The sequence below is a fragment of the Ruegeria sp. YTSA072 genome (assembly GCF_059610285.1).
The window spans coordinates 1-55,513 of record NZ_JBXWNI010000008.1 but is presented as its reverse complement, the minus strand read 5'-3'; the positions used below and the strand labels follow the sequence as shown (position 1 = coordinate 55,513).

Annotated in this window: 57 protein-coding genes, 1 tRNA gene and 1 pseudogene (1 of these 59 cut by a window edge); 30 read left to right on the top strand and 29 right to left on the bottom strand. The window is 58.3% G+C overall.

The genetic code is table 11. The features are described from left to right. The 3 genes from AC2FIB_RS14410 to AC2FIB_RS14400 form a co-directional block, all read left to right on the top strand. Window positions 1-238, top strand: partial view of a pyridoxal phosphate-dependent aminotransferase gene (locus AC2FIB_RS14410; RefSeq protein ID WP_496735808.1) — the end only. Its footprint begins 926 nt before the window's first position; only the last 238 of its 1,164 coding nucleotides appear in the window; the start codon falls outside the window, past its left edge; its stop codon occupies window positions 236-238. Window positions 239-304: 66 nt separating this feature from the next. Next, complete coding sequence (locus AC2FIB_RS14405; protein WP_496842288.1) at window positions 305-1,525, top strand: N-acetylmuramoyl-L-alanine amidase; 1,221 nt, start codon at window positions 305-307, stop codon at window positions 1,523-1,525. Between the two features lie 95 nt (window positions 1,526-1,620). Next, window positions 1,621-4,107, top strand: coding sequence for a penicillin-binding protein 1A (locus AC2FIB_RS14400; protein WP_496735805.1), 2,487 nt, complete (start codon window positions 1,621-1,623; stop codon window positions 4,105-4,107). On the opposite strand, the gene AC2FIB_RS14395 is transcribed toward AC2FIB_RS14400, so the two are convergent. Beyond that, on the bottom strand, window positions 4,101-4,934 hold the full coding sequence (locus AC2FIB_RS14395) for an aminoglycoside phosphotransferase family protein (RefSeq protein ID WP_496735803.1): 834 nt from the start codon (window positions 4,932-4,934) through the stop codon (window positions 4,101-4,103). The genes AC2FIB_RS14400 and AC2FIB_RS14395 overlap by 7 nt on opposite strands. Before the next feature lie 76 nt (window positions 4,935-5,010). Between AC2FIB_RS14395 and prfB the strand changes: the two genes are divergently transcribed. The 3 genes from prfB to AC2FIB_RS14380 all read left to right on the top strand — a co-directional run bounded on the left by prfB (window position 5,011) and on the right by AC2FIB_RS14380 (window position 8,539). Beyond that, window positions 5,011-6,138 (top strand): peptide chain release factor 2, encoded by a 1,128-nt coding sequence (gene prfB / locus AC2FIB_RS14390; protein ID WP_058277539.1) that lies wholly within the window; start codon window positions 5,011-5,013, stop codon window positions 6,136-6,138. A 190-nt stretch (window positions 6,139-6,328) separates the two neighbouring features. Next, complete coding sequence (locus tag AC2FIB_RS14385; protein ID WP_496735801.1) at window positions 6,329-7,723, top strand: amidase; 1,395 nt, start codon at window positions 6,329-6,331, stop codon at window positions 7,721-7,723. Window positions 7,724-7,756: 33 nt separating this feature from the next. Next, window positions 7,757-8,539, top strand: a complete 783-nt coding sequence (locus AC2FIB_RS14380; protein ID WP_496735799.1) for a DUF2189 domain-containing protein — start codon at window positions 7,757-7,759, stop codon at window positions 8,537-8,539. A 5-nt stretch (window positions 8,540-8,544) separates the two neighbouring features. On the opposite strand, the gene AC2FIB_RS14375 is transcribed toward AC2FIB_RS14380, so the two are convergent. The 3 genes from AC2FIB_RS14375 to AC2FIB_RS14365 all read right to left on the bottom strand — a co-directional run bounded on the left by AC2FIB_RS14375 (window position 8,545) and on the right by AC2FIB_RS14365 (window position 11,947). Next, window positions 8,545-9,279, bottom strand: a complete 735-nt coding sequence (locus AC2FIB_RS14375; protein ID WP_282169383.1) for a helix-turn-helix domain-containing protein — start codon at window positions 9,277-9,279, stop codon at window positions 8,545-8,547. A 289-nt stretch (window positions 9,280-9,568) separates the two neighbouring features. Further along, window positions 9,569-10,129 (bottom strand): acetolactate synthase small subunit, encoded by a 561-nt coding sequence (gene ilvN / locus AC2FIB_RS14370; protein WP_108860398.1) that lies wholly within the window; start codon window positions 10,127-10,129, stop codon window positions 9,569-9,571. A 66-nt stretch (window positions 10,130-10,195) separates the two neighbouring features. Next, on the bottom strand, window positions 10,196-11,947 hold the full coding sequence (locus AC2FIB_RS14365; RefSeq protein ID WP_282120496.1) for an acetolactate synthase 3 large subunit: 1,752 nt from the start codon (window positions 11,945-11,947) through the stop codon (window positions 10,196-10,198). A gap of 423 nt (window positions 11,948-12,370) precedes the next feature. Here AC2FIB_RS14365 and AC2FIB_RS14360 point away from each other — a divergent pair, with 423 nt between their 5' ends. Further along, on the top strand, window positions 12,371-13,216 hold the full coding sequence (locus AC2FIB_RS14360) for a HalD/BesD family halogenase (RefSeq protein ID WP_496735796.1): 846 nt from the start codon (window positions 12,371-12,373) through the stop codon (window positions 13,214-13,216). A 48-nt stretch (window positions 13,217-13,264) separates the two neighbouring features. Then, window positions 13,265-13,648 (top strand): bleomycin resistance protein, encoded by a 384-nt coding sequence (locus AC2FIB_RS14355; protein WP_496735794.1) that lies wholly within the window; start codon window positions 13,265-13,267, stop codon window positions 13,646-13,648. A gap of 83 nt (window positions 13,649-13,731) precedes the next feature. Here the strand turns inward: AC2FIB_RS14355 and AC2FIB_RS14350 are convergent, their stop codons facing one another. Beyond that, complete coding sequence (locus AC2FIB_RS14350; protein WP_058277545.1) at window positions 13,732-14,379, bottom strand: response regulator transcription factor; 648 nt, start codon at window positions 14,377-14,379, stop codon at window positions 13,732-13,734. Next, window positions 14,376-15,809, bottom strand: coding sequence for a cache domain-containing protein (locus AC2FIB_RS14345; RefSeq protein WP_282169385.1), 1,434 nt, complete (start codon window positions 15,807-15,809; stop codon window positions 14,376-14,378). The genes AC2FIB_RS14350 and AC2FIB_RS14345 overlap by 4 nt, the downstream gene beginning before the upstream one ends. A gap of 248 nt (window positions 15,810-16,057) precedes the next feature. Here AC2FIB_RS14345 and AC2FIB_RS14340 point away from each other — a divergent pair, with 248 nt between their 5' ends. The 3 genes from AC2FIB_RS14340 to AC2FIB_RS14330 all read left to right on the top strand — a co-directional run bounded on the left by AC2FIB_RS14340 (window position 16,058) and on the right by AC2FIB_RS14330 (window position 20,560). After that, entirely contained in the window at window positions 16,058-17,140 is a 1,083-nt protein-coding gene (locus tag AC2FIB_RS14340) for a TRAP transporter substrate-binding protein (RefSeq protein WP_058277547.1), read from the top strand. A 121-nt stretch (window positions 17,141-17,261) separates the two neighbouring features. Then, entirely contained in the window at window positions 17,262-18,188 is a 927-nt protein-coding gene (locus AC2FIB_RS14335; protein ID WP_496735790.1) for a TRAP transporter small permease subunit, read from the top strand. Between the two features lie 17 nt (window positions 18,189-18,205). Next, entirely contained in the window at window positions 18,206-20,560 is a 2,355-nt protein-coding gene (locus tag AC2FIB_RS14330) for a TRAP transporter large permease subunit (RefSeq protein WP_109311367.1), read from the top strand. Between the two features lie 135 nt (window positions 20,561-20,695). Here the strand turns inward: AC2FIB_RS14330 and AC2FIB_RS14325 are convergent, their stop codons facing one another. The 4 genes from AC2FIB_RS14325 to AC2FIB_RS14310 form a co-directional block, all read right to left on the bottom strand. Beyond that, entirely contained in the window at window positions 20,696-21,085 is a 390-nt protein-coding gene (locus AC2FIB_RS14325; RefSeq protein WP_496735788.1) for a VOC family protein, read from the bottom strand. 6 nt (window positions 21,086-21,091) lie between these two features. Continuing rightward, window positions 21,092-21,916 carry an arginyltransferase gene (locus AC2FIB_RS14320; protein ID WP_496842286.1) on the bottom strand — a complete coding sequence of 275 codons (825 nt, stop codon included), beginning with the start codon at window positions 21,914-21,916 and terminating at the stop codon, window positions 21,092-21,094. Window positions 21,917-21,993: 77 nt separating this feature from the next. Beyond that, window positions 21,994-22,425: an RDD family protein gene (locus AC2FIB_RS14315; protein WP_058274521.1), complete on the bottom strand. Its 432-nt coding sequence runs from the start codon at window positions 22,423-22,425 to the stop codon at window positions 21,994-21,996. Window positions 22,426-22,490: 65 nt separating this feature from the next. After that, on the bottom strand, window positions 22,491-22,913 hold the full coding sequence (locus AC2FIB_RS14310; RefSeq protein WP_496735786.1) for a DUF2852 domain-containing protein: 423 nt from the start codon (window positions 22,911-22,913) through the stop codon (window positions 22,491-22,493). Between the two features lie 84 nt (window positions 22,914-22,997). On the opposite strand from AC2FIB_RS14310, the gene AC2FIB_RS14305 reads away from it, so the two are divergent. Genes AC2FIB_RS14305 through AC2FIB_RS14285 form a run of 5 tightly spaced genes read left to right on the top strand, consistent with a single transcriptional unit; the run spans window position 22,998 to window position 28,275 of the window. After that, window positions 22,998-23,450 (top strand): DUF4440 domain-containing protein, encoded by a 453-nt coding sequence (locus AC2FIB_RS14305; RefSeq protein WP_496735784.1) that lies wholly within the window; start codon window positions 22,998-23,000, stop codon window positions 23,448-23,450. After that, window positions 23,447-26,236, top strand: coding sequence for a [protein-PII] uridylyltransferase family protein (locus tag AC2FIB_RS14300; RefSeq protein WP_496735782.1), 2,790 nt, complete (start codon window positions 23,447-23,449; stop codon window positions 26,234-26,236). Before AC2FIB_RS14305 ends, AC2FIB_RS14300 begins: the two co-directional genes overlap by 4 nt. Continuing rightward, window positions 26,223-26,495 carry a hypothetical protein gene (locus AC2FIB_RS14295; RefSeq protein ID WP_282169388.1) on the top strand — a complete coding sequence of 91 codons (273 nt, stop codon included), beginning with the start codon at window positions 26,223-26,225 and terminating at the stop codon, window positions 26,493-26,495. Before AC2FIB_RS14300 ends, AC2FIB_RS14295 begins: the two co-directional genes overlap by 14 nt. A 38-nt stretch (window positions 26,496-26,533) precedes the next feature. Continuing rightward, window positions 26,534-27,736, top strand: coding sequence for an RSP_2647 family RNA methyltransferase (locus AC2FIB_RS14290; protein ID WP_496735780.1), 1,203 nt, complete (start codon window positions 26,534-26,536; stop codon window positions 27,734-27,736). Continuing rightward, window positions 27,733-28,275: an RSP_2648 family PIN domain-containing protein gene (locus AC2FIB_RS14285; RefSeq protein ID WP_496735778.1), complete on the top strand. Its 543-nt coding sequence runs from the start codon at window positions 27,733-27,735 to the stop codon at window positions 28,273-28,275. Before AC2FIB_RS14290 ends, AC2FIB_RS14285 begins: the two co-directional genes overlap by 4 nt. A gap of 68 nt (window positions 28,276-28,343) precedes the next feature. On the opposite strand, the gene AC2FIB_RS14280 is transcribed toward AC2FIB_RS14285, so the two are convergent. After that, a complete protein-coding gene (locus tag AC2FIB_RS14280; RefSeq protein ID WP_058274516.1) occupies window positions 28,344-29,030 on the bottom strand; it encodes a M48 family metallopeptidase in 687 nt (228 codons plus the stop codon). Between the two features lie 219 nt (window positions 29,031-29,249). Here AC2FIB_RS14280 and trhA point away from each other — a divergent pair, with 219 nt between their 5' ends. Beyond that, complete coding sequence (trhA, locus tag AC2FIB_RS14275; protein WP_496735975.1) at window positions 29,250-29,918, top strand: PAQR family membrane homeostasis protein TrhA; 669 nt, start codon at window positions 29,250-29,252, stop codon at window positions 29,916-29,918. 3 nt (window positions 29,919-29,921) lie between these two features. On the opposite strand, the gene AC2FIB_RS14270 is transcribed toward trhA, so the two are convergent. From AC2FIB_RS14270 to AC2FIB_RS14250, 5 genes are all read right to left on the bottom strand, one after another. Then, window positions 29,922-31,106, bottom strand: a complete 1,185-nt coding sequence (locus AC2FIB_RS14270; protein ID WP_496735776.1) for a vWA domain-containing protein — start codon at window positions 31,104-31,106, stop codon at window positions 29,922-29,924. 3 nt (window positions 31,107-31,109) lie between these two features. Then, window positions 31,110-31,280, bottom strand: a complete 171-nt coding sequence (locus AC2FIB_RS14265; protein WP_186437468.1) for a hypothetical protein — start codon at window positions 31,278-31,280, stop codon at window positions 31,110-31,112. Window positions 31,281-31,283: 3 nt separating this feature from the next. Continuing rightward, complete coding sequence (locus AC2FIB_RS14260; RefSeq protein ID WP_496735774.1) at window positions 31,284-32,651, bottom strand: DUF2927 domain-containing protein; 1,368 nt, start codon at window positions 32,649-32,651, stop codon at window positions 31,284-31,286. Then, window positions 32,648-33,097 (bottom strand): GNAT family N-acetyltransferase, encoded by a 450-nt coding sequence (locus AC2FIB_RS14255; RefSeq protein ID WP_496735772.1) that lies wholly within the window; start codon window positions 33,095-33,097, stop codon window positions 32,648-32,650. The genes AC2FIB_RS14260 and AC2FIB_RS14255 overlap by 4 nt, the downstream gene beginning before the upstream one ends. A 116-nt stretch (window positions 33,098-33,213) precedes the next feature. After that, window positions 33,214-34,059 (bottom strand): AAA family ATPase, encoded by an 846-nt coding sequence (locus AC2FIB_RS14250; RefSeq protein WP_496735771.1) that lies wholly within the window; start codon window positions 34,057-34,059, stop codon window positions 33,214-33,216. Between the two features lie 372 nt (window positions 34,060-34,431). Between AC2FIB_RS14250 and dksA the strand changes: the two genes are divergently transcribed. Together dksA and AC2FIB_RS14240 are read left to right on the top strand one after the other, a co-directional pair. Beyond that, complete coding sequence (gene dksA / locus AC2FIB_RS14245) at window positions 34,432-34,854, top strand: RNA polymerase-binding protein DksA (protein ID WP_058274529.1); 423 nt, start codon at window positions 34,432-34,434, stop codon at window positions 34,852-34,854. Between the two features lie 71 nt (window positions 34,855-34,925). After that, window positions 34,926-36,077 carry an FAD-dependent monooxygenase gene (locus AC2FIB_RS14240; RefSeq protein WP_496735769.1) on the top strand — a complete coding sequence of 384 codons (1,152 nt, stop codon included), beginning with the start codon at window positions 34,926-34,928 and terminating at the stop codon, window positions 36,075-36,077. Between the two features lie 4 nt (window positions 36,078-36,081). On the opposite strand, the gene xth is transcribed toward AC2FIB_RS14240, so the two are convergent. Together xth and AC2FIB_RS14230 are read right to left on the bottom strand one after the other, a co-directional pair. Further along, complete coding sequence (gene xth / locus AC2FIB_RS14235) at window positions 36,082-36,861, bottom strand: exodeoxyribonuclease III (protein ID WP_496735767.1); 780 nt, start codon at window positions 36,859-36,861, stop codon at window positions 36,082-36,084. A gap of 60 nt (window positions 36,862-36,921) precedes the next feature. Further along, window positions 36,922-37,245: a HesB/IscA family protein gene (locus AC2FIB_RS14230; protein WP_170406378.1), complete on the bottom strand. Its 324-nt coding sequence runs from the start codon at window positions 37,243-37,245 to the stop codon at window positions 36,922-36,924. A 76-nt stretch (window positions 37,246-37,321) separates the two neighbouring features. On the opposite strand from AC2FIB_RS14230, the gene AC2FIB_RS14225 reads away from it, so the two are divergent. After that, on the top strand, window positions 37,322-38,464 hold the full coding sequence (locus AC2FIB_RS14225) for a deoxyguanosinetriphosphate triphosphohydrolase (RefSeq protein WP_496735766.1): 1,143 nt from the start codon (window positions 37,322-37,324) through the stop codon (window positions 38,462-38,464). On the opposite strand, the gene AC2FIB_RS14220 is transcribed toward AC2FIB_RS14225, so the two are convergent. Next, window positions 38,465-39,016 (bottom strand): putative pterin-binding protein, encoded by a 552-nt coding sequence (locus tag AC2FIB_RS14220; protein ID WP_496735764.1) that lies wholly within the window; start codon window positions 39,014-39,016, stop codon window positions 38,465-38,467. A 131-nt stretch (window positions 39,017-39,147) separates the two neighbouring features. Between AC2FIB_RS14220 and argS the strand changes: the two genes are divergently transcribed. From argS to AC2FIB_RS14190, 6 genes are all read left to right on the top strand, one after another. After that, window positions 39,148-40,893 (top strand): arginine--tRNA ligase, encoded by a 1,746-nt coding sequence (gene argS, locus AC2FIB_RS14215; protein WP_496735762.1) that lies wholly within the window; start codon window positions 39,148-39,150, stop codon window positions 40,891-40,893. 39 nt (window positions 40,894-40,932) lie between these two features. After that, window positions 40,933-42,045 carry an SPOR domain-containing protein gene (locus AC2FIB_RS14210; RefSeq protein WP_496735761.1) on the top strand — a complete coding sequence of 371 codons (1,113 nt, stop codon included), beginning with the start codon at window positions 40,933-40,935 and terminating at the stop codon, window positions 42,043-42,045. After that, the gene (nagZ, locus tag AC2FIB_RS14205) at window positions 42,042-43,049 is read left to right on the top strand and encodes a beta-N-acetylhexosaminidase (protein WP_496735760.1); all 1,008 of its coding nucleotides are present in this window, start codon (window positions 42,042-42,044) and stop codon (window positions 43,047-43,049) included. Before AC2FIB_RS14210 ends, nagZ begins: the two co-directional genes overlap by 4 nt. Then, entirely contained in the window at window positions 43,039-43,833 is a 795-nt protein-coding gene (locus tag AC2FIB_RS14200) for a segregation and condensation protein A (RefSeq protein ID WP_496735758.1), read from the top strand. Before nagZ ends, AC2FIB_RS14200 begins: the two co-directional genes overlap by 11 nt. Continuing rightward, window positions 43,826-44,482, top strand: a complete 657-nt coding sequence (gene scpB, locus AC2FIB_RS14195) for an SMC-Scp complex subunit ScpB (protein ID WP_282151414.1) — start codon at window positions 43,826-43,828, stop codon at window positions 44,480-44,482. The genes AC2FIB_RS14200 and scpB overlap by 8 nt, the downstream gene beginning before the upstream one ends. 63 nt (window positions 44,483-44,545) lie before the next feature. Further along, window positions 44,546-44,716: a hypothetical protein gene (locus AC2FIB_RS14190; protein WP_496735757.1), complete on the top strand. Its 171-nt coding sequence runs from the start codon at window positions 44,546-44,548 to the stop codon at window positions 44,714-44,716. Between the two features lie 52 nt (window positions 44,717-44,768). On the opposite strand, the gene AC2FIB_RS14185 is transcribed toward AC2FIB_RS14190, so the two are convergent. The 8 genes from AC2FIB_RS14185 to AC2FIB_RS14150 all read right to left on the bottom strand — a co-directional run bounded on the left by AC2FIB_RS14185 (window position 44,769) and on the right by AC2FIB_RS14150 (window position 50,162). Then, the gene (locus tag AC2FIB_RS14185) at window positions 44,769-45,848 is read right to left on the bottom strand and encodes a 2'-deoxycytidine 5'-triphosphate deaminase (RefSeq protein ID WP_496735756.1); all 1,080 of its coding nucleotides are present in this window, start codon (window positions 45,846-45,848) and stop codon (window positions 44,769-44,771) included. A 61-nt stretch (window positions 45,849-45,909) separates the two neighbouring features. Further along, a tRNA-Pro gene (locus AC2FIB_RS14180) sits at window positions 45,910-45,986 on the bottom strand. Window positions 45,987-46,047: 61 nt separating this feature from the next. Further along, window positions 46,048-46,689 carry a MerR family transcriptional regulator gene (locus AC2FIB_RS14175; protein ID WP_496735754.1) on the bottom strand — a complete coding sequence of 214 codons (642 nt, stop codon included), beginning with the start codon at window positions 46,687-46,689 and terminating at the stop codon, window positions 46,048-46,050. A gap of 18 nt (window positions 46,690-46,707) precedes the next feature. Then, window positions 46,708-47,010 carry an integration host factor subunit alpha gene (gene ihfA / locus AC2FIB_RS14170; protein WP_496723238.1) on the bottom strand — a complete coding sequence of 101 codons (303 nt, stop codon included), beginning with the start codon at window positions 47,008-47,010 and terminating at the stop codon, window positions 46,708-46,710. Window positions 47,011-47,106: 96 nt separating this feature from the next. Next, window positions 47,107-48,078, bottom strand: coding sequence for a beta-ketoacyl-ACP synthase III (locus AC2FIB_RS14165; protein ID WP_109311337.1), 972 nt, complete (start codon window positions 48,076-48,078; stop codon window positions 47,107-47,109). A 21-nt stretch (window positions 48,079-48,099) separates the two neighbouring features. Then, window positions 48,100-49,188: a phosphate acyltransferase PlsX gene (plsX, locus tag AC2FIB_RS14160; protein WP_496723236.1), complete on the bottom strand. Its 1,089-nt coding sequence runs from the start codon at window positions 49,186-49,188 to the stop codon at window positions 48,100-48,102. Window positions 49,189-49,212: 24 nt separating this feature from the next. Then, window positions 49,213-49,419 (bottom strand): 50S ribosomal protein L32, encoded by a 207-nt coding sequence (gene rpmF, locus AC2FIB_RS14155; RefSeq protein WP_037316137.1) that lies wholly within the window; start codon window positions 49,417-49,419, stop codon window positions 49,213-49,215. 206 nt (window positions 49,420-49,625) lie between these two features. After that, the gene (locus AC2FIB_RS14150) at window positions 49,626-50,162 is read right to left on the bottom strand and encodes a YceD family protein (protein WP_496735753.1); all 537 of its coding nucleotides are present in this window, start codon (window positions 50,160-50,162) and stop codon (window positions 49,626-49,628) included. Between the two features lie 84 nt (window positions 50,163-50,246). On the opposite strand from AC2FIB_RS14150, the gene AC2FIB_RS14145 reads away from it, so the two are divergent. From AC2FIB_RS14145 to AC2FIB_RS14135, 3 genes are all read left to right on the top strand, one after another. Further along, window positions 50,247-50,720 (top strand): outer membrane protein assembly factor BamE, encoded by a 474-nt coding sequence (locus AC2FIB_RS14145; protein WP_496735752.1) that lies wholly within the window; start codon window positions 50,247-50,249, stop codon window positions 50,718-50,720. 98 nt (window positions 50,721-50,818) lie between these two features. After that, complete coding sequence (locus tag AC2FIB_RS14140; protein WP_496735750.1) at window positions 50,819-51,553, top strand: GNAT family N-acetyltransferase; 735 nt, start codon at window positions 50,819-50,821, stop codon at window positions 51,551-51,553. 67 nt (window positions 51,554-51,620) lie between these two features. Further along, entirely contained in the window at window positions 51,621-53,429 is a 1,809-nt protein-coding gene (locus AC2FIB_RS14135; RefSeq protein WP_496735748.1) for an ABC-F family ATP-binding cassette domain-containing protein, read from the top strand. Here the strand turns inward: AC2FIB_RS14135 and AC2FIB_RS14130 are convergent. Beyond that, window positions 53,426-53,977, bottom strand: coding sequence for a sugar O-acetyltransferase (locus AC2FIB_RS14130; RefSeq protein WP_496735746.1), 552 nt, complete (start codon window positions 53,975-53,977; stop codon window positions 53,426-53,428). The genes AC2FIB_RS14135 and AC2FIB_RS14130 overlap by 4 nt on opposite strands. Before the next feature lie 9 nt (window positions 53,978-53,986). Further along, the gene (locus AC2FIB_RS14125; protein ID WP_496735744.1) at window positions 53,987-54,742 is read right to left on the bottom strand and encodes a 3-hydroxyacyl-CoA dehydrogenase; all 756 of its coding nucleotides are present in this window, start codon (window positions 54,740-54,742) and stop codon (window positions 53,987-53,989) included. A 232-nt stretch (window positions 54,743-54,974) separates the two neighbouring features. Here AC2FIB_RS14125 and AC2FIB_RS14120 point away from each other — a divergent pair. Next, window positions 54,975-55,513 (top strand): annotated as a pseudogene (locus tag AC2FIB_RS14120) (hypothetical protein); the annotation flags it as partial.

Below are 55,513 nucleotides of genomic sequence, written 5' to 3'. Positions count from 1 at the left end.
TGGGGCGTTTTATGTCTACGCCGACGTCTCGGACCTGACCGACGACAGCCGGGCCTTTGCGGCCGAGGTGTTAGAAAAGGCGTGGGTAGCCGTCACGCCGGGGCTGGATTTCGACCCGCTGCGCGGTCATACAACGCTGCGGTTCTCGTACGCGCGATCGACGGCGGACATCGAAGAGGGCCTGCAGCGCCTGCACCGCTTTATGGCGGATCGCGGTGCGATCACGGAACAGGCCTGAGCCGTTCACAACGGGCCCCGGATGCGATAGAGTGCCAGACAAACGATCTCGGGAAAACTTGAGGCCATGAGCAGGATCATTTACGCCATTGCGCTGTTTTGGGCGCTGTCGACTGCTGCAGTCGCGCATGACTTCAGCGCGCTTGCGCGCGTGTTGCCGGATGACAGTCGCATTGTGGACGAAGGTCGCGCAGGGGTGAGGGTCGATCTGGGCCTCAGCCAGGGCGTTCCTTACCGCGTATTCACATTGCAAGATCCCTATCGCATGGTACTTGATTTTCAAGAGGTTGACTGGACAGGACTTGACCGCGAAGCGCTTCTGCAAACCGATCGTATCAGCGGTGTTCAGTTCGGCGCGTATGTTCCCGGGTGGTCTCGGATGGTTCTGGAGCTTGGCGCGCCTTTGGCCGTCGACCGCGCCGAAATGAAAATTGATCAAACGGCTGGAGGCGCGCAACTGTCGCTACTTCTGCAAGGAACCGATTTCGATTCATTCGCCGCTGGCGCAGGCGCACCCCGTCAACAAGGTTGGGATTTGCCCGAACCCGCGGTGACAGCGACCCGGCCGCGCCAGGGCGGGGCAGGCGCGTTGCGGGTCATGCTTGACCCCGGCCATGGCGGTATTGACCCGGGGGCCGAGGCGGACGGATTGGACGAAAAGACCCTGATGCTGACCTTCGCGCGCGAGCTTCGCGAGCATTTATTGCGGACCGGAGGGTTCGAAGTGGTGATGACGCGGGTTGATGACCAATTCGTCTCACTCGAACGGCGCATCGCGCTGGCGCATAGGGCCGGTGCCGATGTGTTTATCTCATTGCATGCAGATATCCTGTCTGAAGGGCGGGCGCATGGTGCCGCAGTTTATACTTTGTCGGACGAAGCATCTGATGTGGCCAGTGACAAGCTGGCGGAACGTCATGACCGCGGTGACCTGATCTCGGGGATCGATCTGAGTGGTGCGGATGACCAGGTCGCCGATATTCTGCTGGATATCGCGCGGCAGGAAACCAAGCCCCGAACTGATGCGCTGGCCCGTGCGCTGGCTGATGGCATGACACAACAGGGCGGCCCGATGAACAGCAGGCCGATCCGCACGGCTTCATTCTCGGTTCTCAAGGCAGCGGACATTCCTTCGGTTTTGGTCGAGCTTGGATTTCTCTCCAGCCCCCGGGACCTGCAGAATATCAGAAACCCGGAATGGCGCGTTGGAATGGCGCAGGGGATTGTCGATGGTCTGCAGAAATGGCGACAGGACGACGTGATCAAAAGATCCCTGATTGGTCAGTGACCCTGCGACGTAAACCGGCTATTATTGGCCATCGTGTTTTGACCCTGCGCCGGGCCATCACTATATAGGCGTCACCGCGAGTAAAAGGCAGTAACGTGATCCGTTTCATTCTTTCGATTTTCGGGGCGATCTTCAGCCTCGTGACATTGGGTATCTTCATGGCCGCGCTGGTCGTCGGCGCGATCTTCTGGATGTATGGGCGCGACCTGCCCAGCCATGAATCGTTGGCGCAGTACAAACCGCCCACGATCAGCCGAATCTATTCGGGCGAAGGCCAGTTGATCGACGAGTTCGCGCAGGAACGTCGCCTGTTCACACCGTCCGAAGAGATTCCCGATCTGGTGAAGCAGGCGTTTATCTCGGCAGAGGACAAGAATTTCTACACCCATCAGGGTTACGATCCGCGCGGTATCATTGCCGCTGGCGTTGAGGCGGTGAAGTCCAAGGGTGAAACCGTTCGCGGTGCATCGACCATTACACAGCAGGTGATGAAGAATTTCCTGCTGTCCGGCGACCGCCGCGCCGAGCGGAAAATCAAGGAAATCATCCTCGCCACGCGGCTTGAGGATACGCTGGACAAGGAACAGATCCTCGAACTTTACATGAACGAGATCTTTCTGGGTCAAAACTCTTATGGTGTGACCGCCGCCGCACAGACCTATTTCAACAAGACCCTGCAAGAGCTGGAGCCGCACGAGGCCGCGACATTGGCCGCGATGCCGAAGGCGCCGTCGGACTATCATCCGGTTCGGCAAAAAGAGCGTCTGCTTGCACGTCGGGACTATGTTTTGCGCGAGATGAACCAGAATGGGTATATCGATCAGGCGACCTATGAGGTCGAAGTCGAAATGCCCCTCCGCTCGGTTCAGAATGGCGATTTCGAAAGCTTCCGCACCGCGCTGCCGCCGCGTGACTATTTCACCGACGAGATACGCCGCCAGCTGAGCGACGATTTCGGCGAGGGTGAGTTCTTTACCGGCGGCTTTGCTGTCCGCGCCTCGGTTGACGAAGAAATGCAGCTTGAGGCTGCCAAGGCCCTGCGTACCGCATTGCAAAAATACGACCGCTCGCGCGGGAAATGGCGCGGGACAGGTGAGGTTATTGCGGAAGAAAAACTGACCGACGAAACTCAGTGGCGCGAAGCGTTGGCCATCATAGAAATCCCCCGGGACGTTGTGCTTCCGACGCAGTGGTATCCGGCTGTTGTGATGAACGTGGGTGAACAGCAATTGACCGTGGGGATCGAGGACGGCCCGGCCGATGGCATCATCCCACGTTCCGATATCAAATGGATGCAAGGTGATTTCGCAGCGAACTTCAAACGTGGCGACGTCATTCTGGTTATGGCCGGGGAAGAAGGCCAGTGGTCTGCACGTCAGGTGCCTGAAGTGCAGGGTGGCTTTGTTGCGATGGACGTGAACTCGGGCCGTGTTCTGGCGATGCAGGGTGGGTTCTCGTATCAGGATTCGGTGTTCAACCGCGCCACGCAGGCGCAGCGCCAACCGGGTTCCAGCTTTAAGCCTTTCGTCTACGCGGCTGCGCTGGACAGTGGTTATAGCCCCGCAACTATCGTTGTGGATGCCCCGATTGAGGTGAACACCCCCCAAGGGCTGTGGCGACCCAAGAACTCTTCGAACAAGTTCTATGGTCCGACGCCGCTGCGCACCGGGATCGAACAATCGCGGAACCTGATGACCATTCGTCTGGCGCAAGAGGTGACCATGCCGGTTGTCGCCGGCTACGCGGAACGGTTTGGCGTCTATGACCGTATGGGCGCGTTCCTGGCGAACTCGCTGGGGTCGGAAGAAACCACGCTGTACAAGATGGTCGCCGCGTACGCGATGTTCGCAAATGGCGGTGAGCGGGTCGAGCCCACTCTGGTTGACCGTATTCAGGATCGGTTCGGCATGACGATCTATCGCCATGATGACCGTCAGTGCTTGGATTGTAACTCGGCCTGGCTTGAGCCGGACGAGTCGCCCACTATCGAGACCAATCGCTCTCAGGTCATGGATGCGATCACCGCCTATCAGTTGACGTCGATGATGAAAGGTGTGGTGGATCGCGGGACCGCGTCCAGTGTCGTCAATCTGCCGGTGCCGACTGCAGGTAAAACAGGTACGACGAATGAATCCAAGGATGCGTGGTTCATCGGCTTCACCTCGAACATCGTTGCTGGTTGCTATATCGGTTATGACCGCCCGCGTCCGATGGGGCGGGGGGCCTATGGGGGCACGCTGTGCGGACCAGTGTTCCAAAGCTTCATGGAGAAAGCGGTCGAAAAATACGGGGGCGGTCCGTTTGATGTGCCCGAAGGCGGCCACTTCATCAAGATCGACCGCTTCAGTGGCGCGCGCCTGCCTGCCGATGCTTCCGGTGACTATGTTGTGGCTGAATATTTCCGCGATGGCGTCGACGGCTTTATCGACCGGGTCTATGACGGTGGCTTTGCTATGGGCTCCGACCTGCCTCTGTTCGAAGAGGCCAGCTCGGGCCGTCAGGTTACCACGTCGACTGGCAACACAATCACTGTTGGCCCCAACGCCAGCCAGGGCGATCTGCAGGGCGGCGGTCTTTACTGATCCGCTGCCTGCAGGAGCAGGTTCAACAGGTCTTCTTCCGCGTCATTTGTGACGTTGCCATCTGCGCGCCAGAAGATTGACAGAGCACATTTTGCGGCTGCCCATTTGGCAAGCCGTCTTTCGTTAACCCGCATGGCGGTCGCGTATAGTGCCAGACCGGATTCAATCTGTTCAGGTCGGCGAACCCACGATGGCATGCCTTTGGGGTGGCGTAGGGCATTGGCCAGCTCGAATGCCGGGTCGCCGATGTACCCCTTGGCGTCAAAGACCCGAGGCCCGGCGAGTGTTGCGATCACGTTGTCATGATGCAGATCCCCGTGCCGCGGAACAACCATATCCTGCGTGTCCAGAAGGTGACGGCCAATGCTGATCGCCTGCATCATGTCGTGCCGTAGCCTGGTCGGGCAATCGTCCGAGAATTGACAGTCGAAAACTGGCGCGAAGACTTCCTGAAGCGGTTTCAGCCGGGTCGTGTCGATGGTCGGCCTTTGGTGCAGTCGATCCGCTGCCGTCGCCAGGCCGCGCACTGCTTCATCCGGGCGACCTGACCGCGCGATATCCCCAAGTGACGGTCCTTCAAGCCATTCCGTCAAAACGGCGTTGGGGGCCTCGGCCAGTATGTGCACAGCACCCCGGTCACGCCACAGGTGCATCAGGTGCGGGCCAACTGTTTCATTGCCACGGTTTGGGCGGCGATAGATCTTGAGGGCGGCAAGCGTGTTGTCCAAAGTTCGGACCTTCCACACTTGTGCATGCCCGGTATTTGCGACGGGCTGTGCGTCTTCCAAATCCCATCTGGTCAGAAACTCGTTCAACGCGTTTTGCATTCCGTCTCGCCTGTCTTGTGGTGGCCCGCGCCTCTTGCTATCACGCAGGCCTGATTGAGCAAGTTGGGACAAGACCATGCGCGCCGAAACCCAGAACACCGTGGCGGAAATCGAAAAGTCACTGGAGCTGCTGGCGCAGCGTATGGACTATGAGACCGCCCCTCATCGTCTTGAGGAATTCAATGCGCGCGTCGAGGATCCCAACCTATGGGACAACCCCGAGAACGCGCAGAAACTGATGCGCGAGCGTCAGATGTTGGTGGATGCCATTGAGACCTACGAATCCATCAAGACCGATCTGAGCGACAATATCGAGCTGATCGAACTTGGTGAGATGGAAGAGGACGAAGAGGTCGTCACCGACGCCGAAGACGCCATCCAGAAATTGGGGGCGAAGGCCGCCAAGAAAGAGCTTGAGGCGCTGCTGGATGGCGAGGCCGACGGCAACGACACTTTCCTTGAAATCAACTCGGGCGCCGGTGGCACCGAAAGCTGTGACTGGGCCTCGATGCTGGCGCGGATGTATGTCCGCTGGGCTGAGAAGAAGGGCTACACTGTCGAGCTGCAGTCCGAGACTGCGGGCGAAGAGGCGGGCATCAAATCCGCCGCCTACAAGATTTCGGGTCACAACGCCTATGGCTGGCTGAAATCCGAAAGCGGCGTGCATCGTCTGGTGCGTATTTCGCCATTTGACTCGGCAGCCAAGCGGCACACTTCGTTCAGTTCGGTCTGGGTCTATCCGGTGGTCGATGACAATATCGAGATTGAGGTGAACCCGTCCGAAATTCGCATCGACACATATCGGTCTTCGGGCGCGGGTGGTCAGCACGTGAACACCACGGACTCGGCGGTTCGAATTACGCACATTCCGACAGGGATCGTCGTGACCAGTTCTGAAAAGTCGCAACACCAGAACCGCGATATTGCCATGAAGGCCCTGAAATCGCGCCTGTATCAGCAGGAATTGGACCGTCGCAACGCGGACATTAACGCGGCACATGAGGCCAAAGGTGATGCGGGCTGGGGCAACCAGATCCGGTCTTATGTTTTGCAACCTTATCAGATGGTCAAGGATCTGCGCACCAACCATGAGACGTCTGACACCAAAGGTGTTCTGGATGGCGATCTGGATGGGTTCATGGCTGCCACCCTTGCGATGGATGTGGCGGGCAAGAGCCGCTCCGAGGCGCAAGGCGACGGCTGAGACGCCGCCAGGGGGCACTGCCCCCGTCTCCGCAGGCGGAGACTCCCCCGGGATGATTTTGGCCAGATGTAGCGGATCCGTGCACCGCGGTGTGCGTGGTAAAAGATATATGTAAAACACGGGTTTAAATGGGGTTGCGGCCTCGCTAGGCTGATCGCGACTTGGTAACACTGAATGCGATGGGTCCCGGATGGATTTAAGTCAGACAACCGCAACTGCCTTGTTGGCGGCGCTTTCGGCCCGGCGTCTCTTAGCCGCTGATCTGATGCGTGAAACCTTGGATCGCATTGCGGCGGTCAACCCGCCTCTGAATGCGATTGTTGCGCTGCGCGATGAAGAGGCGCTGATAGCCGAGGCGCGTGCGCTGGATGCGGGACCAGTGACAGGCCCGTTGCATGGGCTGCCGATCGCGGTCAAAGATCTGGTGAATGTCGCCGGAGTGGTGTCGTCGCAGGGATCACCGCTGTATCGCGATCATGTACCCGAACAGGACGATCTGATAGCCGCACGGATGCGGGCGGCCGGCGCAATCCTGATCGGTAAAACAAATACGCCAGAGTTCGGCTTGGGCTCGCACACGTTCAATCCCGTTTATGGCGCCACACGTAACCCGTATGATCACTCTAAGTCATGCGGTGGATCATCGGGTGGGGCAGCGGTTGCGCTGGCCACCGGGATGGTGGCGCTGGCGGACGGCTCTGACATGATGGGCAGTCTGCGCAATCCGGCGGCCTGGAACAATGTCTATGGGTTTCGCCCAAGTTGGGGACGTGTGCCGCCTGAACCGGTGGGCGACGTATTCCTTCACCAACTGTCCACGCTTGGCCCAATGGCACGAGCCCCGGAAGATCTGGGTGTGTTGTTGGACGTGATTTCAGGGCCGGACCCGCGGCATCCTGCAACCCCGCACAATGCTGCAGTGTCCCCAGTCCAGGCGGCCGATCTGGCCGGTATGCGGATCGGCTGGCTGGGCGACTGGGGCGGAGCGTTCCCGTTTGAGGATGGTATTTTGGACCTGTGCCGGGATGCGCTGTCCGTTTTCGTACAGCTGGGGGCGCAGGTTGAAGCTGTTGCGCCGCCCTTTGATGCGGAACGCATATTCGAAAGCTGGTCGACCTTACGATCCTGGAGCGTGGCGGCAAGTCTGGCCCCGCAGTCTGAACAGCGGGCGCAGTTGAAGGATACGGCGCAATGGGAGCTTGACCAGGGGCAAGCCTTGGCGGCGATGCAGGTGCATCAGGCAAGTGTTGTACGATCGGATTGGTTCCGGCGCGCGGCTGAACTGTTCGAAGGATTTGATGCGTTGATCCTGCCGTCTACTCAAGTCTGGCCGTTTGAACTTGAGCTCCCGTATCCCACCGAGATTGCCGGTAAAAGCATGGATACCTATCACCGCTGGATGCAGGTCATGATTCCAGTCAGCTTGATTGGCTTGCCGTGTCTGTCGGTGCCGGTAGGGTTTGGGGCAGGCGGGTTGCCGATGGGCATGCAGGTCTTTGGCCCGCGCGGCGCGGATGCGAGTGTATTGTCAATCGGGGCCGCGTATCACGACGCGACCGGGTGGCCACAAAACCGACCGGCTTGAGGAGAGCGCCGGAAACAGGAGGAGAGACAGAGCATGGAAAAACCCTTTGGGGTTCCGGAAATGGGACCTGTGGATACCGGTATGCTAGGCGAGGCATTGCGCCGTGCCTGGGCTGATTTTCGTCGTGCACCAGTTTTTGGCCTGTTGTTCGGTGGGTTCTATGTGCTGGCAGGCTGTGCCATGGCCTGGATCACGGTGCAGACGCAGACGTCATACTGGCTCGTGCTGGCCACCATAGGATTCCCATTGCTTGGCCCCTTTGCAGCGGTGGGGTTGTATGAGGTGTCTCACCGGCTGGAACAGGGCGACCCCTTGAAGTTCAGAGAGGTTTTTGGCGTGATCCTGCAGCAGAGCCGTCGGCAATTGCCGTCCATCTGCGCGATCATCGTGGTGATTTTCCTGTTCTGGTTTTTCTTGGGTCACATGATATTTGCTCTGTTCATGGGGTTGTCGACCATGACCAACGTCTCAAGTTCGCTTGAGATTTTCAGGACGCCCAATGGCCTGACAATGCTGGCTATCGGAAGCATCGTGGGGGCCATTTTCGCGCTTATTCTATACATGATCACCGTCCTTTCGATCCCGATGTTGCTGGACCGGGAACTGGACTTCGTGACCGCGATGATTGCCAGTTTCAGTTATGTCCGGTCGAACCCTAAGATCATGCTGGGGTGGGGTGTGTTCGTGGCCGTTGTGACGTTTGTGGCCATGATTCCGTGGTTTTTGGGGCTATTGATCGTATTGCCGTTGCTGGGGCATGCCAGTTGGCACCTGTACCGCCTGATAACTTTGGCAGGGGCCGGGAAAGACGCCTGAAAGACTTATGCGGCGCTTTGCTTGAACCGTTTGGCAGCGCGCGCCGCAGGCAGAGCAGCCTTGGCCTGAGTGCCCAGGTAGTTCAGCGAGATCCGGCGCATTGTGGTCGCCTGAGCGTTGGTTTTGGACAGGCAAATTGCAATACCGCGCCACCGCTCGGAGTTTTCTTCAGCACCGCGGGTCACAAGGTAGATGCGACTGTTTTGGGCCGCACGGCTGGACATAAGGATAAAAATCTGGCGCCCGGCGCAAGCAGCAATACCCTGCACCTCACGTCTGGTGGTGTCGGCCGGTATCCCGTCATTTTCGGGCTCATAGCTGCGCACCAGCGTGCATTGCGGCAAACGGCGCGTGTGGATCAGCCGGTGCCTGGTCGCAGGAGATCCGTCCAGTCCCGTTTCTGTCGCGTAATAAAAGCCGGCCGGCAGCAGGTTTTCGGTTAGCGTAGAAGGGCCGGACCCCAGGAATTCAGTCAGGGCCGAAGCAGCTGGATGTTCCGGAGGCGTTTCAATTTCCTCCAAAGGCCGCAACAGGATACGGGCGTCGACCTCAAAAAACCGGCACATGCGATCCAGAACATCGGGGCGGGGAAAGCTTTCACCCGCCAGATACCTGTTAAATTGGGTCCTGTTGATGCCCAGTTGGCGGCACAGTTCGGACACGGACGAATATTGCCGCGACAATTGTCGCAGATTGGCACCGAACATTCGGCGCAATTCATCAGGACTGCGGATACTCATGGTCATTTCTGTCCCAGGTTCCAGAGTGTCATTCCAAAAAGTGCGACGCACCCGACCTTTTGGCCGTTCGTGCATTCTCAATCGTACTGGTGACCCTAGCTGGCGCATCCCAACACCACGCTACACCTCCGAAGTTAACGTTGGGGCAGGCAAACGCAATAGGCTTTACATCAATTTGTATGATCTTTTTGGGTGGCCATGTTCATAGGCAACATACCGTTGCATTGACTGAATATGTCCTGAGACTGCGCCTCGCCCCGGTGTCAAAAGGGGGGGCGAGGCGAAAAAGTCAGTCGCCGCGTAACAGGGCGGCCACGCCGGTGCGCGCAATCTCAACAAGGCCCAGCGGGCGCATCAGATCGGCAAAGGCGTCGATTTTGTCAGGGGCACCGGTGAGTTCAAATATGAACGAATTCAACGTGCTATCGACGACGCTGGCGCGAAAGATATCGGCCAGACGCAGCGCCTCGACCCGCTTGTCGCCCGCGCCGACAACTTTGATGATCGCCAGTTCCCGCTCGACCGAGGGGCCTTCGACAGTCAGGTCGTGAACCTCGTGTACCGGAACGATACGGCCCAATTGGGCTTTGATCTGTTCGATCACCTGAGGGGTGCCGGTGGTGACGATGGTAATCCGGCTCAGGTGGCCAGTGTGATCCACCTCGGCGACGGTCAGGCTTTCGATGTTGTAACCCCGACCCGAGAACAACCCGATCACGCGAGCCAGGACACCCGGTTCGTTTTCAACCAGAACCGCAATCGTGTGACGCTCCTGCACGTCCGAGAACGTGGGGCGTAGGTTATAGGCGGAATGGCGCGTTGCACCTTTTTTGATATGTAGGGCAGACATTTATGTCCCTTTCATAATCCTGTGATGGTCGGGTGCGGTGCACCCGACAAAATCCGTCAAATTGTGTCAGACCAGAACCGAGCCTTTGGAATCGATCACGCCCTGCGTTTCAGCCTCGCCCAACAGCATTTCGTTGTGCGCCTTGCCCGACGGGATCATGGGGAAGCAGTTCTCGTGCTTTTCGACCAGACAATCAAAGATCACCGGACCGTCATAGTTGATCATCTCCATGATGGCGTCATCCAGATCGGCCGGATCGGAACACAGGATGCCCTTGGCCCCAAAGGCCTCGGCGAGTTTGACGAAATCGGGCAGGGCCTCGGACCAGGAATGCGAGTACCGCTCGCCATGCAGCAGTTCCTGCCACTGACGAACCATGCCAAGGCGTTCGTTGTTCAGAATGAATTGTTTCACCGGCAGGCGATACTGTGCGGCGGTGCCCATTTCCTGCATGTTCATCAGCCACGAGGCCTCGCCCGCGACGTTGATGACCAGCGCGTCAGGGTGCGCCATCTGCACACCGATGGAGGCCGGGAAGCCATAGCCCATCGTGCCCAGACCGCCCGAGGTCATCCAGCGGTTCGGATCTTCGAACCCCAGATACTGCGCGGCCCACATCTGGTGCTGACCGACCTCGGTGGTGATGTAACGGTCGTGCTTTTTGGTCAGCTCTTCCAGCCGTTCAAGCGCGTATTGCGGTTTGATCGTCTTTTCGCTGTTGGTGTAGGCCAGACAGTTCACTTTGCGCCATTCGGTGATCTGATCCTGCCACTTGGCAACCGACGCCTCATCTGTCTTGCGGCCACGCGCTTTCCAGACCTTCAGGATATCCTCCAGCACATGTGCAACATCGCCAACAATCGGGATGTCCACGCGGATCACCTTGTTGATCGAGGACGGGTCGATGTCGATATGCGCCTTTTTCGAGTTGGGCGAGAACGCGTCGATCCGCCCGGTGATCCGGTCGTCGAACCGCGCACCGATGTTGATCATCAGGTCGCAGTCATGCATTGCCAGATTCGCCTCGTAGAGACCATGCATGCCCAGCATGCCCAGCCAGTTTTTGCCCGACGCCGGGTAGGCGCCCAGACCCATCAGGGTCGAGGTGATCGGGAAGCCGGTCGCATCGACCAGTTCGCGCAGCAACTGGCTGGCCGCCGTGCCGGAATTAATAACGCCGCCGCCGGTGTAAAAGACGGGTTTCTTGGCGGTCTCAATTGCGGCCACCAGTTCGGTGATCTCTTCCAGATCGCCTTTCAGAACCGGCTGATAATGCGAGGTCGAGGGCTTGGGCGCGCTATACTCGCCCGAGGCGAACTGAACGTCCTTGGGGATATCGACCAGAACCGGACCAGGGCGGCCTGAGGTGGCGACATGGAATGCCTCGTGCATCGTGTCGGACAGCGAGTCCGTATCCTTGACCAGCCAGTTATGCTTGGTGCAGGGGCGGGTGATGCCGACGGTATCGGCTTCCTGGAACGCGTCCGAGCCGATCATAAACGTCGGAACCTGTCCGGTCAGAACCACAATCGGGATCGAATCCAGCAGCGCATCCGTCAGGCCGGTCACGGCATTTGTCGCGCCGGGGCCAGAGGTCACAAGGGCAACGCCGGGCTTGCCGGTCGAGCGGGCATAGCCTTCGGCTGCGTGAACCGCGCCTTGTTCATGCCGCACCAGAATGTGACGAATATCGTTTTGCAGAAAAATCTCATCATAGATCGGTAGCACAGCACCGCCGGGGTATCCGAATACCGTGTCCACGCCCTGATCCTTGAGGGCCTGAACTACCATCTTTGCGCCGGTCATCTCACGTGTCATCTGCTTTGCTCCGTTCGCGACATGTGTCTTGCGTTTGACAAAAAAAAAGCCCCCGAGATTTTCGGAGGCGCATGGGTTCGATTATGGTTTACCGTTACCGGCCCATGCGCGTGGTTCCTACGATTACGACTAGCGTTCTCATCGCCAGAGGCTCCTTCTTTGCGTGCAGGGACATTATGAGCCGGGGCAAGGGGCGTCAACAGGCTTTTGCACCAATTTTCTAACTCTGAGGGTGAATTTTGCGACATTTTATTGCGCAGATTGACGCATGTAGGGAACATTCAGGAAAAATACCCCCTTTCACCTCCAAATTTCTGCCTTGAGGGTAGTCAAAAAGCGGCATCGCGATGTCCGAAACAAGCATGATGAGTAGTTTTGACTGCGGCACGCTGAGAGTGACCGAACAAGGAAGGGAGGCGGAGGATGATCCATGATCTCGTTGATCTGGGGCGGTATCCGATCGATTGCCCGGACTCGCGCGCATATGAACGACTGATCGGTGATCTGCGCCGCGAGTTGGATCAGGACGGCTGCGCCGTTTTACCCGGTTTTATCCACCCCGAAGGTTTGGCGCAGCTATTGAAAGAAGCGGATGCCGTGGCCGACCGGGCGCACCGCTCTTTCAACCGCACCAACGCTTATTTCTCAAAGGACGATCCCCGGTTGGACCCGAATCACCCAATACGCAGATTCTATGACCGGTCGAACGCCTTCGTTCCGGCAGACAACTTTCCCAAATCGGGTCCACTGCGCCGAATCTATGAGTTCGAGGGCTTCTTGCCGTTCATACGCGATGGGCTGGATGAGCCGGAGGATCGGTTCTTTCGCTATGACGACCCGCTGGCGGATGTGATCGTCAACGTGGTCGAAGAAGGGCAGGGCTTTCCCTGGCATTTTGATACCAACAACTACACCGTGACACTGGCCATCCAGAATGGCGAGGTGGGTGGGGCCTTTGAATACGTGCCGAACTTGCGCAGCACCGAATACGAGAATTTCTCGTCCGTGGCTTCGGTGCTGGATGGAAACCGGGCACTGGTCAGGACGTTGGAGCTGCAGCCCGGGGACCTGCAGGTTTTCAAGGGCAGGTACGCGCTGCACCGAGTCGCGCCGGTCAAAGGGGCGCGCAGCCGATATGTCGGCATCTTTTCCTTTGTCGAAGCCGAAGGCATGTGTGGCGGGGTTGAGCGTACCCAACAGCTGTATGGGCGGGTTCTGCCGCATCATCACCAGCGTGCTGGATTGCGCAAGGATCAGTTGTTGGATTGACCGGTCGCGGGTTACAATCGAGAGCAGGGGCTACCGTCGGAGGGGCACATGCCGGAATTGCTACAGCTCACGCCATTTGTTCTGTGTTCGTCACTGCAAAAGCAGATTGATTTCTATTGCGATCGATTGGGATTTACTTGCGGTTTCAGGCAGGACAATTATGCCTTCTTGTCGCGTGGCAAGGTCGCCATTCGCTTGCTTGAATGCCCGCCGCGCGATGATGGTTGTGCCTTGGGGGATGATCAGTCCTTTTACATCGATGTGGCCGGGATTGATGATCTGTATGAAACCCTCAAGGTAGGGTTGGCTGATTTACCAGAGGGGCGCGTGCGTCCGCCTTTCAATCAGCCGTATCAACAACGCGAGTTTCACGTCCTGGATGAGGATGGAACACTGGTGTTTTTTGGTGAGGACAATCGGCCAAGGCCCTGAAATCAAGCGCTCTCGCCCGTCATCGATGCGCCTTTGGCGCACCTCCTCTGGTTGGGCCGGGCAGCGCGTTCCACGCTGCGGGGTCAGAAGCCGGGGCTTGTGCCTTGTAGTACGCCATGTTCAAGCGCGTAGCGGGTCAGGCCAGCGGTGGATGAAATCCCAAGTTTGCGCCGGATGTTCTTGCGGTGCGTTTCAACGGTTCGAACCGAGATATCCAATGCTGCGGCGACTTCCTTGTTGGATTTGCCCTGCGCCAATTCCAGCAGAATTGTCTGTTCGCGCCCGGTCAATGCCTCGCGGGCGCTATCGCCTTTGGGCTGAAGCGATCCACTGGCTCCGGTGCACAAGTACTGCTCACCACGCATCACTGCGTCGATAGCCTGTTTGATCTCGTCCGTCGGCACGTCCTTGAGCACGTATCCGCTGGCGCCGTGGCTCAGCGCGGTCGAGATGTATTCGGGGCTGTCATGCATGGACAGGATCAGGATGCGTGTCCGGGGCAGGCGTTCCAGAATGATCTCGGTCGCGCTAAGGCCGCCTAAACCGGGCATGTTCAGGTCCATCAGGATCACGTCGGGCGCAAGATCGGTCGCCTGATCCACGGCCTCTTGCCCGCTGCCCAAGGTCCCGACCACCTCGATCTCATCATAGCTTTCAAGGATCGACTGAATCCCTTCGGCGACCATGGGGTGGTCGTCAACGATAAGAACCCGGATTGTCTGATCGCTCATGTACCAGCCTTTCGGTTAGGCGTTGCGTCCTCTTGCGGCGGCAGCATGTGGCTCAGAGGCAGGCTGACCTCGATCACTGTGCCGCTGCGTGGGGCGCGTGATGACAGAATGCGCAGCGATCCGTCAAGCTGTTCGATGCGTTCCTGCATGTTGCGCAGGCCGATACCGGGGTTGGCGGGATCAGGTGTGGTGCGTAACCCACGGCCATTGTCGGTGATCCGCATTGTCGCGCCTTTCTTGTGGCCGCGCAGGTCAATTGTAACACGAGTCGCCCCGGAATGACGCTCGATATTGGTCAGAGCCTCTTGGGCGATGCGATACAGAGCGATCTTGCTGTCCTGGTCCAGCCGGTTGCGGAACACCACTGTCGAGAATTCGGTTTCGATCCCGGTGCGTTCACAGAAATCGTCGGTCAGCGCCTTGAGGGCAGGGCCAAGGCCCAGATCGTCCAGCACGCCGGGCCGCAGGTCGCGGCTGATGCGGCGGACTTCTGTAATAGCCGCGCCCAGTGTGTCGATGCCCTTTTCCAGAGGTGCCTGTGCCCCGGCATCGTCACCGCGAGACAGGCGACGGCGGGCATTGTCCAGCGCATAGCGGACACCGACGAGGATCTGGCTGATACCGTCATGCAATTCGCGCGCCACGCGCCCACGCTCTTCCTCTTGCGCATCAAAAACCCGCTGCGTCAGTTCTTTAAGTTTGGCATCTGCCAGGCGGCGCTCGCGGACGTTCAGCAACATGCCCGAGGTGAAGACAACCAACACTGCGGCAAGAACAATTGCGCCGATGTAAGAGAAAGTCCGTTGCACTCGGGCCTCGACCTCGGCCCGAGCGTTGGCGACTGTCGCGACGATGTCGTCGATGAAAACTCCTGTGCCGACAGCCCACCGCCAATCCTGCAGGCCGACCACATAGGCGATCATTTGCGCCTCTTCGCCTGTCGAAGGTTTTTGCCACATGAAACTGTGCCAGCCAGCACCTTGACGGGCCAGGCTGATAAATTCGTCCACAACAGGAGTGCCGTCGCTATCGGTCAGCCCCTCCCAGTTCCGGTTGATGAATTCGGTCTGGCGCGGGCTGACGAGATTGTTGCCGTCATAGTCATAGACAAAAAAGAACCCGTCCTTGCCGTAGATCATCGCTGACAGGATTTGCGTCACAAGGTTCTGTGCCACCTTGTCTTCAGTCGATGCGCGCCCATAGATATAGGCAAACCCGTTTCGAGCCTGCGTGACATAGTTCTTAAGTTCTTCTTTCTTGGCTTCAATCAGTCGCCGCTCAAGCGCTTCAATTTCACGTTCGGCGGTTGCCCGGGATTCATGAACCACGAAGAACGCAATCGCGGCCACTGCGACGACCAGAGGGATCGCCGCCACAAGCGACAATTTCTGGCCGTAGGTCAGTGAAATCAGATTACGGAATCCCCTCATAGGCGAATCGATACGCAAGCAGGCGGCAAATTGCAAAATTTTTGGTGAATTGGCGCATATGAGTGGGCCGGCGCGCAGAATTATTTTGCATTTGTCACGGTTTGCACCCGGGAAAACGCCAAAAACGCGATCCCCTACGTAGTACTAGGTATTCACATTCAGATCTTGGTCATTAGGCTGACGCGCACTTAAAACGACTACGCCCGGCAATTGCCCGGGTTTTGAATATGTAGGGGAGGAACACTCATATGGATCGTCGTTCATTTCTAAAAACATCTGCTCTGGGCGGCTCGGCAGCTGCAGCCACCACGCTGGCGGCACCGGCATATGCGCAGGGCAAGCGCACGCTGACCATGGTAACCTCGTGGGGTCGCGGCCTGGCTGGTGTTTTTGATAGCGCACAGCGCTGCGCCGACAGCATCACCACAATGTCGGACGGTAACCTGACCGTTGACATCAAAGCTGCCGGTGAACTGGTTGGCGCATTCGAAGTCTTTGACGCGGTATCGTCGGGGCAGGCCGACATGTATCACGCGGCGGATTATTACTTTGTTGGCCAGCACCCGGGCTATGCGTTCTTCACCGCTGTTCCGTTCGGCATGACCGCTCAGGAAATGGTGAACTGGTACTATCAGGACGGCGGCATGGAGCTGCATGACGAGCTGGGCCAGATCTTTGGTCTGAAATCGTTCCTGGCAGGTAACACCGGCGCGCAAGCGGGTGGCTGGTACTCGAAAGAGATCAACGGTCCAGAAGACTTCCAGGGTCTGAAATTCCGTATGCCTGGTTTGGGCGGTCAAGCTCTGGGTAAACTGGGCGCGTCCGTGCAGAACATTCCGGGTTCGGAAGTGTATCAGGCGCTGTCGTCCGGCGCGATCGACGGTACCGAGTGGATCGGTCCGTGGGCGGACGAAAAGGCCGGTTTCCAGGAAATCACCAAGGTCTACTACACCGCCGGTTTCCACGAGCCGAATGCAGGCCTGTCGCTGGCAACCAACCGCGACGTCTTCGAAAGCCTGACACCTGCGCAGCAGAAGATCATTGAGATCGCGGCGGCTGAATGCCACCAGTGGAACTTGGCACAATTCCTGGCCAATAACGGTGCGGCCCTGCAGCGTCTGCAATCAGGTGGCGTCAAGGTCATGGAATTCCCCGACAGCGTTTGGGATGCGTTCGGTCAAGCCAGCCAAGAAGTGCTGGACGAAAACATGGGCGACGAGCTGTTCAAGAAAATCCACGACAGCCACATGGCGTCGTCGGCATCGTCGGCCGGCTGGCAGGACCTGTCGTCGGGTGTTTACACAACACAGCGTAACCGCGTCCGCGGCTAAACGTTTTCCAAACGATCAATTGGTTTTCCCGCCTTCGCGGGGAAACCTTTCTCTGTTGCGTATGCGCGGACCCATCAAACCGCTATGATCAGCAGTGCAACTGATACGACCTGGGGACAACATGCAGGACGAAAACGGTATCTCGTTCTTCGGCGCCCTGTGGAACGGACTTGTGTGGTTCGTTCAAAACATTGCCGAAGCCTTCTATAATTTCGGATACGCCATAACGCATCCGCAACTCTGGCTGAACTGGTCGGACAAAGAAGCCATCATGCGCTTTGTCTACTATGGCGGCTCGGTCGAGTTCTTCTTTGTGGTTTTCACCCTCTTTCTGGTTCTGACGGCCATCGGGCTGTACTACCGGAATTTCATGTGGGGGATGGTGCGGGGCCTGGAAGGGTTCGCCAACACCACCGGGCGCTTCTTTGCATGGGCCGGTTTGCTGATGGTCATTCAGCAGATCGTTATCGTTTTCATGCAACGCGTGTTTACCCGCCCGGATATGTCCTTTGGTCTGGGTATCCCGTTTCAAATGGATATCAGTTGGTTCGCCGAAGAGCTGAAGCTTTATAACGCGATGGTCGTCTGCCTGTGTTGCACCTACACATTTGTGCAGGGCGGCCATGTCCGTGTTGATCTGATTTATGCCGGCATCAGCCACCGCGCCAAGCGTGTGGTGGACATGTTGGGCGCGCTTTTGTTCATGATGCCGATGGCCGTGCTGACGTGGATGTATGGCTGGTATTTCATGTGGCGGCACCTGATCGTACCGAAACCGTCGGCCAGTGACACGCTGGATCGTCTGGTGATGAAATCCCGTGCGTTGCGCTGGAACATCGAAACCATCGGGTTCAGCCCAAATGGGTTCAACGGATACTTCCTGTTCAAGATCCTGCTGATTGCATTTGCCGGAATGGTGTTCCTGCACGCAATCGCATTCCTGTATCGCTCGTATCTGGAATACGTCGAAGGACCGAACAGCGTTGGAAAATACCTCGACAAGGACAGCCTTGGCGAGGGTGAAGAAGCCTACGAAGGCGCACATTAGGGACGGAGACCCAGACTATGTTATTCGGACTTGATGGCGTCGAGATAGGCCTCATTATCGTATTCTTCTGCCTCTTTGGGGGCATCCTTTCTGGCTTTCCGGTGGCCTTTGCCATCGGCGGGGCCGGTATCATCTCATTCGGTATCATCGCGGCGCTGGATAGTGCCGGGCTGTTAATACACCAGGCCATTGATACCAGTTCCCAAGCATACCGAGACCTTGTGAATTCGGGCGTCAAACCGGACACGGTGTCGGTGTTCCGCTTCCCGGATTTACCAAGGATCGCCGAGCCGGTGTTTGTGCAAGGCTGGGAAACCGCGCTGGATCGCAACGTGTCGTTCATCGTGAACCGCATGAACGAACGCGTTCTGGCGGGTCAGTCTATTGAGACCCTGCTGGCCGTGTTGATGTTCGTTCTGATGGGCATCACGCTGGAACGCTCCAAGATCGCAAACGATCTGCTGACCACAATGGCGCGCGTCTTTGGGCCATTGCCGGGTGGTCTGGCCGTGTCGATCGTGGTCGTGGGTGCATTCCTAGCGGCCTCGACCGGGATTGTCGGCGCGACCGTGGTAACCATGGGCCTGCTGGCGCTGCCGACCATGTTGCGCAACAACTACTCGCCTGAACTGGCGACGGGTGTAATTGCGGCATCGGGCACGTTGGGACAGATCATTCCGCCGTCCATCGTAATCGTTCTGTTGGGCACCTTGGCGGGTGATCTCTATTCAACCGCGCAGGAAACGCGCGCTCAGGACGCTGGTTGTACCGATGCGCTGACCTATCTGGGGGAACCGGCTGTGGTATCGGTCGGGACGCTGTTCCAGGCTGCCTTGTTGCCGGGGATCATGCTGGCCTTGCTCTATGCGCTGTATGCCTTTGGCTATGCGCTGCTGAACCCTGAGAAAGCACCGGCGGTGCCAATGTCGGGTGGCAGTGGTGAGCCGATCACGCGCAGTGAAGGCCTGACCTGGTTGCTTGGTGCACCTGTCGCCCTGATCGTTGGCGCAGTCCTGCTGGGCAGCTCGGGGGTCATTGGCAGCCAGAACATCAACGTCTCGGCGTTTTCAGACATCGGTGCGGGCGCGTCGCTGCGCACCAATGTTTCCGAGCAGTGCAAGGTGTCGATGATCGAGTTGCACGGACAATCCGCCTGGGATCAGGCCGTGTCCGAGCAGGAAACGATTGACGCCGCAGGTGGTGTCGCCAACGCCGAACGACTGAGCGAAGAGGCGCTGGTCGAGGCGCGCGAGGCCAAGATCGCCGCTGCGGCGCCGATTGGTACTGGTGTTGCGGTTATTGTGGTTCTGCTGGGTCTGACACTGGTCATGGGCCGCGGCATTGCGCCGTCCAAACCGACGCAGCCGTTGATTTTGGGCGCTATCGGTCTGCTGTTGATGTTACTGGTTGATGTTTTGTTGATTGCACCAACAACGTCTTCGGGATTGACCTTCGTCCTTCTGGCTCTGCCCTTTGCCTTGGCAATGTACGGCTGCAAGGAGGCGGCAGCCCGGTGTGCCACGAATGATTTGATCCGGGTGGTCTTTCCGCCATTGGTTCTGATTATCGCGGTGCTAGGATCAATTCTGGGCGGTGTGACCAACCCGACACCAGCGGCCGCGTTGGGAGCGGGCGGAGCGATCATGCTGGCAGCCTATCGCAAGCTGCAGGACCAAGAGCGCTCGGGCAAGGTGATCATCTGGGCCACTTTTGCCGTGATCATTGCGCTGCTGATGGGCGTGAACTTTGATCTACGCATCAATCAGAGCAATGTGAACTTTGAGACCTGGGTCGCCTTCATAATTGCTTACGGTGCTTATCTGTATGCCCTGTTCGGTCTGTTGTTTGGGTGCTGGGTTTTGTTCACCAGCGGGGTTCTGACGCCTGTTGTGCGTGAGACGGCCAAGGTGACCTCGATGGTGTTCACCATCCTGATCGGATCGCAACTGCTGAACCTGGTGGTGATCTCGTTCGGGGGTGAGCACTATATTCAGCAGTTCCTGCGCAGCTTTGACAACGAGTTCACGGTCTTCCTGATCGTGATGCTGGTGCTGTTCATTCTGGGCTTCGTGCTGGATTTCCTCGAGATCATCTACATCGTGATCCCCATCGTGGGACCGGTGATTTATGGTGGCTCGTTCGATCCGAAATGGGTGACGATCATGGTGGCGGTGAACCTTCAGACGTCGTTCCTTACGCCGCCGTTTGGGTTTGCGCTATTCTACTTACGAGGCGTCGCGCCCAAAGAAGTCACGACAGGCCACATCTACCGTGGGATCATTCCGTTCGTGATCATTCAGGTGGTCGGGATTGCGATCCTGTGGTTCTTCCCGTCGATCGTGACCATTGTTCCGGATCTGATCCCGAATTGATGCGACGTTCATAACCAAATTGAAAAGGGGGCCTTTAGGCCCCCTTTGCTTTGGTGTTTAGGGGAAGGCGCGCTGCCCCTTCTTGGTCTGCGACCAATTCACCCCCGGGATATTTTTTGCCAGATGAAGTGCGGATCAGGTGAATTGGATCAGGTCCCAGCGATTGCCGAACGGGTCGCGCCAGACGGCGACGGTACCATAGGGCTCATTGCGTGGGTCTTCTTCGAAATGGACGCCTGCAGTGACCATTGCGTTGTGGTCACGTTGGAAATCATCCGTTTGAAGGAAAAAGCCGACACGCCCGCCGGTTTGGTTTCCAACGGCAGCGGTCTGGCTTGGGCCATCTGCCTTGGCCAGCAGCAGGGATGCGTCGCCTGAACCCGGCGGGGCAACCCGGACCCAGCGTTTGCCACCGCTGAGATCAACATCCTGCAGCAGGGTGAAACTGAGTGTTTGAGTATAAAAGGCGATCGCCTGGTCGTAGTCCGGCACCACGAGGGTGACGGCGAAAAGACTTTGGGTCATGGGATATCAGCCTTTGGTAGGGTGGCGGTCGGGCAGTTGGATGCTGGCAACCTGTTCCGCGATTGGTGCGGTGGACAAAGGGTGGCGGCTGGAATCCGTCAGTTCAGATGGGTTGTTTACGCTGATCCATTCGCCCTGGTAATAGGCCTCAAGCCCTGAGAAGCGCGCTTTGTAACCCATCTTGGGGCTGCCCGGCACCCAGTATCCGAGGTAGACATATGGCAACCCGGCTTCGCGCGCGATGTCGATGTGATCGAGGATCATATACGTGCCCAGCGAGTTCTGCGGTTGCTGCGGAGTATAAAACGAGTAGACCATGCTGAGGCCGTCATCCAGGACATCCGTCAGGCTGACGCCGATCAGATCTCCGGTACTTGGGTCGCCATATTCCACTACCCGACTGCGGATCGGAGTTTCTTCGATCATCGCGGCGAATTCCAAAACGTCCATATCTGCCATTCCACCATCCGCGTGGCGGGTATCCAAGTAGCGGCGGAAGAGTTCGTATTGCTCATCCGTGGCCCAGGGTGAGTTCGCCCTGCGTTGCAGGTACGCGTTGCGTTTGGCCGCGCGTTTCTGACTTTTGCTTGGGCGGAATGCCGTCACGTCGATCCTGGCCGACAGACAGGCCGCGCAATCAGAGCAGGACGGGCGGTACAACACGTTTTGCGATCGGCGAAACCCTTGTTGGGACAATGAGTTATTCAGCTGATCCGCACCTTCCCCCTGAAGGGCGGTGAACAATTTACGCTCCATCCTGCCCTCAAGGTAAGGGCAAGGCTGTGGGGCCGTCACATAGAATTGTGGCGCGATTGGCAGCGTGTGTCGCATGAACGTTCCGTGTTTCCTTGGACCGGATGATAACAACCGATCCTAAAACCGCCAAGTGATTCACGTCGTTGAATTTTTTACGCGCGCTGGTTGATCATGACAGTTCCAAGGAACGCATCAGTAAGTCCCTGGCCACGTGCGCTGGTCAGCATCATGATGACCGAGATGATCTGAATGACCGGAAACGCCATACTGACAAAATAACCGGCTGTGTGGGCCACCGCTTTGCCCAAATCCATCCGGGATCCGAATGAATCGCGCAGCTCAATCCCCATAAAGCGCATGCCCAGTGTGGCCGAGCCATTGGCAATGGTAATCACGCGGTAGACGAAACTGACGACGGCATAGATCAGGGCCAGGACGAAAAAGCCCAGACCAAATGTCAGCAGGATGGCCACCGTACACAACAGCGAGATAAAGGCGATGTCGAACAGCCAAGCGATAAAACGCTTGGTCGCGACAGACTGGTAAAATTCTGGCTGTCGGTCTGGGTCGGGCAGGTGGGTCATATTTTGATTTCCGGCTGAGAATTTAGGACACCCTGTCCCGAATGTCGGGACAGGGCAAGGTCGGCTTAGGCGCGTTCGCCGTTTTCAGCCTCATCGTTGTTTTCATTGGCGCGTTCGTCCATGAACTGGTCAAACTCGGCCTTGTCTTTGGCGTCGCGCAGGCGGCGCAGGAAGGATTCGAATTCCTGTTGTTCGCGCTCGAGCCGGGCCAGGGTGTCGGACTTGTAGGCGTCAAACGCGCTATTGCCGGATGGCTTCATCGCACTCATGTGGCTGTGCCAGGATTTGCGACGGCTGCAGGATTTGCTGAACATGCGTTTGCTCCAGATCATATAGGCAAGAAGCGCCAGGCCAACGGGCCAGAAAAAGATGAAACCAAGGACCATGGCGGCGATCCAGGCCCCTTTGCCCTTGTCATCCATCCAGGCTTCGGCACGAGAGAGCCACCCCGGATTTTGTGGGACGGCGTGGTCGGACAATGCGGTCATTTGGGTTCTCCGGGTTTGATGTAAATTGCGTTCACATTGTCTAGATGGGGACTGAATTGGGGGTTGCAAGGGGTCGATGTAAAAATGATTTACATTTTGGATTTTGCGACGGTTGACCTTGTTGCGGAACGGGCGCACTTTCCGCCTATGCAACATGTTGAAAATACGACACCTACGACGCTGGATGAAATTCTGAACCTGGAAAAGCAGGTTTGGACCGCCCTGATGGAAGGTAATGCGGCCGCAGACCGGGCCTTGCTAAGCCCGGATTTCCTTGGGGTTTATCCCACGGGGTTTGCGAACCGGGATGATCATGTGGGGCAGTTCGCCGACGCGCCAACGATGGCGCGCTATGAGCTAAGCGACACCCGTCTGCGGGTTTTGACCTCGGATATCGTTCTGCTGTCGTACCGGGCCGACTATCAGCGACCCGAGGCCGAGGGTTGGGAGGCGATGCTAATCTCGTCGCTTTGGGAACGGCGGCATGACGTCTGGGTCAACAGTTTCAGCCAGGATACGCCGCTGGAGGGGAAATGACCGGGCCTCTTTCCATTCAGCGCCTACCACGAGCATTCGATCAGTCGCTTGGCGATGATGCGCGCGCAGCGGTAAGCGGCATTACATCCGAACAGGGCGAATTGATCGCAGGAGCAGCAGGGTCCAGCCCCTATCTGAAAAACTTGATCGATCACGAAAACGATTGGTTGGCCGCAGCGTTGCAACACCCCGATGACGCGCTGGCCGACGTTTTGCAGGCTGCGCAAATGCTACCGCCGGATCAGTTGAAACCGGGGCTGCGGCTGGCCAAGCGACGGATGGCGTTGCTGACCGCTCTGGCCGATCTGGCGGGCGCGTGGCCGTTGGAAATGGTGACCGCGGCGCTTACGGATTTTGGCGCGTTGGCGGCGGATGTGGCGGCCAAGGCCGAGATCGCCAACCTGATACGGCGCGGCAAGCTACCGGGCATGGGGCCGGACGACGTCGAAACCGCCGCGGGGATGATTATCCTGGCGATGGGCAAGATGGGCGCGTACGAGTTGAACTACAGCTCGGACATCGACCTGATCGTTCTGTTCGATGAGACCCGGTTTGATCCCGATGACTTCTACGAAGCTCGACAAGGCATGGTGCGGGCGACACGCAATTTCTGCGCCACGCTCAGCGACAAGACGGCGGATGGGTATGTATTCCGCACTGATCTGCGCCTGCGCCCCGACCCAGCGGTAACGCCGGTCTGCATGGCGGCTGAGGCGGCCGAGCGGTACTATGAAAGCCTGGGCCGGACATGGGAGCGCGCGGCCTATATCAAGGCGCGCCCTTGCGCGGGCGATATTGCGGCCGGACAACGGTTTCTGGATACGCTGCGCCCCTTTGTCTGGCGGCGACATCTGGACTTCGCCGCGATTCAGGACGCTCACGACATGCGCCTGCGCATACGTGAAAATAAGGGAACCGGCGGTGCTCTGACTATTCCGGGTCATGACATGAAACTGGGGCAGGGCGGTATTCGCGAGATCGAATTCTTTACCCAGACCCGCCAGTTGATCGCTGGGGGTCGCGACCCTGACCTGCGTGTGCGCGGTACGGTGCCCGGATTGGCGGCGCTTGCCGAAAAGGATTGGGTCCCGCAGGACGTGGCCGACAAGCTGACCGATCACTACCGCGCCCATCGTGAGGTCGAACACCGTATCCAGATGGTCCATGACGCTCAGACCCACAAGGTGCCGCAATCGCCGGACGGGATAGAACGCGTCGCTTGCCTGATGGGGATCGACGTCGACGAACTGACCCGTGACCTGACCCACAGGCTGACCGAAGTGCACGACCTGACCGAAGGCTTTTTTGCGCCCGGTTCCTCGACGCGCGCGCCAATTGGCGAGGTGGATTTTGACCAGAACGTTCTGGCCCGCTGGACGACATATCCCGCACTGCGATCGCAACGCGGCGCGCGGATTTTCGAACGCCTCAAGCCCGAGCTGCTATCGCGTTTGGCAAAAACGGCGCAACCGGACGAGGCGCTGCGGGCACTTGATGGTTTTCTGTCAGGCCTGCCCGCCGGCGTTCAACTGTTTTCACTGTTCGAGGCCAACCCCCAACTGATCGACCTGCTGATTGATATTGTCGGAACATCCCACGCGCTTGCGGCGCATCTGTCGCGCAATGCATCGGTGTTTGATGCGGTGATCGGCGGGAGTTTCTTTAGCGACTGGCCGGGGCAGGCTACGCTGCAGGCGGATCTAGATCAGGCCCTTTCAGAGGAATCAGATTACGAAAGCCAGTTGGATCTGGCCCGCCGCTGGTGCAAGGAATGGCACTTCCGCGTTGGCGTTCATCACCTGCGCGGGCTGATTGATGGTGAACAGGCGGGGCAGCAATACGCTCAGCTTGCAAGCGCGGTGATTGCCGCGATCCTGCCGCGCGTATCGGATCATTTTGCCCGTAAACACGGCCCTGCACCGGGGCGCGGTGCAACCGTGCTGGGCATGGGGTCACTTGGGGCTGGGCGGATCAACTCGCAATCCGATTTGGATATGATCGTGATCTATGACCCGCTGGATCAGGATATGTCCGAGGGACCGCGCCCATTGGCGACCCGCACCTATTATGCCCGGTTCACGCAGGCGCTTATCACGGCCTTGTCCGCGCCGATGTCACAGGGGCGTTTGTATGAGGTCGATATGCGCTTGCGCCCGTCGGGCAATCAGGGGCCGGTGGCGACAAGTTGGGCCAGCTTTACCAACTATCAGCAGAACGAAGCGTGGGTTTGGGAACATCTCGCCCTGACACGGGCCCACGTGATCGCCGGAGACGAAGGTCTGGCCGAAGATATCGAGACGTTCCGCACAGGCCTGCTGTCGCAACCGCGTGACCAGCAGAAAGCCCTGCGTGAAGTGGCCGAGATGCGCGCCCGCCTGGCCGCAGCCAAATCACCAGCAGGGATCTGGGACGCCAAGAACGGCCCCGGCCGGATGATGGATATCGAGCTGATGGCCGAAACCGGGTCGCTGGTGTCAGGCGTCGTACAGCGCGATGTGCATTCTGGTTTGGACGGCGCCGTCGCTGCTGGTTTGTTGGACGTCGCTCAGGCGCAAACGCTGAAGGACTGCTACGACCTATGCTGGTCCGTGCAATGTGCGGCGCGCTTGTTGTCCGGCAAGGTCATCGAAGCTGACAAGGTCGGCGAGGGCGGATCTGCCTTCCTGTGCCGCGCGACTGGATTTGAACAGGTTGAACAGCTGCAAAGCGCGCTGCAAGACAACTACAGCACGGCCGCCGGGATCATTGGCGGCGTGATCAGGGACGAAGATGATGGCGCAGAGTAAAGATCCAAATGATCACAAGGGGCTGATCCGCGAGGCGTATCGGATCGAAGGCATCACATTGCCTGAATGCCGCAGCATTTTTCTGGACTGGGCGCTGAGCCTGCCCGCTGAACGGGACCAATCCCAGGCGCTGATCGATCTGCATGCCTCCTATTCCCAGCAAGACGCGGATCACCCTATGACGCAGGTGCTGGCTGAGGGGTTGCAATCTGCCAAAACCCCCAAGCGGCGCGGCGGTTGGCGATCGCGCGACCGCTAGGGCTTTTCCCTCGGGGTATTCGCGACTATGAGAGCGTCATGACCCAAACTGCCGATCACCCCCGTATCCGCCTGAAACCCAAAGCCAACGCACGTGGCCTGCGCCACGGTTTTCCGTGGGTGTATGCCAATGACATCGTGACGGACCGTCGGACACGAAAGATCCCAGCAGGGGCTTTGGCGGTGCTTGAGGATGACAAACGCGCGCCCATAGCGCTGGTTGCGGTGAATCCTGACTCCAAAATCATGTGCCGCGTTCTGGACCGAGATCTGGACGTGCAACTGGACGCCGCGTGGTTCGAAACCCGCCTGCGCCGCGCGCTTGAGATGCGCGAACGCCTGTTCGACGCACCCTATTATCGCCTGATCCATGCCGAAGCGGACGGCTTTCCCGGTGTCATCATCGACCGGTTTGGCGATGCCTGTGTGATCCAACCCAATGCCGCGTGGGCCGAGGCGCATCTGGAAACTCTGACCGAGGCTTTGGTCACTGTCACCGGCGTGACAACCGTGCTCAAAAACGCCTCGGGGCGAACCCGAGGGCTGGAAGGCTTGGACGACGTGAACCTCACCTTGCGCGGCACTGCGCCCGATGTACCGCTACCGGTGCCGATGAACGGCGCGACCTACATGGCCGATCTGACCGGCGGTCAGAAAACCGGTCTGTTCTATGACCAACGGCCTAACCATGCTTTCGCCGCGCGATTGGTGCAACCGGGCGCGCAGGTATTGGACGTCTTCAGCCACGTGGGTGGCTTCGGGCTGGCCATGCTGGCTGGTGGTGCAGGGCAGGCGCTGTCTGTGGATGGATCTGCAGCCGCGCTGGATCTCGCGACCAAAGGGGCCGAGGCCACTGGTTTTGCTGACACGTTCCAAACCCGCCAAGGCGACGCCTTCGAGGTCCTGACCCAATTGGGCGAAGAGAGCGCGCAGTTCGATGTCGTCATCTGCGATCCGCCCGCCTTTGCGCCTTCCAGACAAGCGCTGGACGCGGGCCTGCGCGCCTATGAACGTGTGGCCCGCTTGGCGGCAGCTCTGGTCAAACCCGGCGGCTATCTGGGCCTGTGCTCGTGCTCGCACGCGGCTGATCTGGGCCGGTTCCGCGACGCGTCGTCTCGTGGGATTGGTCGGGCAGGGCGACAGGCGCAGCTGATCCATACAGGCTTTGCCGGACCCGACCATCCACAACTGCCGCAACTGGCTGAAAGCGGCTATCTCAAAGCTGTGTTCTACCGGCTGTGAAGGCAGTTCTGGATACCTGCGTCATCTACCCTACGGTGATGCGAGAGATGCTGCTCGGCGCTGCCAAACTAGGCCATTTTACTCCCGTGTGGTCGGCGCGCATCCTCGAGGAATGGGCGCGTGCGGCTCGTAAGCTGGGCCCAACAGGCGAGGCTCAGGCACGCGCCGAAATCGCACTAGCGCAGACCAATTGGCCGAAAGCCGAGTTTCCTGCGGCAACCAATGTCGAACAGCGGCTCTGGCTGCCGGACAGCGCAGATATCCACGTTCTGGCAACGGCTGTTGCATCCTCGGCGGACGTGATCGTAACTGTCAACGCCAAGGACTTTCCCCGAAACATCCTGTCCGAGGAAGGGCTGGACCGCCGTGATCCGGACAATCTGTTGCACGGCTTCTGGCAATCCGATCCCGACGGCATAAGCGGCACAGCCAACCGTGTCCTGGCCGAGGCCAACCGCCTGTCGGGCGACCAATGGACCTTGCGCCCGCTGATGAAAAAAGCCCGTCTCCCACGCCTGGGCAAAGCGCTCTCTACGTAATCGGTATCCAGCTTAATTTGGCTAAAAATATCCCGGAGAGCGCGATAGGCTGGCCTCTCGGTGTTAGATCAGCCACGGGTCCAACGCTGCTCTAATGCCTCCAGGGCAGCGATCCGTTCGTCCGTTTTCGGATGGCTCATCAACCAGGCGGGCACAACGCCAGCACGCTGCTGCGTCAGGTCTTCCAGCTTGTGAAACAACGACTTCTGCGGTCCGATTCCGATCCCGGCTTTGGTCAGCAAAGCGGCGGCATACTCATCAGCTTCATACTCATCACTGCGCGACAGGCGCGACGCCAACAGGTGTGTCAGCATATTGGCAATCCACGCGCCGATAAACGGGATAAAGCGATTCAGCAGCATCATCAAAGCGGCCCGCAGCGCATTCTGCCCGGAAAAGTCGATCATCCGACGGCGCGCATGCCCCAGCGCCACGTGACCGAGCTCATGCGCGATGACGCTGGCCATTTCTTCGGCGGAAACCTCACCGCTGCGAAATTTGCGGTAGAATCCACGCGTGATAAAAATCCGACCGTCAGGTGCCGCCAGACCGTTCACGGGGTCAATCTCGTAGATGTAGACCGGCACCCGGTCGATCTCTAACGCTGCAGCCAGCCGGTCGGTCATGCGCTTTAAGGCCGGGTCGGCCAGCTCAGTCGACTTTGCATCCAAATCCTTATGGGTGCGCCAGACGGAAATCCGGTACATCACAATGGCATAGGCGATCGCCAGCAGGATCGGGGTAAGACGTAGCATGGTACAAATATGGTTTCGGGCAGGGGATTAGGCAACTGGCCCAGTGTCATAAACTCCGCGTTAACAAAAAGATTGTTGTCCATTGCTTCCAACGGTCCACTGCGCAAAAGAAAATCGCCGCCGGTAACCCTTTTGAGGGCAATCAAACTGAGGTGAACAGGTGAAATACCGCGGCTGCCAGACTTGTCGCAGGGCAGGTTGCGCCATAACTTTGAAATTATGTGGTCATTTGCCGATATCCGCCCGGCTTATAGCAGGGCTGAACGTTTCAGTGATGGCGTTGTTCATATCCTTGGCGTTGCAGCGGCTATTGTTGCCGTTCCGGCGCTGATCGCGTTGACCGCCTTATACCGGACCGAGCCTGCCGCGGTTCTTGGGGTCTCGGTCTACGGCTTCACGCTCATCCTGATGCTGTCGTTTTCGGCTTTGTACAATATGGTTCAGTCTGACCGATGGGGCGAGCTGCTACGCCGCCTCGATCACTCGGGGATTTACGTCAAGATTGCTGGTACTTACACACCATTCATCTTGCTTTCCGGTGCCCCAATGACTGGGCTCATGATCGGTCTTTGGTCATCTGCGACCCTTGGATCAATCCTGAAAATGATCGACCCGCACCGGTTCCGTTGGTTCGGTTTGGCGCTGTATGTGTTAATGGGATGGGCGTCCGTTTGGGCAGGTCAATCACTACTCGCCGACTTGTCGCAACCAGTTGTGGCGCTGATGATCACCGGAGGCATCGTCTATACCGCGGGCATCGCCTTTTATCTTCTGGATTGGTTGCCGTTCCACAACACAATCTGGCATGTCTTCGTTCTGACAGGCAGCGTGTTGTTTTTCCTTGCGGTTTCGTTCCGTATTGCCTGGGCGCCGGTCCTGCAGATCTGACGGTCAGCGGGTCAGTTCCCGCATCCCCTGTTCCAAACCGGCCAGCGTCATCGGCACCATGCGGTCCTCGAAAACCTCGCGGATCATGCCGATGGAATGGGTGTATTCCCAGTACTTTTCCGGAACCGGATTGATCCACAGGTTTGTTGTCCACTGCTCGCGCGCACGTTGCAGCCAGACTTGACCGGCTTCTTTGTTCCAGTGCTCGTTCGCGCCACCGGGATAGGCAATCTCATAAGGGCTCATCGAGGCGTCGCCGACGAAGATGCACTTGTAGTCTGAACCATAGGTGCGCAGTACTTCGTGGGTCGGGGTCTGTTGATCCCATCGGCGGTGATTGTCACGCCAGACGCCTTCATACAGGCAGTTGTGAAAGTAGTAATATTCCAGATGTTTGAACTCGGTTCTTGCAGCGGAAAACAGCTCTTCGACAACTTTGATATGTGGATCCATCGAGCCGCCCACATCCAGAAACAGCAGCACTTTGACTGCGTTGTGACGCTCGGGGCGGGTTTTGACGTCCAGATAGCCATGTTCCGCGGTGGCGCGGATGGTGCCGTCCAGATCCAGTTCCTCGGCCGCACCTTCGCGGGCCCAACGACGCAGGCGTTTCAGCGCGACCTTGATATTGCGGGTGCCCAGTTCAACCGTGTCGTCCAGGTTCTTGAATTCGCGCTTGTCCCACACTTTTACGGCGCGCTGATGACGGCTTTCCTTCTGGCCGATCCGCACACCTTCGGGGTTATAGCCATAAGCCCCGAACGGCGACGTCCCGGCGGTGCCGATCCACTTGTTGCCACCCTGGTGGCGGCCTTCTTGATCCTTGAGACGCTCACGCAGCGTTTCCATCAGTTTTTCAAAGCCGCCCATGGCCTCGATCTCGGCTTTTTCTTCGTCTGACAGGTGTTTCTCGGCCATCTTGGCCAGCCATTCGGCAGGGATATCGACGGCTTCGAGTACCTGATCAAAGCTGATCTCTTCCAGACCTTTGAAGCTGGCGGCAAAAGCTTGATCGAACTTGTCGAAATTGCGCTCGTCCTTCACCATCGACACGCGAGCGAGGTAATAGAACGCCTCGACATCATAGGTCGCCAGACCCTTTTTCATGCCTTCCAGAAAAGTCAGATACTCGCGCAGTGATACGGGAATGCCAGCTTTGCGGAGGTTTTCGAAAAAGGGCAGAAACATGCGTTAACCCACCAAACGAACCAGGATCAGGGAAAGCACCAGACCTACAATGGCAAATGCGATGCCGTAACCGGCTGCATATTGGGCAATATCCGCGCCGCTGCCATTGCGTTTGCGAGCCTTCATCGCGCCAAGGATCGCCCCCAATAACGCCATTCCCAAAACTACGACCATGCGTTATCCGCCTCTGTTGTTGGTGGACGGACCTTCGGCAACTTCCTGCATCAGCGACCGGACCACGACTTCCGAGCCAAAGCCGTATCGCGCCCATGCAAGACTGTCCAGTCTGACGGTACGTGCCTGTTTCGGGCGTCCGGCCTGATTGAGCGCTTCGGATTTCAACAGTAACAGAGTGGCCAATTGAGAGGCGTTTTCGGCCCGCGACATGACAGCAATTGCCTTGTCCAGTTCGGGCAGGATCTCTGGTCCTTTTCCTTGCGAAAGCGCGAAGGCCGCGGTTTGCGTTGTCACATAAGCCTGATGAATTTCAGTTCCCGGAGCAGAGCGCAGAAATTGCATGGCAGTTTCGTAGTGTCGGATCGTTTCTTGCGGATTGTCGAATTGCGCCATGCGGCCAAGAATATAATGCGGATATGCCCGCCGATGGTCGGTCCAGCCCTGTTCCTGCCCGATCTGAACCGCTCTTTCCGCGGCTTTCACCCGGTTGCGTGTGCTTGGCCTTGATCCAAGCGACTTTTGGACGGCGTTGATCCACTCGCGCGGTGTGTCCGAAACAGGTTGCGCCGGCAAAGTGTCGCCGCGTGGGTTCAGCCGGCTAAGGATGCCGGGCAGGACGGCCTGGACTTGCTCACGCGTCATTCCGCTGCGCAGTTGGGGCGAGTAAGCCGTGCGCAGGATCAGCATGTCAAAACCGGTCAGAATGGTGTGGATGTTGTCGTCGTTGAACACCGAATCCGGCAGGTGATACAGGTCATTCAGCGGCCCCAGAGCCTGTGCCAGTTCCTCGTGCAGGCAGTCGCGCTTTTCCTGCGGGCTCACGTCATAGGGAATGAAAATGCCCAGCCGTTCGCGGCTGCGCAGCGCGGTCCAACTGCTTTTGCGTTTGCGCCGGTCCTGTCGATATTCCTCAAAGCTGGATGCGTTGGGAACCACAAAACAGGCGGCTTGCGGAAGGATGCGCTGGATCTGCTCCTGGCTGACGGCTTCGATTGTTATGTTGGCCTGGCCATCCGTTATCTGACGAATGTCGATCCCGGCCTCGCGTTGCAGACGCGTCAACAACCGGGTCAGATCGCGCTGCATTGACGGTGTGGGTGATCCTGTAAGCCGAACGGTGACCGGGCCCTCGAACCGGGTGAAGACGGGCAGGGTGGCGCCGCCTTCGAGCGCGAAGTGCAAAGAAAGGAAATCGGCTGCAATATTAGCGTTCGACCGGGCGGGTGGTCTGGGTCGGGTTGACGTGAACGCTTTGGCGGGCGGCAGGTTTGCCTCGATCGCCTTAACGCGTGTTGGCGGTTCAGGGGTGGTGACCGCGGTGCATCCGGCGACGGCAAAGCCAAACAGGACCGCAGCGACCCTGATCATGGGCGTTGATACCGGATAAAGGGCGTTTGCTTGCCGATCCGGTCATAGAGCTTGCGCGCTGTGTGATTGAACTCTTGTGTCAGCCAATAGACAGAAGGCGCGCCTTGCCGGTCGGCCTCGTCATAGACTGCCTGTATCAAGGCGCGGCCAACGCCGGTTCCGCGCGCCTCGGGCCGGGCGAACAGGTCTTGCAGATAGCAAACGCTTTCCTCTTTCCACGCATGGCGGTGAAATAGGTAATGGGTCAGGCCAACAAGATGACCATCCGCTTCGGCCACGAAACAGGAAAAATCATTGGGATCATCCCCAAGCAGCCGTGCGAAGGTGCTGTCATATGTCTGCTCTGGCACGGTCGTTTCGTAGAACGCCAGATAGTCGCGCCACATCTCGGCCCATTCGGCGCGATCTTCGGGCTGCAGCGCCCGGATATTGAGGGTGTCAGACAAGCATTGGCTCCTATGTCGTCAGGCCGGACTGCCCGACGACGCCGGACGGCCTTTTGGCCAATGCTGACACCCGGCCCCCCGCAAGGCAAGCGGGGATCACCAAGTGTTCAATATTCTCAGCGATTGCTGCGTGCCATGAAGGCGAGACGTTCAAACAGGTGAACGTCCTGTTCGTTTTTCAGCAGCGCGCCGTGCAACTTGGGCAACGCATTGGCCCCGTCGCGTTTGAGGTCCTCGGCGGTCAGGTCTTCAGCCAGCAACAGCTTGAGCCAGTCCAACACTTCCGAGGTTGATGGTTTCTTTTTTAGCCCCTGCGTTTCACGGATTTCGTAAAACTGGGTCAGCGCTGTGGTCAGCAATGCATCCTTGATGCCCGGGTGGTGCACGTCGACGATCCGGCGCATGGTCGCCTCATCCGGGAAGCGAATGTAGTGGAAGAAACAGCGCCGCAGGAACGCGTCGGGCAGTTCCTTTTCGTTGTTCGAGGTGATGATCACTATGGGGCGGTTTTTGGCTTTGATGGTGTCCCCGGTTTCGTAGACATGAAACTCCATCTTATCGAGCTCTTGCAACAGATCATTGGGAAATTCGATATCGGCCTTGTCGATCTCATCGATCAGCAGCACGACCTTTTCATCGGTCTCAAAGGCCTGCCACAGTTTGCCCTTGCGAATATAGTTCGACACGTCATGTACGCGCTCGTCACCCAATTGGCTGTCGCGCAGGCGGCTGACCGCGTCATATTCGTACAGGCCTTGCTGCGCGCGGGTGGTGGATTTCACGTTCCACTCAATCATCTTCAGCCCCAGCGCGCCCGCTACCTGTCTGGCCAGTTCGGTCTTGCCGGTTCCGGGTTCACCCTTGACCAGCAAGGGACGTTCCAGCGTAACGGCGGCATTCACTGCAATTGTCAGGTCATCGGTGGCAACATATTCGGCTGTACCTTGGAAACGTGCGGTCATGGGCCCCTCATTCAATATCGCGCGGCATGTGTCTTTGGGGTTATAGTGGGGTGAAAAATTTGACAAGACAGGTCGCAACGTCGCGCAGCGCGAAATTGACGTGCGACTCCAATGCCTTTGGTTGATTCGGGTGCTAACATCGGGCTCGACAATTTTGGGAACGCCCAAAAAATGCCTGTCAATTTTCACAGAAAAACAAGGATTTGTTGTTTTAAGTCTCATATTTAGACGACCTGAAACAGCACGCAGCCGGGCTAAGTTTCCATAGTGACATTCCCCCCGCTGTCGGATAAACGCTCCGCAGAAGGGGATTGCCGCATGTCAGGTGAAGCAAAGGTGACCGGCGTTGCAGGCCACACCGAGGGAGCAAAAATGAAGCAGGAAGTATTTCTGCCAGAGGATTATCGTCCAGCCGAAGACGAACCATTCATGAACGACAAGCAGTTAGAGTATTTTCGTCGTAAGCTGCTGGATTGGAAAACTGAACTTTTGGCAGGCAGCCGCGATACGATCGAAGGGCTGCAGGACAACACTCGCAACATTCCGGACGTCGCAGACCGCGCAAGCGAGGAAACTGACCGTGCGCTGGAACTGCGGACACGTGATCGCCAGCGTAAGCTGGTGGCCAAGATTGACTCGGCCCTGCGTCGGATCGACGAAGGCGAATACGGATATTGCGAAAAGACGGGCGACCCGATTTCGCTGAAACGTCTGGATGCGCGCCCGATTGCGACCATGACGCTTGAGGCGCAGGAACGCCACGAGCGCCGCGAAAAGGTCCACCGCGACGATTGATCGCTGCGAAAAATCAGAATTCTCAAACGCCGGGGTCTTTTGCTCCGGCGTTTTTGCTTTAAGCCGGTGATATGAATATCAACGGTCTGAAATTTGGCATCATCGGCGGTGGTATAGGTGGGATCGCCGCCGCTCTGGCGTTGCGGCAACGCGGCGCTCAGGTCGTGGTTTTTGAACAGGCAGCTGAATTGACCGAGGTCGGCGCCGGCTTGCAGATCAGCGCCAACGGAATGGTCGTACTGCGTGCCCTAAACGTTGTCGGTGAAACACCCGAGGGGGGGCAGCGGTCCCACGGAACGGTGCTGCGCGATTACTGGGCAGGGCGGTCTGTTAGCGAGATACCGGCACCGGCCGCTGGACCGACCTACTACTACCATCGTGCTGACCTGCTGGGATTGCTGCACAAAGCAGCGGTTCGGGACGGTGTCGAGTTTCGCCTGGGCGCACGAGTTGCGCAGGTGCGCAAACATCCCTCCGAAGCCGAGATTATTCTGGAAGATGGTACAGACCGGCGCGTTGATTGTGCGATTGCCGCCGACGGTGGGCGAAGCACGATCCGCGCAGGCCTGAACGGGCCCGAAGCACCAAAATTCACTCATCAGGTGGCCTGGCGCGCGACGATTCCTTGGGCGCGTCGCGATCCCAAACCGCGCGCCGTTCTGACGATGGGGCCGGGCCGACATGTTGTCACGTATCCTCTGCGCGATCACACTTTGATGAACGTTGTCGCGATCGAGGAACGATCCGATTGGCAGGAAGAAGGCTGGCGCCGACGCGGCGACCCCGAGGAACTGCGTGCTCGATTTTCCGACTTTGGCGGCGTGGTCGGGGAAATTCTGGGGCAGGTACAGGAACCTCACATCTGGGCGTTGTTTCTGCGACCCGTCGCAGAACGCTGGCAGAACGGGCGCATTGCATTGTTAGGGGATGCGGCTCACCCGACACTCCCATTTTTGGCGCAGGGTGCCTGTCTTGCGCTTGAAGATGCGTGGGTCCTGGCCCGATCTTTTGATGACCAATCCGGGATAGAGGAGGCGCTGTCCACCTATGAAACCCGCCGTCATCAAAGGACGCAACGCGTGGTGGCTGCGGCTGGGTCCAATGCCCGAAATTTCCACCTGCGCGGCCCGATACGCTTGGCCGCACAGGCCGCTCTGATGGCGGTCGGGCCACGGTTGTCCCGGAAATACGACTGGATTTACAGCTACGACGCGACAGCCTGAGGTTTCACAGGTCCAAGTCGACCCAGACCGGGACATGATCCGAGGGCTTTTCATGCCCGCGAATCTCGGCATCAATCCTGCAATCGCGCAACAGATCGGCGGCCTGCGGCGTAAGAAGGAAATGGTCGATACGGATCCCGTCATTCCGGTTCCAGGCACCGGCCTGGTAGTCCCAGAACGAATAATGCTCAGGACCTTGGGTGACGGCGCGGAACGCTTCCGTGAACCCCAGATTCAGGATCTTGCGAAACGCGGCGCGGCTTTCCGGTCGGAACAGAGCATCCTCGCGCCACGCATCTGGACGTTTGGCGTCTTCGGCCTGCGGGATGATGTTGTAATCGCCAGCCATCAGCGCGGGCTCTTCGCTCGCCAGCAAATCGCGCGCGCGGTCATATAACCGCTCCATCCAGGACAGCTTGTATTCGTATTTCGGACCCGGCACCGGGTTACCGTTCGGCAGGTACAGACCGCAGATCCTAAGGGCTTTTGTTCCAATGACGGTCGCCTCAATCCAGCGGGCCTGTTCGTCCTCGTCGTCACCAGGAAGGCCCCGAGTCACATCTTCAAGTGGCAGCTTGGACAGGATCGCCACGCCGTTGAAGCTCTTTTGCCCGTGGGTTTCGACGTTGTAACCGCGCTCTTCAAACAGTTCGCGGGGAAAATTCTCGTCGATCGACTTGATTTCTTGCAGCAGCACAACGTCCGGCTGCGCGTCATCCAGCCAACGGGGCAGGGCTTCGGCCCGCGCTTTGATGCCGTTGATGTTGAACGTGGCGATTTTCATGCGCGATCCTCCGGCTGGCTGCCGGTTGATCTATCCCTCAACCGCGCGGGCAGGGCAAGGTCACATTGAAAATGAAGTGCCGCAGCCGCAGGATGAGGTTGCGTTGGGGTTCTCGATCACAAACCGCGCGCCGATCAGTTCCTGCGTGAAATCGATCACCGCGTTTTCCAGAAACGGCAGCGAGATCGAGTCGACGATCACTTTTTGACCTTTGCCTTCCAGCACAAGGTCGTCTTCTTTCGGTTCGTCCAACGCGATTTCGTATTGAAAACCGGAACATCCGCCGCCTTCCACTGCGACGCGCAGGGCTTGTCCCTGATCGGCTGCACCGATCTCGGCGAGACGTTCAAAGGCGCGTTCTGTAACTGTGGGGGGCAGATTCATGCCAAACTCCAAAGGTTTATTTCCTTTACGCCTTACAATATAGAAAGTGCAAGGACAGGCGACAAGGACAAGGCCTTTGAACATAGCGGGTTTTGCCTCGAACCCAGGCCGCGCCAAGGGGCGGCTTGTGCCAGAGGAGGAAAGCAGTTTCCGGTCATGCTTTCAACGCGACAGGGACCGGATCATTCACGCCAGCGCGTTTCGGCGGCTTAAGCACAAGACACAAGTGTTTGTAGAGCACGAGGGCGACAGCTATCGCACGCGCCTGACCCATTCTATCGAAGTTGCGCAGGTCGCGCGAACAATCGCCGGAGCTTTGGGCTTGAACGGCGAACTGACCGAGGCCGTGGCGTTGGCGCACGATCTGGGGCACACACCGTTCGGACATACGGGCGAAGATGCCCTACACGCGCTCATGGAGCCTTACGGCGGATTTGACCACAACGCACAGGCCATTCGCATCGTCACGAAGCTGGAACGCCACTATGCCGAATTTGACGGATGCAACCTGACATGGGAGTGCCTAGAGGGGATCGCCAAGCATAACGGGCCGGTCACCGGTGATTTGCCGTGGGCGCTGGCCGAGTGTAACGCGAGTTTCGATCTTGAGCTGTACACTCATGCCAGTGCCGAAGCACAAGTTGCCGCCCTTTCGGATGACATAGCCTATAACAACCATGACCTGTTGGACGGGTTGAGGGCGGGTCTGTTCACGGATGATGAAATCGGGCAATTGCCTATCGTCGGTGACTGCTATGCCGAGGTGGATCGGAGATATCCCGGTTTGGATTCTTATCGGCGCCGGCATGAGGCGCTGCGCCGTGTTTTCGGCGTCATGGTTTCCGATGTGATTGTCACGTCGCGTGGGCTGATCACGAGTTCGGGCGCGGAGACCGTCGAGGAAATTCGCAATCTTGGTTATCCGGTGATCCAGTTCTCGGGTGGTTTGTGGGCGCAACTCAGGGAAATCCGGGCCTTTTTGTTCAAGCAGATGTACCGCGCGCCCAGCGTCATGGATGTGCGCGCCGAGGTTAGCAAAGTTGTGGAAGATCTGTTCCCAATCTACTTGAACGATCCGAAACAGATGCCCGCGCGCTGGCATGAGGATATTGAGGCGGCCAGCGATGAAACAGCGCTGGCGCGGATTGTCTCGGACTACATTGCAGGAATGACCGACCGATTTGCCCTGCAGGATCACGCAAGGCTGGCTGGTGCCTGATCACTCGACCCCGATGTAAGCCAGCGCCCAGACCTGCTGGCCCGACTGTTCGGCGGCCAGGTCGGGGTCATCGGTCGGGGGGAAGACGATCATAGTGGGGCCGTAGCCGCCAACACCCATCGGCGCACCGTCGGCGTGTGTCGCGACGATGGGTTGATGGGCGGTTATGCTGTCCCAAGGAATTTCAGACTGATAGCCATCCATGGCCATTGGCTTGGCGGTTTTTCCTTCGGCCCCGGCCATGATCAACAGGTCCGACAGGCGTGGCCCGGAAAAGGCGATGTCGCTCTGATTGTCTTCCGGGCCGTAAGGAATAGTGATTTCAACCTGCTCCAGTCCGTCCAACATGGCCGCATCAAAGCCGGCGGCTCCGTCGTGCTGAACCTCCAAGTATCCCAGCAGACCGCCATCGTTTTCACCGCGGGCTGGCAGGTTGGTTTCCGTGACCGCTCCGCCAAGGGTCAAAAGTACATGGCCTTGCGGTTCAGGCATGTCGGCCCAAAGCGGCAGGGCAGAGGTCAGAACGAAGGCGATTGGCAGGGCAAGGCGCATAGGGGTGTCTCCGGCTTGAATTTCCACAGACGTTAGCTGAGTCTACCGCTAATCCAAGCCCAAACTGATCGCTTCCATTGACCTTGCCGCTTTGCGTGGTAAACCGCCGGGCAAGCAAAAGGACATCCGAAATGAACCTGTTTTCCGAGATCCGCGGCCTCGTGCTGGACGCGCTGGCACAGATGCAGTCCGAAGGCGCATTGCCCGAGGGGCTGAGTTTTGACAACGTAGCGGTCGAACCGCCGCGTGATGCAGCGCATGGCGATATGGCAACCAACGCCGCGATGGTGCTGGCGAAACCGGCCAAGTTGAAGCCGCGCGACATTGCCGACGTGTTAGCCGGAAAGCTGGCGGCGGATGACCGGATCACCAGTGCCGAGGTGGCCGGGCCGGGGTTCTTGAACCTGCGGCTTGCGCCGTCTGTGTGGCAGAGCGTTCTGGCCGCTGTGCTGGAACAGGGCACGGATTATGGCCGTTCCAACATGGGGCATGGCCAGAAGGTCAACGTCGAGTATGTCTCGGCCAACCCCACAGGCCCGCTGCATGTGGGCCATACGCGTGGTGCCGTGTTCGGTGACGCGCTGGCAAGCTTGCTGGCGTATTCGGGCTATGACGTGACACGTGAATACTACATCAACGACGGGGGCGCGCAGGTAGATGTACTGGCGCGGTCCGCGTATGAGCGCTATCGCGAGGCCAACGGGCTGAGCCCCGAGATCGCCGAGGGCCTGTACCCCGGTGACTATCTGATCCCGATCGGTGAGGCGCTGAAAGAGAAATACGGCGACAGCCTGATCGACAAGCCGGAAAGCGACTGGCTGGAAGAGCTGCGCGAGTTTTCGACCGACGCAATGATGGATCTGATCCGCGCCGACCTGAAGGCGTTGGGTGTCGAGATGGATGTGTTCTATTCCGAAAAATCGCTTTACGGCACCGGAAAGATCGAGGCCGCGCTTAAGTCCCTGACCGATAAGGGCTTGATCTACGAAGGTGTGCTGGAACCACCCAAAGGTAAAAAGCCCGAGGATTGGGAGCCGCGCGAGCAAACCCTGTTCAAATCGACCGAGCATGGTGATGACGTCGACCGCCCGGTTAAGAAATCGGATGGCAGCTGGACCTATTTCGCCCCGGATATCGCTTATCACTATGACAAGGTGACCCGTGGCTTTGATGCACTGATCGACGTGTTTGGTGCAGACCACGGAGGCTATGTAAAACGGATGAAGGCGGCTGTTTCCGCGCTGTCCGATGGCAAGGTGCCGCTAGATATCAAGCTGACGCAATTGGTGAAACTGTGGAAGAATGGCGAGCCGTTCAAGATGTCCAAGCGGGCAGGGAACTTTGTCACCCTGCGCGATGTGGTCGATCAGGTTGGCCCGGACGTGACCCGGTTCGTCATGCTGACCCGCAAGAACGACGCGCCGCTGGACTTCGATTTTGACAAGGTGCTGGAGCAAAACCGCGAGAACCCCGTGTTCTACGTGCAATACGCCCATGCCCGCGTTATGAGCGTGCTGCGCCGGGCCGCCGAGGCGGATATCGCTACGGATGATGCGACCCTCAAGGGTGCTGACCTGGGTAAGATCGATCATGCCTCGGAACTGACGGTCGCTAAAAAGCTGGCAGAATGGCCGCGTCTGGTCGAAATCGCCGCGCGCACCAATGAACCGCATCGGGTTGCCTTTTACCTGTATGAGCTGGCGGGTGACTTCCACGCGCTCTGGAACAAGGGCAACGATGAAACCCAACTGCGATTCATTCAGGATGGCGATGTTGCCACAAGCCAATCAAAAATCGCATTGGCCCGGGCCGTTTCTGTTGTGATTTCAGCGGGCTTGGGTATTCTTGGCGTCACTCCGGCGCAGGAGATGCGGTAACTAACACCGCCCGACGCGCCGGTACGAGGTAGGCAAGAAATGACCCGCGCGCCACTTTTTAAGGCGCAATCGGGCGGTGAGGCGGACATGGCAAGTTACGATTACTCGGGGCAGATGCGCCCTGAGGAGATGCATTACACGAATCAGCCACATCCTGAGGATGGGTATGAGTATCCCGACGACTCCTATGGCTATGAACAGGCTCCGCGAGGGGCAGGGCTGGGCCGTATCGTCAACGTCATGGGCGCAGTAGCGTCGCTGGCATTGGTCGCCGGGATCGGTGTCTGGGGCTTCAAACTGGTGATGCGCGACGTTAGTGGCGTGCCTGTTGTTCGCGCCATCGAAGGGCCAATGCGCATTCAGCCGGAAAACCCCGGCGGCACCCCGGCCGATCACCAGGGTCTGGCCGTCAATGCCGTGGCAGCCGTTGGAACGGCAGCGCCGCCAGCAGATCGCCTGATCCTCGCGCCGCGCCCGGTTTCGCTGACAGACGAAGATACGCCTGTTGAACCGCTGAAGCCGACGCAGGCCGTGCATGTCGTCGAAGAAGAGATCTCGGATCAAGAGGCTGCGCAGCTGCGCCAGAATACAGTCGATGCCCTGGTTGCCGAATTGGCCGGTGGGGCGGCGAAAGCGGATGAAGCGGCAGAGCAGGGCGTACAACTCGCCTCGTTGGCACTGCCCGACGAAGAGCCCGCCATTGATCCTGCTGATCTGGCCGCACAATTGCCGGATCCGGAACTGGCGACGCTGCCCGGTGTCCGCCGGTCCCTGCGTCCGTCCTCGCGACCAGCCCGAGCGACGCCAAGCGGGATTTCATCCAACAGCAGTACCGAAGCTGCGATCAACGCCGCTGTCAAAGCTGCCGTTGGGGTGGACGTGGATCCGAATACTCTTTCCAAAGGCACGCGCATGGCCCAACTGGGTGCGTATGAAAGCTCGGATGTGGCCCGTGCGGAATGGGATCGCATGAATGGCCGATTTGGCGAGTATATGGATGGAAAACAGCGCGTTATCCAGAAAACTTCAAGCGGTGGGCGGACATTTTATCGTCTGCGTGTCCTTGGGTTTGATGACCTAAGCGACTCGCGTCAGTTCTGTGCCGCTCTGGTCGCACAAGGTGCAGACTGTATCCCGGTTGCCGTTCGGTGACATTCGGCGCTGCGATCACCGATGCCGAAGGGCTGCGCCTGACGTCAGAGGAAAAGAGACTATTCCAGCAGATGAACCCTTTCGGGTTCATTCTGTTTGCGCGCAACATAGATACAGCTGAACAAGTTCGTGCCTTATGCGATGATTTTCGTGATGCCGTAGGGCGCAATTGCCCTATCACCATTGATCAGGAAGGGGGCCGCGTGCAGCGTCTGCGCGCTCCGTTGGCGCGCGAATGGATGCCACCCTTGGATCACGCCGGGCGTGCAGGGGATCAGGCGGAACGCGCCATGTACCTGCGGTATCGACTGATCGCGAAAGAGCTGTTCGAGCTTGGCATTGACAGCAACTGCGCCCCGATGGTCGATTTGGCGCGCGACGATACCCATGCGTTTTTGAAGAACCGCTGTTATGGCTCTGATCCCAAACGGGTTTCAGCTCTTGGGCGCGCAGTTGCCAAAGGCCATCTGGACGGGGGTGTTTTGCCGGTGCTCAAGCACATGCCGGGACATGGATTGGCAACGCTGGACAGTCATCATGACCTGCCGCACGTGGACCTGACGCAGGACCAGCTTGAGCAAGCGGATTTCGAACCGTTTCGGGCGTTGAACGACCTGCCGATGGGGATGACGGCGCATTTGGTTTACGACCGGATTGATCCGCAACCGGCCACGATTTCGCCTGCGATGATCGGCCTGATCCGCGATAAAATCGGTTTCGACGGTCTGATCATGACTGACGATATCTCGATGAAAGCGCTGAGTGGCGCGCCAGAAGACATTGCGCGTCAGTCACTGGCCGCGGGTTGCGACGTTGTTTTGCATTGCAACGGAACGTTCGATGCTCGCGCCAAGGTGCTGGAAGCTGCCGGAGAAATGACCGCTCAGGCACAAAAGCGCGCGGAAAGGGCATTGTCGATGCGACAAAAGCCTGTGGAACTTGACATCCAAGCGACTGAGGCTGAACTATCTGCCCTAATGGGCAGGCAGGTATATGAACGATAATCTCTTCAGCGAAGACCCGGCCTCGGTCGCGGATCGTCTTGCGGCAGAGGCGCTGATTGTTGATGTCGATGGGTTCGAAGGCCCGTTGGATGTACTGTTGACCCTGTCGCGAACCCAAAAGGTCGACCTGCGGAAAATCTCGGTTTTGGCTTTGGCGCAGCAGTATTTGGCCTTCGTGGAAAAGGCCCGCGCGCTGCGGATTGAACTGGCCGCCGACTATCTGGTGATGGCCGCCTGGTTGGCCTTCCTCAAATCCCGGCTTTTGTTGCCACCGGACCCGGATGATGAAGGACCTTCGGGCGAGGAACTGGCCGCACACCTGGCGTTCCAGTTGGAACGGCTGCAAGCCATGCGCGACTCAGCCGCGCGTCTGATGGCGCGTGACCAGCTGGGGCGCGATTTCTTTAAACGCGGGCAGGGTGAGGATATCACCCGTATCCGCACCGTGACTTACTCTGCCACGCTGTTGGATCTGATGCAGGGATACGCCCGTATCCGAACTCGTGACGAGTTCCGCCCCTTTGTTATGGACCGCGATTCAGTGTTCACAATGGAACAAGCGCTAGAGCGGATGCGCCCGCTGATCGGGTTTGCCGGGGCTTGGACAGATATGGAATCCTATCTGCCCGAGGGCTGGGACGCTGACCCGGTGCGTCGCCGCTCGGCCACTGCAGCGACCTTTGCTGCCTCGCTTGAGTTGGTGAAAGAAGGACATATGGAGATGAAGCAAACCGAGACGTTTGCTCCGATCCATTTGCGCAAAAGGACTGACACACGTGACTGACGAACCGCAAGACGAAGGCACCGGCACTCTGTTCGAAGCGCCACCCCTGGCGGAGCAGGAGCGCATGGTCGAGGCTGTGCTGTTCGCCAGTTCCGAGCCAGTGACGATCGCCGATCTTGAGGCGCGGATGCCCCATGGCAGCGACGCGGCGCAAGCGGTTGAAATTTTGCAGAAACGGTATGAAGGCCGGGGTGTTCGCGTTGTCCGCGTGGGTGAGGCTTGGGCCATTCGCACCGCCCCCGATCTGGGTTTTCTGATGCAAAAGGAAACGGTCGAAACCCGCAAGCTAAGCCGCGCCGCCATCGAAACGCTGGCCATCGTCGCCTATCATCAGCCCTGTACGAGGGCTGAAATCGAAGAGATCCGGGGCGTCTCGGTTTCGCGAGGTACAATCGATCAACTGTTGGAAATGGAGTGGATCCGTTTGGGCCGCCGCCGGATGACACCCGGCCGTCCGGTCACCTTTGTTGTGACGCCACAGTTTCTGGACCATTTCGGGTTGGAAAACGCCCGCGATCTTCCGGGGCTCAAGGAATTGCGGGCTGCTGGGTTGCTGGAAAACCGGCCCCCCCCGGGCACGATGCCATTGGGCGAAGGGCGTGATGACAGCGAAGATGAGGACCAAACCGAGCTGTTCGAGGAAGAGTGATAACTTGGCCCTTTTGTTGCCGTTGGAATCACCTATGTTGTGGCCAAGCTGAGGAGTTGAGCAATGAATATGAATCGCATCATCGACATGATCATCCGCCAGATCATGCGGCGGGTCGTCAACAAAGGAATCGACAAGGGTTTTGATGTGGCGGGCCGGATGGGGAAGCCGAAACAAAGATCGGCTGTGCCTCATGACACTGGCGCTAATGACGATAGCAACCGTCAAGCCTAGCAGATAAGCCCGGCGCAGCACGTAGTCCGAACGTGCGCCGGTTCATGTAATGTTAACCAACAGCCTTGAAGTGTTTGGACAATTTCAGCCCCTGTCCCTGATAGTTTGACGCAATACCGGCGCCATAAAGCTGGGTGGGCATTTCAGCCATTTTCTCATAGACGAGTCGTCCAACAACTTGCCCGTGTTCCAGAACAAAGGGGGCTTCGTGGCAGCGTACTTCCAGCACACCGCGTGATCCCGCTCCGCCCGCTGCAGCGTGCCCGAAGCCAGGGTCAAAAAATCCGGCATAGTGCACCCGGAATTCGCCTACCATTGCAAGGTAGGGGGCCATTTCAGCCGCATACATGGGGGGAATATGGACCGCCTCGCGGCTGACCAGGATATAGAATGCGCCGGGGTCCAGGATGATACGGCCATCGGTGGTGCGCACCTCTTCCCAGTATTCTTGCGGGTCATATTCCCCAATCCGGTCCAGATCGATCACACCGGTATGCGGTTTGGCCCGATAGCCAACCAGATCAGTGTCGGGTAATTGCAGATCGACCGAGAACCCCAGCCCATCCTGAATGACTGCCGGTCCGTCGACCAGTGGCGAGTCGTTGTGCAACGCGGTCAGTTCCGCGTCGCTGAGCACTGCCTGACCTTGACGAAAGCGAATCTGGTTCAGCCGCATACCCGGTCTCACCAGAACCGAGAATGAGCGTGGACAGATCTCGGCAAAAAGCGGCCCGGTATAGCCTGCCGGTACCCGGTCAAACTCGGTGCCACCATCAGTGATCGTGCGGGTTAAAAGATCCAGCCGCCCGGTCGAGCTTTTGGCATTTGCCACCGCGCTGGTATCGGCGGGCAGGGCCAGTGATTCCATCAGCGGCACCAGATAGACGCAGCCTTTTTCCAGAACGGCTCCGTCGGTGATGTCGATGCGGTGCATCTCAAATTCAGCCAGACGATCCGCGACCGTGCGTCCTTCACCGGATAGAAATGAGGCGCGAACCCGGTAAGCTACTGTACCTAAACGTAAATCAAGGCTAGCGGGTTGAATTTGTGCCGGGATAACCTCGGGGCTTGCGGTGATCTCACTGCGGACGATCATCGCCTCGATCTGTTGGTTTGGGCATACACCTGTCATTTCGATCCCCTCTGTTGCCAGAGCGGGATCTGGCCTGTCTGCCATAAACGTCGGTGTGATTTGGTCGGGCTAGCAGGACTCGAACCTGCGACCTTCCGTCCCCCAGACGGACGCGCTACCAGGCTGCGCCATAGCCCGACGTTGAGGTGTTCATAAAGACTTTCCCGGCGGGGGCAAGAGGAAATCATCGCCTTTTTTCTTATCCTGCCGACCGGTTCTCAATTCGGTTGATGACAGCGCGCAAGTCCTTGGCGATTGGTGCAATCCGACGCAAAAGATCGTCGTCAAATTCGGTTCGTTCCCACGCTTGTGTGGCGATGCCGCCCATCAGGGGGGCTTCATCCAGATACTCGGGCGCAGGCTGTGGTGGCTCTGCTTGTGGTTGCTGCGGGGCAGGCAGGGGCGTTGCGGCCTGAGGGGCTTGTTCAGCCGGAGTGGTTGCCTCGGCTACCGGGGCCGGTTCGCCCAGATCCAGATCGATCTGATCGCTGGGCGTGGCAGGCTTGGCGGAAAAGGGCACGACAACGGTATCGTCTGCCGGAGCGCTTTCGGGCGCGGCGGGCTCATCCAGACTGGGCGACAGCGAGGACACATAGGCCACGCCTTGTTCGCGCAGGATGCGCTGGACGCCTTTTATGGTGATCCCGTCCTCATGCAGCAGCTTTTTGATACCGCCCAAAAGGCGCATATCGTTTGGCCGGTAATACCTGCGGCCACCCGCGCGTTTGACGGGTTTGACTTGGCTAAAACGGCTTTCCCAGAAGCGCAGGACATGAGCTTGAACGCCCAACCAGTCCGCAACTTCACTTATTGTGCGAAAGGCGTCGGGGGACTTGCTCATGACCGTTTCGTCCCGAATTTACTTGCGATTCCCTGCGGCGACGCGATCCTTCATCAGGTGCGACGGGCGGAACGTCAGGACGCGGCGAGGCTGAATTGGCACCTCTTCGCCGGTTTTTGGATTACGGCCGATGCGGGCGGTTTTGTCCCGAACACTGAACGTACCAAACGATGAAATCTTGACCTGTTCACCTTGGACCAGTGCGTCCGACATGTGGTTTAAGACGCTTTCGACAAGCTGCGCACTTTCATTACGTGAAAGGCCAACCTCGCGGAAAACAGCCTCGCTCAGATCCATTCGCGTCAGTGTTTTATCGCCCATACCATTTCCCCTGTTGATATAAGAGAATATGGTGATGGCAAATTCGCTGTCAATATCAATGAATTGCACGAGGCTGTGTAAGCCGTTTTGCGCCGGTTACCAGCGCAGAACCACCGCGCCCCAGGCCAGGCCGCCACCGATAGCCTCGGTCACGATCAGATCGCCGGTCTTGATCTGGCCCCGTTGTTTGCCCACTGACAGGGCCAGAGGAATCGATGCGGCAGACGTGTTGCCATGATCCTGGACCGTTACGACGACGTTATCCATCGGCAGGCCCATTTTCTTAGCAGTGCCCTGAATGATGCGGATGTTGGCCTGATGTGGCACGATCCAATCGACGTCCGCGTTGGTCAGACCGGCACGCCCCAGGGCGGTTTCTGCAGTTTTCGCCAGCTTTTCGACCGCGTGGCGGAACACCTGATTGCCCTGCATCCGCAGATGCCCAGTCGATTGGGTCGACACACCGCCGTCGACATAGAGCAAATCCTTGTAGCGTCCGTCAGAATTCAGGTCGGTCGAAAGAATGCCGCGATCCTGCGCGGTTCCTTCGCTGTCCTGCAGCTCAAGAATCAACGCGCCGGCACCGTCGCCAAACAGCACGCAGGTGGATCGATCTGTCCAATCCATGATGCGCGAAAACGTCTCGGCGCCGATGACCAGCACACGTTTGGCCTGACCGGACACGATCAAAGCGTTGGCGTTGCTGAGGGCAAAGACAAAGCCAGCACAGACGGCTTGCACGTCAAACGCGAATCCATGGGTCATGCCCAGGCGCGCCTGCACCATCGTCGCGGCAGAAGGGAAAGTCAGGTCAGCCGTTGATGTCGCCAGAATGATGGCGTCGATATCCTCGGCCTTCAGGCCAGCATCGGCCAGGGCGGCCAAGGCAGCGTTGGTCGCCAGATCGGACGTGGTTTCGCCATCAGCAGCAAAGTGGCGGCGTTCGATTCCCGAGCGAGCTTTGATCCACTCGTCCGACGTATCTAGCGTCTTTTCAAATTCAGAGTTCGGAACGATGCGCTCTGGCAAATAGTGTCCGACACCTACAACAACTGAACGGCCTGCCATTTGGGGGTACTGCCTTTATTGTTATTCGCCCGCCTTTGGCGGTACGTGCGCGGCATCTTGTGCAAGCTGGGCTGTCGATGCAACCCGTGCCGCCAATTTTTCGGCAAAACCCGACTCGGCCAGGGTAAAGGCCAGTTTGATCGCCGCCGAAACTCCGGTGGCATCTGCGCCACCATGTGATTTGACCACGGTTCCGTTGAGGCCAAGGAAGACACCGCCATTCACGCGGCGTGGGTCGATGCGTTTCTTCAACCGTTGCAGCGAGGTGATGGCCAAAACCGATGCGAGCCGGGACAGGGGGGAATACTTGAAGGCTTCGCGCAGAAGATCACCGATCAGGCTTGCGGTGCCTTCGCCGGTTTTGATCGCGACATTTCCGGTAAAGCCATCGGTAACAATGACATCGGCCTTGTCGCCAGGAATGTCGCTGCCTTCCACGAATCCAACGAAGTCAAAATTCGCCTGCTCTGCGAATTCCGTGATCATCGCGTGGGCTTCTTTCAGTTCGGCCCGACCTTTGTGTTCTTCGGTGCCGACATTCAGCAAACCGATCCGGGGCCGATCCAGCGCCATGCCGTTGCGGGCATAAGATGCCCCCATCAGCGCATATTGCAGCAGATCCTTGGCGTCGGCCCGCACATCGGCGCCGACATCCAGCATTACGTTGAACCCTTGCGGGTTGCGCGACGGCCACAGAATCGCAATTGCCGGGCGGTTCACACCTGGCAATTTGCGCAAACGCATCATCGACAGTGCCATCAGCGCGCCGGTATTGCCGCAGGAAACAGCGCCGTGGGCTTCGCCTTTGCGCACTGATTCCAGTGTCGACCACATCGACGTCTGCTTGCCGCTGCGGACGACCTGACTGGGCTTGTCCTCCATCGTGACCACGTCAGGGCAATCACGAAAAACGACGCGTCCCTGCAGGACACGCCGTTTGGCGACAAGTTTGCGCAGCTTTTGCTCGGGCCCGTGCAGAACGAAGGCGATATCGGGGTTCTTATTTGCTGATTTGGCAATGCCCGCAACAACAGTCGCGGGCCCCGAATCTCCGCCCATAGCGTCAACCGAGATGGTAATCCGTCCGGTTTGCGTGGGCTGTTCCGTCATGCCTTGGCCTACGAGTTATGAGGCTTAGGCCGCGTCTTCGTCCAGGTCGATTTCGTCGGCCTGAGCGACGACTTCACGGTCATCATAGTGGCCGCAGGACGCGCAGACGTGGTGCGGGCGCTTCAGTTCGCCACAGTTTGCGCATTCGTTCGGGTTTGCAGCAACCAGAGCGTCATGTGCGCGGCGATTGTTGCGGCGCGACTTGGAAACTTTGTTCTGTTGGACAGCCATGGTCTCAACCTTTGTCTATTAAGGGTCAGCAGATTCGCTGCTGGCCGGGTTTCATTCTTCGTTTTTCTAGTGGTTTGACGCGCGTTTAGGGGACGGGCCCCGCAATGTCCAACCCAAATTCCGTTGAGCGCGCGAAAATACTGCGATTCTCGGCATGTTCAAGCGATTTTTCTGGAGGCCTGCTATGACAGGAAAACAGACCTATGTCACTCGTCTTTTTTCAAAGCATCGCGCAAATTCGCCAGTCCAGCAAACGGCTTTGCGTCTTCGTCCGTCATCGCCTGTTTGCCCGGCTCAGTATAGCCGGCCTGTTCCAATTCTGCGCCGTCCTTACGTGGGTATTGGGGCAGGGCAAGCGACAGCGCCTCAATCATCACCGATGCGGGGTCGATTTCCGCGCCCAGCGCTTCGGTCTCATCGCCTTCGGGGATTTCGAATTCAGGCTCGTCGGGGTTCTGCCAGTCTTTCAGAAAGACCCGTGACACAGGGATATCGATGCGCGTGGTTACGGGTTCAAGCGTCACCACACAGGGTTGAATCACCGTCGCCCCCAGTTTTCCGGCAAGAATCCAATCGCGTTTGCCTTGTGCCCTTATGTCACCCACAAAGCTGAGCTTGCGCAGGCCCAACAATCCCAGTTCGGTTTTGATCGCGTCCAGGCCCTTGCTATCGGGGCGCAGATCAAACGGTGTGGGCGCGTTTTGGGGCAGGTCGGCCACCCGCAGAGATGTATTAGTCGTCATTCGTGACCCTTTCGTGTGTTGAACCGGGGCTGCGGTTTATGTAATCGGATAGGGTCCGCAAGGTCCCAAGGCAAGAGGATGTAAATGTTGAAGGTTGTGAACAGGTTGAAACCGGCGTCCAAAAGGCTTGTCTTTGCGGCCTGTTTGGTTGTGGCTGGCGCTTGCACGCCAATCTTCAAGAATCACGGATACGTACCGCCAGCTGACCAACTGGCTGAGATCAAAGTGGGCGTCGACACCCGCGACAGCGTTGTTGAAACCATCGGAGCGCCCAGCTCGGCCGGGCTGGTGAAGGATTCGGGTTTTTACTATGTCCGCTCTCGCGTGCGCCATTACGGTCCGAAGCGCCCCGAAGTGGTGTCGCGCGAACTGGTTGCGATCAGCTTTGATCAGCGTGGTGTTGTGCGGAATATCGAACGTTTTGGTCTTGAGGATGGGTATGTGGTGGTACTGGACCGCCGCGTGACCGAATCCAGCGTTCAGAACCGTGGCTTCCTGCGCCAGCTGTTGGGCAATATCGGCAACTTCAACCCTGCGAACATTCCGGGCGCGAATTAAGTCTGCGCCGCCTCTTGCTACGGTCACAGGACAGTCACATGTTCTGTGGTAGAACCGCTGCAACATGAAGCAGGTCAGCAACCGCGGAGGAAGCGACCATGGCATTATTGCTGGGCAAGGGCAGATACCGGGCTCGTTTGGCGCAGTCCCCACAGGATGTGGAGGCGGCGCAGGAACTGCGAACCCTGGCATTTGGGACGGATCAGATTGACCGGGATGAATTTGATACGGTCTGCGCGCATATCCTTGTTGAAGATTCGCGCGCCGGTGGACAGTTGGTGTGTTGTTTCAGGTTGCTGACAATGGAGCACGGGGCCGAGGTTGACCGCAGTTATTCTGCCCAGTTCTATGACCTGTCTGCCCTCAAAGGGTTCGACGGCCGCATGGTCGAAATGGGCCGTTTCTGCATTCACCCGGAATGGACAGACCCGGATATCCTGCGGGTCGCCTGGGGTGCGATGACCAATTACGTGGACCAGAACAACGTCAAGATGTTGTTCGGCTGCTCATCCTTTGCAGGAACCGAAACTGTCGAGTATCTGGACGCCTTTGCCATGTTGAAGCAACGGCATCTGGCGCCAAAGCGTTGGTTGCCGCGGGTCAAGGCCCCCGATGTATTCAAGTTTGCCTCTCGCCTTCGGCGTAGGCCCGATGTGAAAAAGGCGATGTTGCGGATGCCTCCATTGTTGCGCACCTATTTGATGATGGGCGGCTGGGTCAGTGATCATGCGGTGGTGGATCGGCATATGAATACGCTGCATGTATTCACCGGGCTTGAGATCGGCGCGATCCCCCCGGCCCGTAAACGATTGCTGCGCGCAGTGGTCCGGTAGTTTGAGTATTTTCGAAAAGGTGAAACAGGGGCGTTGACGCTTTGTGTCCACCGGTTTAGCTGGCGGCATGGCGAGAATTCCTTTGTTGCAGATGTCCGGCATTTCCCTGACTTTCGGGGGCGATCCGGTGTTTTCGGGGCTGGACCTGGTGGTTCAGCCGGGCGACCGCGTCGCGTTGGTTGGGCGAAACGGGTCAGGAAAGTCGACCCTGATGAAAGTCATGGCCGGTCTGGTCGAGCCTGATCAGGGTGATATCGTGGTGCCGCCCGGAAAATCTGTTGGCTACATGGAGCAGGACCCCGGCATGGAAGGGTTTGCGACCTTGGGCGATTATGCTTCCAGCGAGTTGGAACCGGGTGAGCTGTACAAGGTCGAACGCGCGGGCGAGGGGCTGAAGTTCGATCCCACCTGCCCGATTGAAACCGCTTCGGGTGGCGAGCGTCGCAGGGCCGCATTGGCCAAGCTGATGGCCGAAGCGCCGGACCTGATGCTACTGGACGAGCCGACGAACCATCTGGATATCGAAGCGATTGCCTGGCTGGAACGCGAACTGGGATCGACCCGCGCAGCCTTCGTTCTGATTTCACATGACCGTGCGTTTTTGCGCGCGTTGACCCGCGCGACGTTGTGGATCGACCGCGGCATGGTACGGCGGCAGGAGCAAGGATTTGAGGCTTTTGAAACCTGGCGCGACAAGATTTGGGAAGAAGAAGATCAACAGCGTCACAAGCTGAATCGTCTGATCAAATCTGAAGCCAAATGGGCAGTCGAAGGTATCAGTGCTCGGCGCAAGCGAAATCAAGGCCGGGTGCGGGCTTTGCAGGCCTTACGCGCTGAAAAGGCCGCGCAGATCAAACGTCAGGGATCAGCGGCAATGTCGCTGGAAGGCGGACCAAAATCCGGGCGAAAAGTGATTGAAGCCAGGGGCTTGTCCAAAGCTTTTGGTGCGCAGCAGATCGTTCGGAACTTTGATCTGTTGGCACAACGTGGGGATCGCGTTGCCTTTGTCGGACCGAATGGTGTGGGAAAGACAACCCTGCTCAAAATGTTGCTGGGTCAGGAACAGCCCGACGAAGGAACAGTGACGCTGGGCACCAATCTTGAGATCGCGGTTTTCGACCAGGCTCGCGCTCAGCTGGATCCCGAAATGACCCTGTGGGACAGCCTGACCGGCGATCCCGAGATGCGGGTCTCGGGCAAGGCGGATCAGGTGATGGTTGGGGGTCAACCCAAACACGTGGTCGGATATCTCAAGGAATTCCTGTTTGATGATGCGCAGGCAAGAGCGGCCGTTAAGTCATTGTCAGGTGGCGAAAAAGCGCGTTTGCTGTTGGCGAAACTGATGGCCAAGTCCTCGAACCTTTTGGTGCTGGACGAACCGACCAACGATCTGGATGTCGAAACGCTGGACCTGTTGCAGGAACTGCTGGACTACTATGACGGCACCGTCCTGCTGGTCAGCCACGATCGGGATTTTCTGGACCGAGTTGCCACCACAACGATTGCCATGGAGGGCAATGGCCGCGCGACCGTCTATGCGGGCGGATGGTCGGATTACATTGCGCAACGAGGTGATGTTGCCGAAAAGAAAGCTGAAAAAGCAAAGGCTTCGAAGTCAAAGCAAAAGCAAGAAGCGCAGCCGAAATCCGGACTATCTTTCTCGGAAAAGCATCGGCTTGAGAAGTTGCCTGCCGAGATTGCCCGCCTAGAGGCCGAAATCGGCAAGCTGGAAGAGCTTATGTCAGACCCTGAGCTGTTCACACGTGAACCAGTCAAGTTCCAGAAGGCGACCGATGCGCTGGTCGAACGACAAGAGAAACTGGCCGCCGCCGAAGAAGAGTGGCTGGTGCTTGAGGAAAAGGCCGAAGGCGCCTAGCGGCGCGTCAATGGTTGGGCAGGGTTGCCGACAACCGTTTCTCCGGCCGCGACGTCTTTGGCTACAACGCTGCCTGCGCCAATAATGGCGTTGTCGCCGATGGTGACGCCGGGCATCACGATGGCACCTCCGCCAACCCAGACGTTTCGGCCAATGGTCACCGGTATCCCGATTTCCAAACCTTGTGCGCGTTCTGCCGGGTTTTTGGCGTGCTGAGCACAGTAGATCTGGGCATGCGGGCCGAACATCGTGTCATCGCCGATCCGAACCTGTGCGGTGTCCAGAACGACGCAGCCGGCGTTGAAATAGACCCGGGCGCCGAGGTGGATGTTAAGCCCGTAGGCGCAATGAAACGGAGCCTCAAGTAAGCAACCCGGCCCGACGCGAGCGAACAACGCCTGCAACTCGGGCGCCATGGCATCACGGGCATCAGGCGGGCAGGTGTTATGTGTGTGGACTGCGTGCCGGGCGCGGGTGCGCAGCGCCTCAAGTTCCGGGTCCAGGCAGTTATACCACTGCCCGGACTGCATCTTTTCCCGCTCTGTCATGGGACAGGCTTAACGCATACGAAGGGCTCCGTCGATGCGGATGATTTCCCCGTTCAAGTAGCCCATCTCGACAATGAAACCGGCCAACCGCCCGTATTCTTTCGGATCACCCAGACGTGCAGGATTTGGGACATCGGCCGCCAGTTGTTGTTGAACCTCTTCGGGCAGACCGGCCAGCATCGGTGTCATGAAAATCCCCGGAGCGATGGTCATCACGCGAACGCCGGACGAGGCCAGATCGCGCGCCATTGGCAGCGTCATTCCCACGACACCGCCTTTCGAGGCTGCATAGGCCGCCTGTCCTTTTTGTCCGTCGAAGGCTGCAATTGAGGCCGTGTTGATGATCACCCCGCGCGCGCCGTCCGGTTCGGGTTCGTTCTTAGCCATTTCAGCTGCGGCCAGGCGCGAGACATTGAACGTACCCACCAGATTGATGTCGATTGTGCGCTGAAACGCGTCCAAAGGGTGGGGACCATCCTTGCCGACTGTCTTGATCCCATAGGCGATCCCGGCGCAGTTCACAGTGGCCGTGATGCGACCCATCTTGCCCTTCGCGTGCTCGATTGCCGCCGCCACTGAGTTTTCATCTGTCACATCGGTCTGAGCGAAATGCCCGCCGATGTCTTCGGCAACCTTAGGGCCACGCGCGGCGTCGCGATCCAGGATGGTGACCTTCGCGCCGTGTTCTGCGAAATGACGGGCGGTGGCCTCGCCCAAACCCGAAGCGCCACCTGTGATGACTGCGGCTGAATTTGAAAGTTGCATTTGGCGACCTCTCAAGAATTTGACACCTTCCCGCCGCATTTAACTTGGCGATCCGCGTAGATGTTGTATATTCTCGTCCAGAGATCGTCACAACTAGTGTCGTGATCGTTTTGATGAGTTGTGGCGAGCCTTATTACGCATCTTTAGCAGGCCTGACCTGCCTTTCATTTGCGGCTCCCACTGTGTAACCGAAGACCCCGATGCACCTGGATGTTAGGGCGCAAGGAGCTAAGTGATGCGAATTAAGTTAAAATCCACTGTTTCGGCATTAGTGGCCTCTCCATTCATAGGGGCTATGATCGTGACTTCAGCATATGCTGCGTCGGATGTTTGCGATGCAAAAACAGCGCGGATTGCAGCCAACGCCGGCGACTATCAGATGCTGTGCGAGTGCACGCATGTTACCCCCCGTTTTCTGAAGCGGCTACAAACACGGCCAGATTTCGAATCAACACTCGCTTCCACGGGTGAACAATGCCCAGGATTGGCCGCATTGTTGACTGATTTTGACACAGCTTCAATCGACGGTTCTTCGACGCAACGTGGGGAAGATCGCGACAATGACGAAGTAGCTCAGTCGGATTCAGGTCCGCGCGGAGAGTTCAATTCAGGGGGTGATAGCGGCAGCGGTTCTTCTGGGGGTGGTTCCACCGGAGACAATGAAACCGGTGATGGAAACAATAGCCCCGAAAACGGCGACGGCGGTCCTGATGGCGACGGCGGTCCTGATGGCGACGGCGGTCCTGATGGCGACGGCGGTCCTGATGGCGA

Coding starts and splice junctions, on each gene's coding strand:
- AC2FIB_RS14405 (WP_496842288.1), top strand. CDS start 305: ATGAGCAGGATCATTTACGCCATTGCGCTGTTTTGGGCGCTGTCGACT.
- AC2FIB_RS14395 (WP_496735803.1), bottom strand. CDS start 4,934: ATGCAAAACGCGTTGAACGAGTTTCTGACCAGATGGGATTTGGAAGAC.
- prfB (WP_058277539.1), top strand. CDS start 5,011: ATGCGCGCCGAAACCCAGAACACCGTGGCGGAAATCGAAAAGTCACTG.
- AC2FIB_RS14385 (WP_496735801.1), top strand. CDS start 6,329: ATGGATTTAAGTCAGACAACCGCAACTGCCTTGTTGGCGGCGCTTTCG.
- AC2FIB_RS14380 (WP_496735799.1), top strand. CDS start 7,757: ATGGAAAAACCCTTTGGGGTTCCGGAAATGGGACCTGTGGATACCGGT.
- AC2FIB_RS14375 (WP_282169383.1), bottom strand. CDS start 9,279: ATGAGTATCCGCAGTCCTGATGAATTGCGCCGAATGTTCGGTGCCAAT.
- ilvN (WP_108860398.1), bottom strand. CDS start 10,129: ATGTCTGCCCTACATATCAAAAAAGGTGCAACGCGCCATTCCGCCTAT.
- AC2FIB_RS14365 (WP_282120496.1), bottom strand. CDS start 11,947: ATGACACGTGAGATGACCGGCGCAAAGATGGTAGTTCAGGCCCTCAAG.
- AC2FIB_RS14360 (WP_496735796.1), top strand. CDS start 12,371: ATGATCCATGATCTCGTTGATCTGGGGCGGTATCCGATCGATTGCCCG.
- AC2FIB_RS14355 (WP_496735794.1), top strand. CDS start 13,265: ATGCCGGAATTGCTACAGCTCACGCCATTTGTTCTGTGTTCGTCACTG.
- AC2FIB_RS14350 (WP_058277545.1), bottom strand. CDS start 14,379: ATGAGCGATCAGACAATCCGGGTTCTTATCGTTGACGACCACCCCATG.
- AC2FIB_RS14345 (WP_282169385.1), bottom strand. CDS start 15,809: ATGAGGGGATTCCGTAATCTGATTTCACTGACCTACGGCCAGAAATTG.
- AC2FIB_RS14340 (WP_058277547.1), top strand. CDS start 16,058: ATGGATCGTCGTTCATTTCTAAAAACATCTGCTCTGGGCGGCTCGGCA.
- AC2FIB_RS14335 (WP_496735790.1), top strand. CDS start 17,262: ATGCAGGACGAAAACGGTATCTCGTTCTTCGGCGCCCTGTGGAACGGA.
- AC2FIB_RS14330 (WP_109311367.1), top strand. CDS start 18,206: ATGTTATTCGGACTTGATGGCGTCGAGATAGGCCTCATTATCGTATTC.
- AC2FIB_RS14325 (WP_496735788.1), bottom strand. CDS start 21,085: ATGACCCAAAGTCTTTTCGCCGTCACCCTCGTGGTGCCGGACTACGAC.
- AC2FIB_RS14320 (WP_496842286.1), bottom strand. CDS start 21,916: ATGCGACACACGCTGCCAATCGCGCCACAATTCTATGTGACGGCCCCA.
- AC2FIB_RS14315 (WP_058274521.1), bottom strand. CDS start 22,425: ATGACCCACCTGCCCGACCCAGACCGACAGCCAGAATTTTACCAGTCT.
- AC2FIB_RS14310 (WP_496735786.1), bottom strand. CDS start 22,913: ATGACCGCATTGTCCGACCACGCCGTCCCACAAAATCCGGGGTGGCTC.
- AC2FIB_RS14305 (WP_496735784.1), top strand. CDS start 22,998: ATGATTTACATTTTGGATTTTGCGACGGTTGACCTTGTTGCGGAACGG.
- AC2FIB_RS14300 (WP_496735782.1), top strand. CDS start 23,447: ATGACCGGGCCTCTTTCCATTCAGCGCCTACCACGAGCATTCGATCAG.
- AC2FIB_RS14295 (WP_282169388.1), top strand. CDS start 26,223: ATGGCGCAGAGTAAAGATCCAAATGATCACAAGGGGCTGATCCGCGAG.
- AC2FIB_RS14290 (WP_496735780.1), top strand. CDS start 26,534: ATGACCCAAACTGCCGATCACCCCCGTATCCGCCTGAAACCCAAAGCC.
- AC2FIB_RS14280 (WP_058274516.1), bottom strand. CDS start 29,030: ATGCTACGTCTTACCCCGATCCTGCTGGCGATCGCCTATGCCATTGTG.
- trhA (WP_496735975.1), top strand. CDS start 29,250: ATGTGGTCATTTGCCGATATCCGCCCGGCTTATAGCAGGGCTGAACGT.
- AC2FIB_RS14270 (WP_496735776.1), bottom strand. CDS start 31,106: ATGTTTCTGCCCTTTTTCGAAAACCTCCGCAAAGCTGGCATTCCCGTA.
- AC2FIB_RS14265 (WP_186437468.1), bottom strand. CDS start 31,280: ATGGTCGTAGTTTTGGGAATGGCGTTATTGGGGGCGATCCTTGGCGCG.
- AC2FIB_RS14260 (WP_496735774.1), bottom strand. CDS start 32,651: ATGATCAGGGTCGCTGCGGTCCTGTTTGGCTTTGCCGTCGCCGGATGC.
- AC2FIB_RS14250 (WP_496735771.1), bottom strand. CDS start 34,059: ATGACCGCACGTTTCCAAGGTACAGCCGAATATGTTGCCACCGATGAC.
- dksA (WP_058274529.1), top strand. CDS start 34,432: ATGAAGCAGGAAGTATTTCTGCCAGAGGATTATCGTCCAGCCGAAGAC.
- AC2FIB_RS14240 (WP_496735769.1), top strand. CDS start 34,926: ATGAATATCAACGGTCTGAAATTTGGCATCATCGGCGGTGGTATAGGT.
- xth (WP_496735767.1), bottom strand. CDS start 36,861: ATGAAAATCGCCACGTTCAACATCAACGGCATCAAAGCGCGGGCCGAA.
- AC2FIB_RS14230 (WP_170406378.1), bottom strand. CDS start 37,245: ATGAATCTGCCCCCCACAGTTACAGAACGCGCCTTTGAACGTCTCGCC.
- AC2FIB_RS14220 (WP_496735764.1), bottom strand. CDS start 39,016: ATGCGCCTTGCCCTGCCAATCGCCTTCGTTCTGACCTCTGCCCTGCCG.
- argS (WP_496735762.1), top strand. CDS start 39,148: ATGAACCTGTTTTCCGAGATCCGCGGCCTCGTGCTGGACGCGCTGGCA.
- AC2FIB_RS14210 (WP_496735761.1), top strand. CDS start 40,933: ATGACCCGCGCGCCACTTTTTAAGGCGCAATCGGGCGGTGAGGCGGAC.
- AC2FIB_RS14200 (WP_496735758.1), top strand. CDS start 43,039: ATGAACGATAATCTCTTCAGCGAAGACCCGGCCTCGGTCGCGGATCGT.
- AC2FIB_RS14190 (WP_496735757.1), top strand. CDS start 44,546: ATGAATATGAATCGCATCATCGACATGATCATCCGCCAGATCATGCGG.
- AC2FIB_RS14185 (WP_496735756.1), bottom strand. CDS start 45,848: ATGACAGGTGTATGCCCAAACCAACAGATCGAGGCGATGATCGTCCGC.
- AC2FIB_RS14175 (WP_496735754.1), bottom strand. CDS start 46,689: ATGAGCAAGTCCCCCGACGCCTTTCGCACAATAAGTGAAGTTGCGGAC.
- ihfA (WP_496723238.1), bottom strand. CDS start 47,010: ATGGGCGATAAAACACTGACGCGAATGGATCTGAGCGAGGCTGTTTTC.
- AC2FIB_RS14165 (WP_109311337.1), bottom strand. CDS start 48,078: ATGGCAGGCCGTTCAGTTGTTGTAGGTGTCGGACACTATTTGCCAGAG.
- plsX (WP_496723236.1), bottom strand. CDS start 49,188: ATGACGGAACAGCCCACGCAAACCGGACGGATTACCATCTCGGTTGAC.
- rpmF (WP_037316137.1), bottom strand. CDS start 49,419: ATGGCTGTCCAACAGAACAAAGTTTCCAAGTCGCGCCGCAACAATCGC.
- AC2FIB_RS14150 (WP_496735753.1), bottom strand. CDS start 50,162: ATGACGACTAATACATCTCTGCGGGTGGCCGACCTGCCCCAAAACGCG.
- AC2FIB_RS14145 (WP_496735752.1), top strand. CDS start 50,247: ATGTTGAAGGTTGTGAACAGGTTGAAACCGGCGTCCAAAAGGCTTGTC.
- AC2FIB_RS14140 (WP_496735750.1), top strand. CDS start 50,819: ATGGCATTATTGCTGGGCAAGGGCAGATACCGGGCTCGTTTGGCGCAG.
- AC2FIB_RS14135 (WP_496735748.1), top strand. CDS start 51,621: ATGGCGAGAATTCCTTTGTTGCAGATGTCCGGCATTTCCCTGACTTTC.
- AC2FIB_RS14130 (WP_496735746.1), bottom strand. CDS start 53,977: ATGACAGAGCGGGAAAAGATGCAGTCCGGGCAGTGGTATAACTGCCTG.
- AC2FIB_RS14125 (WP_496735744.1), bottom strand. CDS start 54,742: ATGCAACTTTCAAATTCAGCCGCAGTCATCACAGGTGGCGCTTCGGGT.